The sequence below is a fragment of the Salmonella sp. SAL00672 genome, from assembly GCF_046552175.1.
Taxonomy (GTDB): Bacteria; Pseudomonadota; Gammaproteobacteria; order Enterobacterales; family Enterobacteriaceae; genus Salmonella; species Salmonella enterica.
The window spans coordinates 1-57297 of record NZ_JBGDUQ010000012.1 but is presented as its reverse complement, the minus strand read 5'-3'; the positions used below and the strand labels follow the sequence as shown (position 1 = coordinate 57297).

The following is a 57297-nucleotide window of genomic DNA, read 5'->3' as shown; positions in this document are numbered from 1 at the left end:
TTGTCCGACCTTTATTGCCGTCAACGCAGATAAACTTGAAAACTGTCTGACAACTTTGACGCTGAGTATTCAGAGTCTGAAAGCACATTCACCGCTTACACAGGTCTGAATAAGGGGGAGGCGACTCCTGAGGAATCCCCAGCAAACCAGGACAGGCATAGTGTTATGTGATCTAATTGATTGCGCTAACACTTTCAAGGAAATCATCACTATGCCTGCTCGTTCATTATGCCAAAAATCCTTTAAAAATATACTGGAGCCTTTGCACCTTTACCGCCGTCAATCTCTGATTGAGGCTACCAGTGTAGTGATTAACGGTGCATCTCTTACACTTATTCAGTATTGGGCGTGATTTGTCAGGAGTAGCATCGGTCAGGCACAAGATAAAACGTATCGATCGACTTCGGGGAAAGTCTCACTTGCAGAATGAAGTTTCAGATACTTTTTCAGCGTGTTACTAAAAAATCACGGAGGGAATGACCCGGGTTGTCATGCTCTCCTATATGCCAGCCTGTTTTCCGCCAAAGGTGACTAAATTCGGTTCACCAGACAATCGTTGATGTTCTTAGGGAACGGTATAGTCGAATTCACTCCTGAAACAGGTACGGAATGTCGGCCGTTTACTATTCTGAAACGTTATTTATATCAAATAATTAAATTTTATTTTTATCTTTGTTATTGTAACAATAAATTACATGTTTCTTTCTGTTATCAGCGAACCTGAACCAATTTTAATGGGGGGTTAGATAAAAGCTAATTCAGAAAATTATTTTTTTAAGATATATTGAATTATCAGATGCTCCATTCAAATGAGAGACGAGAATGCAAACGTTAGAACGGTTTTTTCTTTTCGTTACGGGGGACCAACCTGAACGATTTGAAAAAGCAAATAGCAGTTGTGCTGATAGCGTAATCCTTGATTTAGAAAATGCGGTGTCATCTGAGAAAAAAATAATTGCCAGAGAAAATGCTCTGAATTTCATGAGTAATGATGAAAAAGTACTGATTGCTGTACGTGCAAAAATTGTAATAACTTCACGCCTGGCTGGATCATATCCTTCTGTTGACGGTATCACAACTGAATTTATGAAAAACGAGTTGACAATACAAAATGCTATTCACTCCTGTAAAATGGGGTTCAGTGGCAAGGTATGTATTCACCCTCCACAAATTTCACATGTAAACAGAGCATTCAGCTATTTAAAACAAGAAATCGAGTGGGTTCCCCAGATTATGCGACTGGCTCAATATCCCCATGGAGCGTTCAGTCATGAAGGGCAAATGGTGGATAAACCGTTACTGGAAAAAGCAAAAAGGATTTTGGCTCATAGCATTTAGTAAATATATGAAGGAGTCACCAATGAAAGCTTTAGTTTGTGTAAAACAAGTTGTCGATCATAACGTTAGAATTAGAATAAAGCGAGATCATTCTGATGTTGATATTTCTGATTCAAAACTCAGTATCAATCCATTTGATGAAATTGCAGTTGAAGAAGCAGTACGTTTAAAAGAACGGGGATTAATCAGTGAGGTTGTTGTAGTGTCTATAGGAAACACAGGTGTAGGGGATGTATTGCGTACAGCACTGGCAGCAGGGGCAGACAGGGCAATACACATATTAACAAAAAACTCTCTTACACCACTAATTGTGGCCAAAACTATCACCGCTATTACCCGGAATGAAAAACCCGATATTATATTATTAGGCAAGCAAGCTATTGACGATGATTGTAATCAGGTAGGCCAAATGCTGGCAGCATTACTCGATCTTCCCCAAGCCACTAATGTTAGTGAAATTACTATTTCTGATAATTCATTAACTGCTGTTCGTGAGGTTGATGGAGGATTAGAAACGTTAAATTTATCCCTGCCTGCAGTACTCACTACAGATCTACGTCTGAATACACCGAGGAATATCAGCTTGCCGAATGTTATTAAAGCCAAAAAGAAACCTGTTAAGGAGATAGATTTCGATTCACTTGGTATTAACCCGTCATCCAGATTGACTATTATTAAAGTTGATGAGCCAGCAAGAAGGAAAGCAGGCATAATCGTTCCAGATATTAACACGCTGCTAGATAAATTAAAAAACGAAGAAAAAGTAATTTAAGGAGGAAAATATGGCTTCTTTAGTTATTGCTGAACATAACGGCAATACTCTTTTACCTTCAACACTCAGTACTATCACTGCGGCAAAAGCCATTAATAGTGATATAGATATACTTATGTTAGGATATGGTATAGAAAGTATTGCAGTTAAAGCCAGTCATATTCAGGGAATATCCACTGTATTTGTTGCTGACAGCCCACTATTCGAACACCTTCTGGCAGAGAATGTGGAAAAACAGATCAGCTATTTTTTGAATAGTGGGAAAAATCATTATCAGTCCATTCTTTTTCCTGCAAGCTCTTTTGGAAAAAACTGTGCGCCACGCTTAGCAGCAAAACTTGATGTATCTCAGATTAGTGATATTACGCGTGTCATTGATCAACATACCTTTGAACGTCCAATCTATGCGGGTAACGCTATTGCTACAGTACACAGTGATGATGAATATAAAGTGATAACTGTTCGTCCTACCTCATTTGCGGCTGCGGTTGCGGAAGATGAGGGAAAAGCCCCCATTGAATTTACAGAGGTTGTTCTTGGTTCAGATCAGGTAAAATTTATTAGCCAACATGTTAATAAAAGTAACCGTCCAGACTTACAATCCGCCAGAGTTGTAGTATCAGGTGGACGAGGAGTAGGAAGTGCACAGGCATTCAAAGAACTTGTTGATAACCTGGCAGATAAATTAGGCGCTGCCGTGGGGGCAAGCCGGGCTGCTGTAGATGCTGGTTATGCACCAAATGATTATCAGATTGGCCAGACCGGAAAAATCGTTGCGCCTCAACTTTATATTGCTCTGGGAATTTCTGGCGCCATACAACATCTTGCCGGGATGAAAGAGTCAGGCGTCATTGTCGCTATTAATAAGGATCCTGACGCTCCTATCTTTTCTATTGCGGATTATGGTTTGGTAGCTGATATTTTCAAAGCTGTACCTGAACTTATCGATAAATTATAAATCATATTTTTTCCTCCTTAAAGGTAACTTTTATGCAATATACTGATATTCAAATTTGGCAGCCTGGCATTCTGCGCAACACCGATTATCTTAACCCCGGTCCCGCTAAGCTGCTGGCCGCCACTCTGGATAAAGACATCAAAATCTTTAAAGAGGGGGGGGCGTTCTGCCAGAATTATGGCACTGGCTCTATTTTCTTCCTGTCGACCGCCAGTCAGATCTATCTGCTGATGGTCATCCGATAAAAGGTCATTTTCTACCCCCTGTTGGCGCTGGTTTATTGAGGAAAAAATTATGAAAAGTATTGAAAAGGATAAATATCAGGATATTCGTGATGCGGTTCGTTCATTATGTAGTGAATTTGATGATAAATATCACCGTAAGATAGATGAAGCAAAAGCCTATCCTGAAGAGTTTGTTAATAAACTAACCAAAGCTGGTTGGCTGGCTGCGCTCATCCCGGAGGAATTTGGAGGGTCAGGGCTTGGTTTAACTGAAGCATCTATTATCATGGAAGAGATCAATAGATCGGGTGGAAACTCTGGAGCCTGCCATGGTCAGATGTATAACATGAATACGTTGTTACGTCATGGATCCGATAAACAGAAAGAATTCTGGCTGCCAAGGATAGCTACTGGTGAATGGCGCCTGCAGTCGATGGGCGTCACAGAACCCACAGCAGGTACAGATACCACCAGAATTAAAACTACAGCTATAAAAAGAGAAGACCGGTATGTGATAAACGGACAAAAAGTCTGGATTTCACGTGTTCAACATTCAGACTGGATGATTCTTCTGGTTCGAACTACTCCGCTTGCAAATGTAAAACGTAAATCCGAAGGGATGTCTATTTTCATGGTTGATATTAAAGAAGCTATGAAAAATGGAATGACAGTACGACCTATTCCCAATATGGTCAATCATGAAACCAACGAGCTCTTTTTTGACAACCTGGAAATTCCCGAAGAAAATCTTATTGGTGAAGAGGGTATGGGTTTTCATTACATACTTGATGGTTTAAATGCAGAGCGTACCTTGATTGCGGCAGAATGTATAGGCGATGGATATTGGTTTATGGATCGTGTTACCCGCTATACCTGCGAGCGTGAGGTTTTTGGTCGTCCCATTGGTCAGAACCAGGGGGTGCAGTTTCCTATTGCAGAAGCATTTATTGCAGTGGAAGCGGCTAATCTGATGCGTTTTAAAGCGTGCGAGCTTTTTGATCAGCATCTTGATTGTGGAGCACAGGCTAATATGGCGAAATACCTTGCTGCGAAAGCCAGCTGGGAAGCAGCCAATGCCTGCCTGCAATTTCATGGTGGATATGGTTTTGCCTGTGAGTATGATATCGAACGAAAGTTTAGAGAAACACGTTTATATCAGGTTGCTCCCATATCTACCAACCTGATCCTGAGCTATATCGCTGAGCATGTGCTGGAGATGCCACGTTCATTCTGATGTCAAATCAATTGGAAAAATATTATGAAACAGTTACCTCTGTCCGGAGTCATTATAGTCTCGATTGAACATGTCATTGCCGCTCCCTTCTGTACCCGACAGTTGGCTGATTATTTCTCGCGGGTAACTATAATAGAATGCCAAGAAAATAGGGACTTTTCCTGCAATTATGATGAACGGCTTAAAAATGATTTGTGTATATTCTTTTTCATCTGAGGGAGAAAGCTAAATATAAATGTTATGGAATGCTTCATCATCACCAACATTTTTTTAATAGTTGATAACTGGCTATATAGTCTTATAGACACCTTTTTCTAAGGTTGAACATTCCTATACCATTTCATCTGTTTTATCACTATGATATTTATTTCATTGGTTACAATATGAATGCAATTTTATTTACATAATATAGCTGTTCCTACGGTGCTGAAAAATTAAGGAGTTAATAATGAACGATACACTTTCTAATACCCAGCAATCACGTGAGACAATAGAATGTGATGTTCTTATTGTGGGAGCAGGACCCGCCGGATTATCTGCAGCTCTTAAACTTAAATTACAGGCAAATGACGCAGGAAAAGAACTGTCCATTATCGTCCTTGATAAAGGAGCTGAGCCTGGTTCTCATATTCTCAGTGGGGCAGTCATGGATCCCCGAGCGCTGAATGAACTAATTCCTGATTGGCAGGAAAGAGGCGCACCCATTAAACAGCCTGTTACTCAGGATAAATTACTGTTACTGACGAATGAAAAATGTATTAATTTGCCGGATGCATTGATTCCTGATAATTTTCGCAACCATGGAAACTTTATCGTAAGCCTCGGTAATCTCATTAAATGGCTCGCCGGTCAGGCAGAAACGTCAGGCGTGGATATTTATGCAGGCTTTTCGGCAACTGAGATACTGTATGATCAGGATACTAACATTATCGGTGTAGTAACTGGTGATATGGGACGTCATCGGGATGGCAGCAAGAAAGAGGGGTTCCTGAGTGGAATAGAAATTCTGGCAAAATATACAATTTTTGCCGAAGGGGCCCGCGGTAGTCTGGCTAAAGAACTGATCAAAAAATTTCATCTTGATACAGGCAAAGCACCCCAGAGTTTTAGCATAGGCATAAAAGAGTTGTGGGAGGTTCCATCAGACCAGTCCCATCCGGGGCTTGTAATTCACACCACAGGTTGGCCTCTGGATAAAGAGTCGTTCGGGGGTGGGTTTCTCTATCATCTTAATGATAATAAAATTGCACTAGGTTTGGTTGTGGGACTTGATTATTCAAATCCCTGGTTAAGCCCTTTTCAGGAAATGCAGCGCCTGAAAACACACCCTTCTATACGCAAATACATTGACCGGGGTAAGCGTATTGGTTATGGCGCAAGAGCAATCAATAACGGCGGGATTGCGTCTATGCCTGATCCCTGTTTACCTGGTGGTCTGCTGATTGGTTGTAATGCCGGTACGCTCAATGCAAGTAGAATCAAGGGCATCCATACAGCTATCAAAAGTGGCATGATAGCGGCTGACGCTATATTTAATGCTTTGCTGGACAACAGGAAAAACGACATACTGACAGAATATCAAACATTACTGCGACAGAGCTGGCTTTGGCAGGAACTGGAAAATGGTAGTAATTTCAAACCCTGGTTTAAAAAAGGGCGTGTGATAGGTTTTATCATGACTGGCATTGAGCATTGGCTGCTTCCCCGAATGGGTATAAAAAAAATCCCCTGGCGTGTAAAAAATAACCGACCGGACAATATCACTCTGCAACCGGCCAACAAAAGCCAGAAAAAACTGTACGACAAACCTGACGGTAAACTGACGTTTGATATTTTGTCATCCGTCTATCTCAGTAACACCTGGCATGATGACGACCAGCCAGTACATTTGAAAATCAGTGATCAGAATATCCCTATATCCATTAATCTGGATATTTATGGTGGCCCCGAAGAACGATATTGCCCTGCCGGAGTATATGAATTTTTACAGGATAGTGAAACACAAAACATGCGTCTGCAAATAAATTCACAGAACTGTATTCACTGTAAAGTTTGTGACATTAAAGATCCTAAACAAAATATAACCTGGACTACGCCTGAAGGTGGCAACGGACCAAATTATACAGGGATGTAACGCTATCACTCAGTCTGAGCTGTGAGCATAGTAACCAGTTTTTGTGTGAAACCGGGTAATTTGTCAAAGCTTCTGGCGCAGATTTGTAATTTTCTTAATGACCAAAATTCATCAAGATCAATAATCGAAAATTCATGCAACTGACGCAAACGGGATGCAGCAGAGTGAGGCATTATACCAATGCCCACTTTTGCTTCAACCATACGGCAAAATGTTTCAAAGTTGCCGACCTGTATTCTAATTTTCAGTTTAGATGGTACTAGTTCTGCCTTTTTTCGGATAAATTCAAACATTCCTGTCCCTTCAGGCAGGCTGATTTGTTCATATTGAATTAATTCATGAAAGGTCACGCTTTTTCTGTCAGCAAAGGGATGGTCTGTCGCGGTGATAAGCACTAGCCTATCAGTACGGAACGGCAGTATTTCAAGATTATCTGTTGTAATATTACCAGCAACAATTCCGAGATCAGTTTTCCCCTCAATAACAGAACGTACAATTTCCGGACTTGGATACTCCCTGAGATCAATATTCACATCGTTATATAGTGTAAGGAAATGGCTCAACAATGGGGGGAGATACTCTGCAATAGCAGTTATACTGGAAAATATTCTGACATGTCCTTTGATGCCTTTAACATGCTCCTGCATATCGCTACGTAACATTTCCATCTGATTCACAATAAGGCTGGCGTGGTGTTTAAATGTTTCACCAGCAGAGGATAACGTTATCCCCTTGCTACTACGATACAGCAATCTCAGATTGATACTCTGTTCAAGATTACGTATACGCACGCTACCAGATGCGGCAGACATGTAAGTTTTTTCCGCTCCACGTGTTAAGCTCCCTTCTTCACTGATAGCAAGGAATAATTTTAAATCTTTTATATCAAAGTGCATCGTTGTGGCTCATAATTAACGTATAATACAGTGTGCTGCTTTTTTATAGACTCAGTCAGACTGAGTATTTCGGCCTATCCGAATTCCTGTCACGTCGAGATAACTACAAAATGTAGGCTGACGGTGTCACCGCCCTACCATGATCCGGGGCGGATCTGGTAGGACGCTGGTGACCGCTGACAGGGGGTCAGGTCAGACATATTGTCGGAACCGTTGTAACGTAGATGCTAATACCTGCTCCCCGTGGTCATCAGGTTAACCCGTTTACAGCGGTTTTTTCAGCCCCGGCAGATTTATCATAAACTGATCACCGTAAATATGTGGAATCAGCCAAGTAAAGAACAGATTGGCAAACGCCACCACAAACAATGATACGCCTCCATAGGTCAATAAAGCGCATACAAGAATAATCATCGGCATGGCTTTGTTCTGGCCCACCATACAGGTCACAGCACTGACAATTGAGTAGTAAAAACCAGCAAATTCAATCAGCTTGCCAAATACTGCACCCAGCAGAAAGACAGGAAAATAAAGTTTTACAAAACCGATCAACTTATCCATAAATATATCACTGAAAACCGGGGCGACCGTCACTGGACGGGTGAACAGAACTGCGCCAAGTGCTACCAGCGGAGCAAAAAGGATCACACTGTAACCACGATAAGCGACCAGCATCAGTAATGAATACATTCATTGTCTTATCTCGCTTGCATGACTACCCATTTTATCCATGTTATGCAACAGCTTGTGTCATATTTTTCTGATCTCCATTTTAGATCAGACAGGCTATTACTCAGGGATTCCGGCGCGAAGAATGGAACATACTCTAAAAAGTACTTGGCGGATTCAAGTCGGTATCACTCCGTTAATAATCTTTATTCTCGACCCGCTGCATGTTGATTTTACGGTTAAACGCCGTTCTCTTATTCATCGCAGGAGTAAACCATCATGACATGCAGTGAAATCCCCAGAAAACGATCATGTATTCAATCGGTGATTATCGTTTCGAATACCGACTTTTATCGCAGGATTTATGATGGCTAAAGTCGATGTGAAATGCCCGTTTTGCGCGCAAACGGCATCCGTTAAAAAGTATGGTCCGGGGAGTGCAGGGCACCAGCATTACCGCTGTCAGGCATGTTGCCGCAGCTTTCAGGTCGACTATGAATACCGCGCCTGTCAGCCCGGCATGAAAGAGCAGGTTGTTGATCTTGCCATGTACAATGCCGGTATTCGTAATCCGCAGGGACTGGCAGTCAATCCCTGGAGCGGCGCGCTATGGCTGCATGAACACGGTCTGCGCGGTGGCGATGAAATTAACATACCGAAAAAAGGCAAAAATTATGGCTGGCCGCTGGCCACATGGGGCGTCAACTATAGTGGTCTGAAAGTGCCGGAAACCAAAGGTGAAATTGTCGAAGGAACGGAGCAGTCGGTTTACTACTGGAAGGATTCTCCGGCAATTAGCGGGATGGCCTTTATATCAGCGACGTTTTTGTGCCGTGACGGCATAAACTGTTTATCGGCGCGCTAAAAGATAAAGAGGTTATTGTGATGCGCGTCAATGGCAATACGGTGACGGAAGAAGACTGTATTTTTAGTGACAGAAAGCAACGTATCTACGATGTGCGTGTCGGACCTGACGGCTACTTATATGTGTTAACCGATGAGTCCGACGGGCAGTTACTCAAGGTAAGTCCTTCACTTGAGGCCGCGGCTACGCGTTAGGTGACTGGGATCATCACCACTTTGCGAAAAGCTGGGCGCTCGGTAAGCTGCTGATACCAGCGCTCCAGATTCGGGCGCGGCGTCCATTTCAGACCCACGTTCAGCAGGTTATAGACGAAAGGCGCAATAGCGATATCGCCGGTGCCAAAGTTATCCCCTGAGAACCACGGCTGGTGGGCCAGAGCGTCATCAAGAAGCGCAAACAGGCTATCACACTTTTCGATACCGGCTTCAATTGCCGCCTGGTCGCGTTTTTCCGGCGGGGTTCTGACCAGTCCCATCAGGATCACACGGTGCGCCGGGCTTAACGTTTGATTCGCCCAGTCCATCCATTTTTCGCCCTCCGCACGCCGCGCCGGATTATCAACCCATAGCCGGTTCTGGCCGTATTGCGCCGCCAGATAGCGGACAATGGCATTGGATTCCCACAATAACAGGTCGGTTTCATCATCTTTAAGCAGCGGCACCAGCCCATTAGGATTCATCGCCAGATAGTCGGCATCCTGGTTAACGCCGAATTTTCCGCCTGCCAGAATTTGATCGTATGGCAGTTCCAGCTCTTCAAGCGTCCACAACACTTTTTTAACATTAGTCGAGTTGTTCCGGCCCCACAGCGTAATCATATTAACCCCTTCCGTTTTATCAGGATGATGACAGTAATCGGCCTACCGTGAGATAAACCTAACATTTACACAATGGTCTGTAAAAAAATCGTTATGAAGGAAGCGTAACGGGATGTTATTGCATAAACTTTAAAAACTTTACCAAGTTACGGTTTCTTTAACGTCGTGAGTGCGTTATTACTCACCGCACTTATTACACGGTGGTGTGACGTGTGTTTTTGGAATGGATACTCGGGTGGTACTATGACGCAATACGCTTCTTCCCTTCGTAGCCTCGCGGCAGGTTCGGTTCTCTTATTCCTTTTCGCTTCGCCTGTAAAGGCAGAGGAACAAACGATCGCGCCGCCGGGCGTTGATGCGCGAGCCTGGATCTTAATGGATTACGCCAGCGGTAAAGTACTGGCGGAAGGCAACGCCGATGAGAAACTCGACCCTGCCAGTTTGACAAAAATTATGACCAGCTACGTGGTGGGCCAGGCGCTGAAGGCAGGGAAAATCAAGCTGACCGATATGGTAACGGTGGGCAAAGATGCCTGGGCGACGGGGAACCCGGCGCTACGTGGGTCGTCGGTGATGTTTCTGAAGCCAGGCGATCAGGTGTCGGTTGCGGATCTTAATAAAGGCATCATCATTCAGTCAGGTAATGATGCCTGTATCGCGCTTGCCGACTACGTCGCCGGAAGCCAGGAGTCCTTTATCGGCCTGATGAACGCCTATGCGAAACGACTGGGGTTAACCAATACAACCTTCCAGACGGTACACGGTCTTGATGCGCCAGGGCAGTTCAGTACCGCTCGCGATATGGCGCTGCTCGGCAAGGCCCTGATTCACGATGTGCCTGACGAATACGCCATTCATAAAGAGAAAGAATTTACTTTTAATAATATTCGTCAGCCAAACCGCAACCGCCTGTTGTGGAGTACCAATCTGCATGTCGACGGCATGAAAACGGGGACAACGGCTGGCGCTGGGTATAACCTTGTCGCCTCCGCCACTCAGGGCGATATGCGCCTGATCTCTGTCGTGCTGGGGGCGAAAACGGACCGTATTCGTTTTAATGAGTCAGAAAAACTGCTGACCTGGGGTTTCCGCTTCTTTGAAACGGTCACGCCGATTAAACCTGACGCGACATTCGTGACGCAGCGGGTCTGGTTTGGCGATAAGCGTGAGGTCAATTTGGGGGCGGGCGATGCGGGGTCTGTGACGATTCCGCGTGGGCAGCTTAAAAACCTGAAGGCCAGCTTTACGTTGAACGAACCACAGCTCACGGCGCCGTTGAAGAAAGGGCAGGTTGTCGGCACCATCGATTTCCAGCTTAACGGAAAATCCATTGAGCAACGCCCGTTAATGGTGATGGAAAACGTCGAGGAGGGGGGATTTTTCAGCCGGATGTGGGATTTTGTGCTGATGAAACTCCATCAGTGGTTTGGCAGTTGGTTCTCGTAAAATAACTCCGTTGCCGGGTGCGCGTCGCATCCGGCAAACCTGCGGTTAATACATCAGAGTAATTTGTTGCGCTTTAGCGTAGGCCACAAAGGCCTCGTCGGGACGGCGGTCGCTGATAATCGTATCAAAGCGTGATAATTCCCCCATCCGCGCCGGACGTACCTTGCCGAATTTACTGTGATCCACCACCAGTACATGGCTCTGTGCCATTGTCATTGCCCAATGTTTTACCGGCAGCTCTTCCAGATTAAAGCAGGTAGCGCCTTTACTGGTATGAACGCCGGCGGCGGAATAAAACGCGATATCCGGACAAATATTGTTTAACGTTTCATGGAAATCAAGCGGTTTGAAAATGGCGTTGCTGGCGTGAAACTCCCCGCCGCTGAGGATAGCGCGGCAATGGGGTTTGTCCTGCAGCGCCAGAAAGGTATTAAGTGAATAGCACACCGCCGTAAAGGGAAGGTCATTATCAATGGCTTCAATGATCCACGGCGTGGTGGTGCCGCAGTCAATAAATACCGTCTGATGCGCTTGTACCAGGCCCGCAGCCAACTGAGCGGCTCGGCGTTTTTCTTCCACCAGACGAGATTTTTGATCGCTTAACAGATAATGACTGGCGCTGCGGGGCTCCAGTACGATATAGCCGCCCAGCAACACGACAGGCGCGCTTTTATGGTTCAGGTCGCGACGAATGGTCATTTCAGAGACGCCCAACAGGGTCGCGGCTTCTTTAAGGTGAAGTTTATCGCTGCGTTTTAAGGCCTGCAGCAATTGACCAATACGCTCGTCGCGTCGCGTTTCCATAGTTCCCCTGGAGAGTTAAATAAGCGCTCCGCACCATACAGAGCGCTTAATATTACTCTTTTTTTCGCTATTTAGTCACGTACCCAGCCTTTTCGAATGGGCAATGCGAAACAGAAACGGTAACAACGTTGCAGCGCCTGGTAGAGCGGCGCGCCGTACCATTGCCAGATCAGCTGTGCGCTCAGGCAGCCAAGCATCGCTACCAGCAGCGCGCCAATCATATCTAACGGCCAGTGTACGCCGAGATAGACGCGCGACCAGGCGATGGTCATGGCTATCGCCATCATCACGATGCCTGACCAGAGGCGGTGCCAGAACAAAAACGCCAGCGCAAAGGTAAAAATCACCGTACCGTGATCGCTGGGGAACGAGTCATCGGCGGCATGATGCAGGAAGTTATAGCCGATATGATCGACAAACGGACGGTCGTGCGGGAAAAGGTGTCCCATTGTCCAGGAGACCGCCAGACTGATAATCAGCGCGATGCCGATTTTAACGATCAGCTGACGCTGGGCGCAGACCCGATCGCGGGGACCCCACAGCCAGAGTACCACGGCTAAGAGCGGGACGATGTTGATGACATCTTTGGCGATAAAGATAGCGAGCGAAATCGTCCACTGCGCGGAATCAGGCGTGGCGTTAATAAAATAAAACAGCGAGTTGTTAAGGTTTTCCAGCATAACATCCAGGCTCGGAGCAATGAAATCAAAAGGGATAGCCAGCTCATCCCCGTGCAAACTGAGCATAAATGCAGCGTAACAGGGAGGAAAAGCAGTATTGTCTTATTTGGCGGCAACATGAAGAGATTTAAGACAATGGCATAAAATAACGCCGCAAACTTAAATTAACCTTAAAGTACGCAAGCGCTAAGCGGCTTTCTGTAAAAATGTGCGCTATTTCCCTTGCAGCCTCATAATTCGCTATCTCAGTTCCCCGACTTTCATTACACTCTGCGCGGTTTTTATTGGCGAAGAGATGGTATGCAGAATCGTTTACAATCAGGCGGCAGGCTGGGACGTCAGGCGCTGCTTTTTCCTCTCTGTCTGGTGCTGTACGAATTTTCTACTTATATTGGCAACGACATGATCCAGCCGGGTATGCTGGCGGTGGTTGAGCAGTATCAGGCGGGCCTGGACTGGGTTCCGACGTCCATGACCGCTTATCTGGCGGGCGGTATGTTCTTACAGTGGCTGCTTGGCCCGTTGTCTGACCGGATTGGCCGTCGTCCCGTGATGCTGGCGGGCGTCGTGTGGTTTATTGTCACCTGCCTGGCGACGTTACTGGCGAAAAACATCGAACAATTTACCTTCCTGCGTTTTTTGCAAGGGATTAGCCTGTGTTTTATCGGCGCTGTAGGGTATGCCGCGATTCAGGAATCCTTTGAGGAAGCGGTGTGTATAAAAATTACCGCGCTGATGGCGAACGTGGCGTTAATCGCGCCGCTACTGGGACCACTGGTTGGGGCGGCATGGGTGCATGTTCTGCCGTGGGAGGGGATGTTTATTTTATTTGCCGCACTGGCCGCTATCGCCTTTTTCGGACTACAGCGCGCAATGCCGGAGACCGCCACGCGGCGGGGCGAAACGCTGTCATTTAAGGCGCTGGGCCGGGATTATCGGCTGGTGATAAAAAACCGGCGGTTTGTCGCAGGGGCGTTAGCTCTGGGATTTGTCAGCCTGCCGCTGTTGGCCTGGATTGCGCAGTCGCCGATTATCATCATTAGCGGCGAACAGCTCAGCAGCTATGAATATGGTCTGCTGCAGGTGCCCGTTTTTGGCGCGCTCATTGCCGGTAATCTGGTGTTGGCGCGTTTAACCTCCCGACGTACGGTTCGCTCGCTGATCGTGATGGGCGGCTGGCCTATCGTCGCGGGGCTGATCATCGCCGCGGCGGCGACGGTGGTTTCATCCCATGCTTATTTATGGATGACGGCGGGATTAAGCGTATACGCTTTTGGCATTGGGCTGGCGAATGCCGGACTGGTGCGTCTGACGCTCTTTTCCAGCGATATGAGTAAAGGAACGGTCTCGGCGGCGATGGGAATGCTACAAATGCTGATTTTTACCGTTGGCATTGAAGTCAGTAAACACGCCTGGTTAAGTGGCGGCAATGGGCTATTTAGCCTGTTTAATCTGGCAAACGGTATTCTTTGGCTACTGCTGATGCTGGTCTTCTTAAAAGATAAGCGGACGGGGAATTTGCAAACAGTCTGAGAGAGCGGCTACGCCTGATAAGCTTTCTGTTATCAGGCGTAGAGAGGCATCCGCTAGACGTTGAACGGCGGCTCGTTGTTTAATACGCTGTCGATGATATCCAGCACGCCTTCCTGATTGTTCGATCCGGCGCGGTATTTCGCCGCCGCCACGACCGCTTCGCTGGCGTGCGACATGGCAAAACTAAACCCGGCCTGACGCAGCATCTCAATATCGTTGCCGCCGTCGCCGAATACCACCACTTCACTATCATGAATGCCCCAGCGCTGCTGTAACAGACGCAGGCCGTTGGCTTTATGCACGCCGGGAATTATTAAATCAATACTGCCATAGCCGGTATGAACGGGGACCATGATATCGCCAATGGCGTCGTGCAGCGCCGCCTGTACTTCCGGTATCCGTTCATCGGTAATATTAAGGCCGAATTTGAAAAAGACATCGTTGATATTATTAAAATTATCCACAAACTCCAGACGATGATAATACATTGCCGCAACGGCTTTTAACGCATCGTCGTAGCGTTTCAGCGTGTAGGCGCTGTTTTTTCCACAGGCGATGATCTCCACATCGGCGCGTGTGAGCAGGTGTTCGACAACCGTCTGGAAGTCGGCTTTTGTCAGCTCGCCGTTAAAAATATCCTCTCCTTCGCTGACCACCCAGCCGCCGTTTTCCGCGACAAAAGCGATTTCGTGCGCAATTTCCGGAAAGAACGAGATTAACTGGTAATACTGGTTGCCGCTGGCCACGACAAAGCGAATGCCTTGCCGCTTCATTTGTTGGTACTGCGCCATAAACCGGTCACGGTTATAGGTTTTTTGATCGCTCAGAAACGTGCCGTCCATGTCGACGGCGATTAATTTAATACTCATGCGTTATGCTCCATCACCGGTTGCGGAGTCGATACAGGTTTGGCGACGGCCTTCGCCACCAGCGCCGCCAGAATAACCAGCGCCAGCACAACCATCATGGCGCTGCGTAATCCATAGTGCTCTCCCAGATAGCCCAACAGCGGCGGCCCGACCAAAAACGCCAGATAGCCGGTCGTGGCGACAACGCTCACACGCGTCGGCGCGTCGGGACCGGTATCGCTGGCGGCGGAAATGGTCAGCGGGAAGCCGAGCGAAGCGCCCAAGCCCCAAAGAATGACCGAGACGCCGGCAACCCAGTCGCTATCGACAAAAATAATCAGGCCAATGCCCAACGCTCCCATCAACGCGCTGGCGCGAACAACCGTCACCCGGCTATAGCGGTCAATAAACCAGCCGCCGGTAAAGCGGCCAACGGTCATACCAAGCGTGAAACCGGCGTAGATCAGAGAGCCGGAGGTTGGGCTAAAACCGTGTCCGTCTACCATCAGTAGCGGTAGCCAGTCATTCGCAGATCCTTCGGCGAATGCCATTGCCAGCACCACCACGCCAATAAGCAAAAGCTGGATGTCCCGATAAAAAGGTAATCCTTTTTTCTGAAGGTGAGAATCTTCCGATGCGTTTTTACCCGTACCGTCAGGGATCGCCCGAATGGCGATGAAAATGGGCGCGATCGCCACGGCAGCCGCGAGGATGATATGGATGTTAGCCGGGACGCTTAATGCGGTTAACGCCATGCCGACACCAGCGCCCGCCAGCGTGCCGAAACTGTAAAAACCATGCATCATCGGCAGAACGGTTTTATTCAGCTCGCGTTCGACCGCCGCGCCTTCGACATTAATCGCCACTTCGGCGGCGCCAAAACTGGCGCCGAAAACGGCTAATCCAAGGGCAAAAATCAGCGGCGAGGCGCACCACAGCGCGACGCTAAGAATAACCATCCCGCCTACTGCGCAGGTCATCGTCGTGCGAATAACCTTCCGGGTGCCAAATCGTTTCACCAGCCAGGCGGAACAAAGAATACCGCTCATTGAACCGATAGAAAGCCCGAATAAGACCGCCCCCATTTCCGCGGTAGAGACGGAAAGAATATCCCGAATAGCAGGCGTTCGGGTTGCCCAGGAGGCCATCAGCAGTCCGGGTAAAAAGAAGAACATAAACAGCGCCCAGGTACGGCGTTTTAAGGCGTTACGTGAGGAGAGGACGGTCATAGCGTCAGGCCAGAAAATAGAAGCGAGAGGTAAACATTAGCAAGCTTGTGTACATTTGTACATATCGTCGTCATACTTCGTTGTGCAGACAGTTTTTGCTGTCTGTTTTTTCAGCGTAAGCGGCAGGCTACTATCGCCTGCATCCTGAATGAGATGTGGAACTCATCATGAAAGAAAATGCCGTAAGACGCGCCAATGATCCTAAGCGACGGGAAAAAATAATTCAGGCCACACTGGAAGCGGTAAAGACCTATGGCGTTCATGCCGTGACGCACCGGAAAATCGCCGCTATCGCTCAGGTGCCGCTTGGCTCGATGACCTACTATTTTGCCGGTATGGATGCGTTATTGAGTGAAGCTTTTACACTTTTCACCGAGAACATGTCGCGTCAATACCAGGACTTTTTTGCGCAGGTGACGGATGCGGAGGGGGCGTGCCAGGCGATAACGGAAATGATTTACGGCTCGCAGGTTACGACGCCGGATAATATGGCGTTAATGTATCAGTTATATGCCTATGCCAGCGATAAGCCAGCGTTAAAAATAGTCATGCAAAACTGGATGCAGCGTAGCCAGAATACGCTGGCGCAGTGGTTTGACGCGCAGACCGCCCGCGCGCTGGATGCGTTTATCGAGGGGATGACGCTGCATTTTGTAACGGATCGAACGCCGCTGGCGCGTGAAGCGATTTTACAGATGGTAAAGCGAATCGCCGGAGAGTCAATGTCGTGTCACTCTGCGTCAGGCAACAAAAAACCCACCAACCTTGAACCGAAATGGCGGGGTTGATGGGCTCCACAAAATGGGGACATCAAAGAAAAGCAGTGGCAATAGGTATGACTGATGCTTTAACGAAAAGTTCGACCTATTGGCAAAATTTTTTCACTTAAAGGCAAACTTCAGTTTTATCCTAACCCCGGCCAGATGATGACAATAAGCGTCCCCGCCAGCGTGAGCAGAACGTTGGCGATGGCGTAAGTCCCCGCATAACCCAGCGCTGGAATATTACTGCGCGCCGTATCGCTAATGATTTCCATCGCCGGGGCGCAGGTACGCGCGCCCATCATGGCACCGAACAGCAGCGCCCGGTTCATGCGCAGCACATAAGCGCCAAACAAGAAGCAGATCACCACCGGTACCAGGCTGACGACAAGCCCGGCGATCAGCATTTGTCCGCCGACCGCGCCCAGACCGTTGCTGATACCGCTGCCGGCGCTTAAACCAACGCCTGCCATAAACACCATCAAGCCGAATTCTTTCACCATATTAAGCGCGCCCTGCGGAATATAACCAAAGGTAGGATGGTTAGCGCGCAGGAAACCGAGCATGATCCCGGCGAACAGCAATCCGGCCGCGTTGCCGATACCGAAACTAAAATTGCTGAACTGGAAGGTAATCATCCCGATCATTAACCCGATGATAAAAAAAGCGCAGAAGGCAAGCAGGTCCGTCACCTGACTATGAATCGAAATAAAACCAATGCGATCGGCGATGGTTTTTACGCGTCTGGCGTCGCCGCTCACCTGTAACACGTCGCCTTTATTCAGCACGACGTTATCGTCGATAGGCATTTCGATTTGGCTGCGGATGACGCGGTTAAGGAAGCAGCCATGATCGGTCAGCTTGAGCTGAGCGAGGCGGCGACCGACCGCATTGTGGTTTTTCACCACAATTTCTTCCGTCACGATGCGCATATCAAGCAGATCGCGATCAAACACTTCCTTACCATTACGGAAGCTGGGATCGAGCCTGGCGTGCGCGTCCGGATAGCCGACCAGCGCAATCTCATCGCCCATTTGCAGCACCGCATCGCCATCCGGGTTCGCCAGAATACCGTTACGGCGAATACGTTCGATATAGCAGCCTGTCTGGCGGTAAATACCCAGCTCGCGCAGGTTTTTACCGTCAGTCCAGGCCACCAGTTCCGGGCCAACCCGATAGGCGCGGATAACCGGCAAATAAACCTTGCGATTAGCATCGGTATCCAGACCGCGCTCGCGAGCAATTTGCTGGGCGCTGGTTTGCAAATCCTGATGCTGTAGTTTAGGCAAGTAACGCGCGCCCACGATCAGACTGACCAACCCAATCAGATAGGTCAGGGCATAACCCAGGCTCAGATTATCAAGAGCGGAGGAGAGTTGGGTGCTGGCGATGCCGGAATGTCGCAGGGTATCGCCTGCGCCAACCAGCACGGGCGTGGATGTCATTGAGCCGGCCAGCATACCGGCCGTCAGGCCGATATCCCAGCCGAATAGCTTACCAAGGCCTAAGGCGATTAGCAGAGCGCTACCGACCATGACCAGGGCAAGCATCAGATAATTTTTACCGTCGCGAAAAAAAATCGAAAAAAAGTTGGGGCCAGCCTCGACGCCGACACAAAAAATAAACAGCATAAATCCCAGATTTAGCGCGTCGGTGTTAATACTAAAGTGTTGCTGCCCTAATAATAGAGAGACCACTAAAACGCCAATGGAATTACCAAGTTGGACTGAACCCAGACGTAACTTGCCAAGACACAGGCCAAGAGCCAGGACCACAAATAATAACAGGATGTAATTCCCATTTAACAAATCTGCGACGTTTATATTCACGGAGACTAACTTCTTGTTTACGAGTAAGCTGTTGAAAGAAATGGTAATTTACGCTACTGTTTTTATCATGAATTAAGGGTGCAATCGTATTGCATACAGCATCCAAATAAAAACAACACAACAATATATCCTGCTAGTTTAATCTTATTGCGTACTAACGGCTATAAGAATCGTGCAGGTGTGTTTTTGGCATGGAATGCCACATGACTTTATCTGACTGGATGCCTCACGGCGGAAAGCGTGTTCGATAGAGAGTGTCAGGAGGAACGATTGAAACATAAACACGGGTGGGCAAGCGTTGTCTGCTGCTTTGTACTCTTTATTGTGGTATGTCTTTCATTAACTATGCATGTACAAGGCGCTTTTCGCGCGGCAGGGCATCCTGAGATTGGACTGTTATTTTTTACGTTGCCTGGTGCGGTGGCCAGTTTTTGTTCTCACCGACGCGAGGTGATCCGACCGCTGATCGGGGCGATGCTGGCGGCGCCGTTTTGCCTGGTGTTAATGCGCGTGGTATTTATGCCTACCCGATCGTTTTGGCAAGAACTGGCGTGGTTATTTAGCGCCGTATTCTGGTGTGCGTTAGGCGCGCTCTGCTATTTGTTTATTAGCAGCCTGTTTAGCCACCGGCGAAAAAAACGCCGATAGCGCCCTCCGTCAGAGGGCGTTGCCAGAGCAATCAGGCGAAAAGATTCAGATTTTCTTTTGCCCATGCTTCAAAATCCGTACAGCCGCCGATATGTTTTTGATCGACAAAAATCTGCGGTACGGTTTCTACAGGTTTACCTACGGTTTTTTCCAAATCCGCTTTAGTAATGCCTTCAGCATGGATATCAATATAGCGGTAGTTGAAATCGTCGCGTTCTTTGCTCAGTTTTTCCGCCAACTCTTTTGCACGCACGCAATAAGGGCACCCTGGACGGCCAAAAATAACAGTAAACATATCTCTCCTCGAACATAAAGCCAGACGGCGAACAGGTGTTATCATGCCGCGATTTACGGCAGATGAAAAGCAGGTTACGCCTGTTCCTTTGATAACCCAGGGCTATATCTGTTAAGCACGCCGGACCAGAACGTTCTACACTGTGCGTCAGTTAACCGGGAGGCTTGATATGCGCACGATTGGCGTGTTACCCAAAAGCGTACTGATACTGGAATACCTCGGTATGATTTTGCTGGCGCTTGCTCTGCTATCGCTTAATCATTACCTTACGCTGCCCGCGCCGTTCAATACGCCGCTGGCTGGCGTATTGATGGTTTTCCTCGGCGTCGTGTTGATCCTCCCCGCCGCGGTGGCGATGATGTGGCGTATTGCGCAGTTACTGGCGCCGCAGTTGATGAAACGTCCACCCGACATTTCTTCCCGTTCAGATAGAGAAAAGCATAATGAGTCCGACCATTGAACTTCTTTGTGGCCATCGTTCTATTCGCCATTTCACCGATGAACCCGTGACTGACGCGCAGCGAGAGGCCATTATTGCCGCCGCGCGCAGCACGTCCAGTTCCAGTTTTTTACAGTGCAGCTCTATTATCCGTATTACCGATCGGGCGCTGCGCGAGGCGTTAGTGCCCCTGACGGGCGGGCAAAAGCATGTGGCGCAGGCCGCTGAGTTCTGGGTATTTTGCGCCGATTTTAATCGTCATTTGCAGATCTGTCCTGACGCGCAGCTGGGGCTTGCCGAACAACTGTTGCTCGGTGTCGTCGATACGGCGATGATGGGGCAAAACGCGCTGACGGCGGCGGAATCACTGGGGTTAGGCGGCGTGTATATCGGCGGCATCCGTAACAATATTGAGTCTGTTACCGAACTATTAAAATTGCCGAAGCATGTATTGCCGCTCTTTGGCCTGTGTTTGGGATGGCCTGCGGATAATCCGGATCTGAAACCGCGCCTGCCTGCCGAGCTTGTGGTTCATGAGAACCAGTATCAACCGCTTGATGAAAAGCTGCTGGCGCGCTATGACGAGCAGTTGGCTGAGTATTATCTGACCCGCGGCAGTAATACGCGACGCGATACCTGGAGCGATCATATCCGTCGCACCCTGATTAAAGAAAATCGCCCATTTATCCTTGAATATTTGCATAAACAGGGCTGGGCGACGCGCTAAAACCTGCGGGCCAGTGTATGATACGCGGGCTTTTCAGGGTTTTCAGCGAGGTGCAGGGTGAAAATTGCCATATTGTCCAGGGATGGAACGCTCTATTCTTGCAAACGTCTGCGCGAAGCGGCGATGCGGCGCGGCCATCTGGTCGAGATACTCGATCCTCTTTCCTGCTATATGAATATTAATCCGGCTGCGTCGTCGATCCATTACAAGGGGCGTCGTCTGCCCCATTTTGACGCCGTTATTCCCCGTATTGGTTCGGCCATTACCTTTTATGGTACCGCTGCGCTACGTCAGTTTGAGCTACTGGGTAGCTATCCGCTGAATGAATCCGTCGCTATTACCCGCGCGCGCGATAAGCTGCGATCGCTACAACTTCTGGCGCGCCAGGGGATCGATCTCCCCATTACCGGGATCGCCCATTCGCCGGATGATACCAGCGATCTTATTAAGATGGTTGGCGGGGCGCCGCTGGTCGTGAAGCTGGTAGAAGGCACGCAAGGGATCGGCGTGGTATTGGCGGAGACGCGTCAGGCTGCTGAAAGCGTTATTGATGCGTTTCGGGGGCTGAATGCCCATATCCTGGTTCAGGAATACATTGCCGAAGCTAAAGGATGCGATATTCGTTGTCTGGTCGTCGGCAATGAGGTTGTGGCGGCGATTGAGCGGTGCGCGAAAGCCGGTGATTTTCGCTCCAATCTTCATCGTGGCGGGGTGGCCAGCATCGCGACGATCACGCCTCGTGAACGGGATATCGCCATCAAAGCCGCACAAACGCTGGGGCTGGATGTGGCGGGAGTCGATATTTTACGCGCCGCGCGCGGGCCGCTGGTGATGGAGGTGAATGCCTCGCCGGGACTGGAAGGTATCGAAAAGACTACGGGCGTAGATATCGCGGGGCGAATGATTCAGTGGATAGAACGTCACGCTACACCTGAATTTTGCCTTAAAATCGGCGGCTAATCGCAATCGTGGATTCCGCCGTAGTACGAAGCACGCTTTTTGCGTAAGCTGTGCCGGTAATTTTTCATCGTCATCGTAAGAGGTAGCACATTATTATGATATCACTGGTCGTTCCCACTCTGGATACGTTGCGTCAATGGCTCGACGACCTGGGCATGAATTTCTTCGAATGTGATACCTGCCAGGCGCTGCATTTGCCGCATATGCAGAATTTTGACGGCGTCTACGATGCTAAAATCGATTTGGTGGACAACACCATTCTTTTTTCCGCGATGGCGGAGGTCAGGCCTTCCGCGTTGCTGCCGCTGGCGGCCGATCTCTCTGCTATCAACGCCAGTTCGTTGACGGTAAAAGCCTTTCTCGATATGCAGGATGATAATCTACCAAAACTGGTTGTGTGCCAGTCTTTATCCGTTATGCAAGGAGTCACCTACGAACAGTTCGAATGGTTTGTTCGCCAAAGTGAAGAGCAGATTTCTATGGTGATCCTTGAGGCCGGGGCGCATCAGCTTCTGTTTAACGCGGAAGAAGACGCGCAAAAAACCAGCGCAGTTGACCATTTTCTTCACTAATCCCTTCCGATAATCAGGCAGTCGCTGCCAGCGCGGCTGCTGTTTACGTTTTTTTATGCTGCTATTAACCTTTATTTAAAGAATTATTCACCTCCTTTCTGACCATTTCGCTTTATCACATAGACAAAATCTGCATAAAAAATTGATAAAAGGCGTTTTTTAATCTGGGCTATAGCCTCAAACCTTAGCTAAAGTTATTCTTGCGAAGCTTCTATAGCGAGCTTGATGGCAGGGAGGGCGACCTCTCTTCTTCATTTGTATCAAATGAAAAGGTATGCACATTTCAGGCATGTTTTAAACCACGCCTAATGGGTTCATTTGTTAACGGATTTCAGAAGGAAAGCGATGATGACCGCCTTAAAGAAAAAATGGCTATCGGGTCTGGTTGCGGGTGCTCTGATGGTCGTCTCTGTCGGCACGCTCGCTGCCGAACAAAAAACGCTGCACATTTATAACTGGTCAGATTATATCGCGCCGGACACGGTGGCGAACTTTGAAAAAGAGACCGGGATTAACGTTATCTATGATGTCTTTGACTCTAACGAAGTGCTGGAAGGCAAGTTAATGGCAGGCAGCACCGGGTTCGATCTGGTGGTGCCATCGGCCAGTTTTCTTGAGCGCCAGCTCACCGCGGGCGTTTTTCAGCCGCTGGATAAAAGCAAACTTCCCGGCTGGAAAAACCTCGATCCTGAACTGCTGAAACTGGTAGCGAAGCACGATCCTGACAACAAATACGCCATGCCCTATATGTGGGCCACGACGGGCATTGGCTATAACGTTGATAAAGTGAAAGCGGTGCTGGGGGATGATGCGCCAGTGAATAGCTGGGATTTAGTCCTCAAGCCGGAAAATCTGGAGAAGCTAAAAAGCTGCGGTGTCTCTTTCCTTGATGCGCCTGAAGAAATTTTTGCCACTGTGCTGAACTATCTGGATAAAGATCCGAATAGCAGCAAAGCGGATGACTACACCGGCCCGGCAACCGATCTGTTGTTGAAGCTACGGCCAAACATTCGCTATTTCCACTCCTCGCAATACATTAACGATCTGGCTAATGGCGATACTTGTGTAGCCATTGGCTGGGCGGGCGATGTCTGGCAGGCCGCTAACCGGGCGAAAGAGGCGAAAAATGGCGTCAATATCTCTTTCTCGATCCCCAAAGAGGGGGCAATGGCGTTTTTTGATGTGTTTGCCATGCCGGCTGACGCCAAAAATAAAGACGAGGCCTACCAGTTCCTTAATTATCTGCTGCGCCCTGATGTGATTGCCCATATTTCCGATCACGTTTTCTACGCCAATGCGAATAAAGAGGCGACGGCGCTGGTCAGCCAGCAGGTGCGCGATAACCCGGGAATTTATCCGCCGGCGGATGTGCGGGCCAAGTTGTTTACCCTGAAAGTGCAGGAGCCGAAGATCGATCGCGTCCGCACCCGCGCATGGACGAAGGTGAAAAGCGGTAAGTAATTTATTAACGGTATGGCCTGATAAGCGTGCGCTATCGGGCATTCCACCGTTTGTATCGTTTGATTGTGTTATGCCGGAGAGCGCCTTGTGAATGATGTCCCCCACCGCCCGCAGGTGAAAACCCGTAAAGCGCTGACGCCGCTTCTGGAAATTCGCAACCTGACGAAGTCATTCGACGGGCAACATGCTGTCGATGATGTCAGTCTGACTATCTATAAAGGCGAGATTTTTGCCCTGCTGGGCGCGTCAGGTTGTGGAAAATCGACTCTGCTACGGATGCTGGCAGGTTTTGAACCGCCGAGCAGCGGGCAAATTATGCTCGACGGCGTCGATCTGGCGCATGTTCCGCCGTATCAGCGTCCGATTAATATGATGTTTCAGTCCTATGCGTTGTTTCCGCATATGACGGTAGAGCAGAACATCGCTTTTGGTCTGAAGCAGGACAAACTGCCGAAGGCGGAGATTACCAGCCGCGTCAATGAGATGCTGGGTCTGGTGCACATGCAGGAGTTTGCAAAACGTAAGCCGCATCAGCTTTCCGGCGGTCAGCGCCAGCGCGTGGCCCTGGCGCGCAGCCTGGCGAAACGTCCTAAACTGCTCTTGTTGGATGAACCGATGGGCGCGCTGGATAAAAAATTACGCGACCGGATGCAGCTTGAAGTGGTGGATATCCTTGAGCGCGTCGGCGTGACCTGCGTCATGGTGACGCACGATCAGGAAGAAGCGATGACGATGGCGGGGCGCATTGCCATCATGAACCGTGGAAAATTTGTGCAAATTGGCGAACCGGAGGAGATTTACGAGCATCCGACGACCCGCTATAGCGCCGAATTTATCGGATCGGTAAATGTTTTTGAGGGCTTACTGAAAGCGCGTGAAGAGGACGGTCTGGTCATTGACGCGCCCGGTTTGGTTCATCCGTTAAAAGTCGATGCGGATGCCTCTGTCGTTGATAATGTGCCGGTATATGTGGCGCTACGTCCGGAAAAAATCATGCTGTGTGAGTCGCCGCCTGCCGATGGCTATAATTTCGCCGTCGGCGAAGTGGCGCATATTGCGTATCTCGGCGATCTGTCTATTTATCATGTGCGGCTAAAAAGCGGGCAGATGATCAGCGCTCAACTGCAGAATGCGCACCGTTACCGGAAAGGGTTACCGACCTGGGGCGATGAAGTGCGTTTGTGCTGGGAAGCGGATAGCTGCGTGGTCCTGACGGTATAAGGGGGAAACATGAGCACACTTGAACCTCCGGCACGCATCAGTAAACCTGGCGGCGCGGCGCTATGGTTGGCGCGAATGCAAATGAAACATGGGCGTAAGCTGGTTATTGCTTTGCCCTATATTTGGCTCATTCTGCTGTTTTTACTGCCGTTTCTTATCGTCTTTAAGATAAGCCTGGCGGAAATGGCGCGGGCGATCCCGCCGTATACCGATCTGCTGGAATGGGCTGACGGTCAGTTGTCGATTACGCTCAACCTCGGCAATTTTTTGCAACTGACCGACGATCCGCTCTATTTCGAAGCCTATCTGCAATCGTTACAAATTGCCGGTATTTCCACAATCTGCTGCCTGCTGTTGGGCTACCCGCTGGCGTGGGCGGTGGCGCACAGCAAGCCCTCCACGCGCAATATCCTGCTGCTGTTGGTGATCCTGCCCTCGTGGACGTCTTTTTTAATACGCGTCTATGCCTGGATGGGCATTTTGAAAAACAACGGCGTGCTGAACAATGTGTTGCTGTGGCTAGGGGTTATCGATCAGCCGCTGACGATCCTGCACACTAACCTGGCCGTCTATATCGGCATTGTTTATGCGTATCTGCCGTTTATGGTTCTGCCCATTTATACCGCATTAACGCGTATTGATTATTCGCTGGTGGAAGCGTCGCTGGATCTCGGCGCCCGACCGCTGAAAACATTTTTTAGCATCATTGTCCCGCTCACCAAAGGCGGAATCATCGCCGGCTCGATGCTGGTTTTTATCCCGGCGGTGGGCGAGTTTGTGATCCCGGAACTGCTTGGCGGGCCGGACAGTATCATGATTGGTCGCGTCCTGTGGCAGGAGTTTTTCAATAACCGCGACTGGCCGGTGGCTTCTGCGGTCGCCATTATTATGTTGCTGCTGCTGATAGTACCGATCATGTGGTTCCATAAACATCAGCAAAAAAGTGTGGGGGAGCATGGATGAATAACTTACCGGTCGTTCGCTCGCCCTGGCGCATTCTGATTCTGGTGCTGGGGTTTACTTTTCTCTATGCGCCGATGTTAATGTTGGTGATTTACTCGTTTAACAGTTCGAAGCTGGTGACGGTGTGGGCGGGATGGTCGACGCGCTGGTATGGCGAGCTCTTTCGGGATACCGCCATGATGAGCGCAGTGGGACTAAGCCTGACAATTGCCGCCTGTGCGGCGACGATGGCGGTGGTGCTCGGTACTATTGCTGCGGTGGTGATGGTGCGATTTGGACGATTTCGCGGCGCAAACGGCTTTGCGTTTATGATCACCGCGCCGCTGGTGATGCCGGATGTGATTACCGGGCTGTCGCTGCTGCTGCTGTTTGTCGCGCTCGGTCATGCTATCGGCTGGCCCTCCGATCGCGGGATGCTGACCATCTGGTTGGCGCACGTCACTTTCTGTACCGCCTATGTGGCAGTGGTGATCGCTTCGCGATTACGCGAACTGGATCGTTCGATTGAAGAGGCGGCGATGGATCTTGGCGCGGCGCCGTTGAAGGTCTTTTTCGTCATTACGTTACCGATGATCATGCCAGCGGTGATCTCGGGCTGGCTGTTGGCCTTTACGCTTTCCCTTGACGATCTGGTGATTGCCAGCTTCGTTTCCGGTCCCGGTGCCACCACGCTACCGATGCTGGTTTTCTCCAGCGTGCGCATGGGTGTGAACCCGGAAATCAACGCGCTGGCGACGTTAATCCTCGGCGTGGTAGGAATCATCGGATTTATTGCCTGGTACCTGATGGCGCGAGCGGAAAAACAGCGGATTCGCGATATCCAGCGTGCAAGACGCGGCTGAAGCCACTAAAATCTTCCACTATGGCAATGCGTTGCCGCGCGAGTCGCGGCATCATTTTCAGGGAAGACATTCATTGGGATTTATAAAGCAATCAACCTCATCACATGCCCGTTTAAATGTGCCTACGCTGGTGCAGGTTGCGGCTATGGCGATTATTTTGATTCGCGGTCTCGATGTGCTGATGATTATGAATACCCTCGGCATACGCGGGATGGGCGAGTTTATTCATCGCAGCGTGCAGACGTGGAGCTTAACCCTGGTCTTTCTGGCCAGCTTAGTGCTGGTCTTTATTGAAATTTATTGTGCGTTTTCGCTGGTGAAAGGCCGTAGCTGGGCGCGCTGGGTGTACCTGGCGACACAAATTATTGTGAGCGGATATCTGTGGGCGGCGTCGTTAGGCTACGGGTATCCGGAGTTGTTTAGCATCGCGGGAGAATCGAAGCGTGATATCCTGCATTCCCTGGTCATGCAAAAACTCCCCGATCTTTTAATTCTGTTTCTGCTGTTTATTCCCGCTCCCAGCCGTCGGTTCTTCCGGCTGCAATAATGTGTATAATCGTCGCCCCGGATAATATGAAGGTTTTTTGGTATGCAGTGCGCACTCTATGACGCGGGTCGCTGCCGTTCCTGTCAATGGATTACGCAGTCGGTTAACGAACAACTTTCCGCAAAAACAGCCGATTTACATCGTTTGCTCGCCGGGCTGCCTGTTGAACAGTGGTGCGCGCCGACTGGAGGCCCGGAACAGCATTTCCGCAACAAAGCGAAAATGGTCGTGAGCGGTAGTGTAGAAAAACCGCTCTTCGGGATGCTGCATCGCGACGGTACGCCGGTCGATCTTTGCGGTTGCCCGCTGTATCCCGCCTCCTTTGCCCCCGTATTCAGCGCGCTAAAACCTTTTATTGCCCGTGCCGGACTCACGCCTTATAACGTGGCGCGAAAACGCGGCGAACTGAAATACCTGTTGCTGACGGAAAGTCAGTTCGATGGCGGTATGATGCTACGCTTCGTGTTGCGTTCAGAAACCAAACTTACGCAACTGCGCGCGGCGTTACCGTGGCTGCGCGCGCAACTGCCGCAGCTCAGAGTGATCACCGCGAATATCCAGCCGGTACATATGGCGATTATGGAAGGGGAGACGGAAATCTACCTGACGGATCAGCAGGCGCTGGCGGAACGTTTTAACGATGTGCCGCTGTGGATTCGTCCGCAAAGTTTCTTTCAGACCAACCCTACGGTCGCCAGCCGATTATATGCAACGGCGCGCGACTGGGTAGGGCAACTGCCGGTACGCCATATGTGGGATCTTTTTTGCGGAGTGGGCGGATTCGGCCTGCACTGCGCGACGCCGCAGATGCAATTAACCGGTATTGAGATCGCGCCGGAGGCGATTGCCTGCGCGAAGCAATCCGCTGCCGAGCTGGGATTGACCCGCCTTCATTTCCAGGCGCTGGATTCCACCCAATTCGCCACCGCACAAGGCGAAACGCCCGACCTGGTGTTGGTGAATCCTCCCCGCCGCGGCATTGGCAAGCCGTTGTGCGATTACCTTGCACAAATGGCGCCGCGTTTTATCATTTATTCGAGCTGTAACGCGCAGACGATGGCGCAGGATATTCGTCATCTGCCGAACTACCGTATTCAACGTGTTCAGCTTTTCGATATGTTCCCGCATACCGCGCATTATGAGGTTTTAACGTTACTGCGCAGGTCAATATAATCTATTCACAATATTTATTTTTATCCCTTAACTATTTCATAAAAATAATAAATACAATCAATTGATTATTTAATTCAATTGGTTGTATTTATATATTACCCTATTTTTGCAAATCAAATCACAAATAATCACTTTAAATCTTTTAATGACTACTTTTGATTATTACAGTGCGTGTAAGGCAAAATCAGACAAGGTGGTTTATCGGGTAACTTTCAATAGCATCAGCGAAGCAATACGTAACGTCAGTAAAGGGGTCAATCATGACAACGAATAGGCACGCTTATGGAGGGCGTTCAGACGATGTTTGCCAAATTTATAGATGTTATTCAAACGTTTTTAACTGAACCGGCAATATTAATTGGGATATTAGTCGGTGTTGGCTATGCGCTGGATAAAAAGACGCCTATAAAAATTATCACCGGTATGATCAGCGCGATGGTCGGTTTGATGATGGTGTTATTTGGCGGCTTTCAATTTTCAGCCACTTTTAAACCGGTTGCAGAGGCAGTCAGCAAGGCTTATGGCGTGCATGGATACTTAATGGATTCATACGCCATGAAAGCCGCGACGCAAATAGCGCTGGGCGATAATTTCGGCTATGTAGGATACGTTTTTGTACTGGCGTTTTTTACTAACCTGTTATTAGTTTTATTTGGCCGTTATACCGGCGCAAAAGGTATATTTCTTACCGGTAATACCGGGGTCTCTCATTCACAGGCAGTACTATGGTTAATCGTCTTCTGGCTGGGGTTCGGTTGGGTACAATCCATTGTAATTGCCGGGGTATTGACCGGGGTCTTTTGGGCGTTTTCAACTACGCTTATTGTTAAACCCATCGCCAAAGTGACCAATAACGCCGGTTTTACCATTGCGCATAACCAGATGCTGGGACTGTGGTTTTTCTCGAAATTCGCGCATAAATTCGGCGATCCGGAAAAGCATGACGCCGAAAACCTGAAACTTCCCGGTTGGTTAGCCATTTTTAACCACAACGTGACGGCAATCGCCATTGTGATGACGCTCTTCGTTGGCGGTTTTCTATTGGCGACAGGGATCGATAACGTACAGTTAATGGCGAAAGGCAAACCCTGGTATATCTATATTATCAATCTGGGCCTGCAATTCTCTATGTATATGGTCATCTTGCTGCAGGGCGTGCGGATGATGGTAGGCGAAATTAACGGTTCGTTTAAAGGATGGCAGGATCGTTTTATTCCTAACGCCATACCGGCTGTGGATGTTGCTGCTTTATTACCTTTTTCGCCGAACGCGGCCACGCTGGGATTCGTCTTTTGTACCTTCGGCACGATTTTTTCCATGGGCATTCTGCTGCTCATCCATAGCCCTATTATGGTATTGCCTGGTTTTGTTCCGCTCTTCTTTTCCGGCGGTCCCATCGGCGTATTAGCCAACCGAATGGGGGGATATCGTTCCGTTATTATTTGTACTTTCCTGTTAGGGATTATTCAGACTTTCGGTACGGTATGGGCCATTCCTTTAACCGGGCTGGCAAAAGAAGGTGTGGGCTGGACGGGAATATTTGACTGGGCGACTCTGTGGCCTGCAATTTGTGAATTACTGAAATTTATTGCTTCAACGTTCCATCTTGGTCCTTATTCCATTTAATTGATTCGGTTTATATAAAGGATTTTATTATGAAAGATTCTGTAAATATTTTATTCGTATGCGGTTATGGTGTAGGCAGTAGCGTAATGTTACAGACTGTTGTTAAAAAAGCGTTAGCAAAATATGACTTCTCTTTTGATATGGAGCATACGGCAGCGGGAGAGGTCGGTGGATTTACCGACTGGGCAGATATTTATGCGATTTCGAAAAAATTGCTTGATGTTGTTAGCCTCGATCCTAAACACGGACAATATCTCATTCCCATTGAAAATATCATGGATGGCGAATCAATAGGCAAACAGATTTACGATGTGGTAGAGAAAAATTTTCCGCACCTGCTCAACAAATGAGGGTGAGTCATGAAAGCGATTATTCTGCTGTTTGACAGTCTGAATAAAAACTATTTGCCGCCCTATGGTGATTTGCTAACGAAAGCGCCTAACTTTCAACGCCTGGCGGCACATGCCGCCACCTTTGACAATAGTTATGTCGGCAGTATGCCCTGTATGCCAGCCCGTCGGGAACTGCACACCGGGCGCTATAATTTCCTGCATCGTGAGTGGGGGCCGCTGGAACCCTTTGATGATTCCATGCCGGAATTATTGAAAAAAGCGGGGATCTACACCCATCTTATCAGCGATCATCTGCATTACTGGGAAGACGGCGGCGGTAACTACCATAACCGCTATAGCTCCTGGGACGTAGTACGCGGTCAGGAGGGCGATCACTGGAAGGCGAGCGTTGGCGAGCCGCCCATTCCGGAAGTACTGCGCGTTCCACAAAAACAAACCGGAGGCGGCGTTTCCGGGCTATGGCGTCATGACTGGGCGAACCGCGAATACATCCAGCAGGAAGCCGATTTTCCCCAGACGAAAGTTTTTGACGCCGGGTACGATTTTATCCATAAAAATCATGCCGAAGATAACTGGTTATTGCAGGTTGAGACGTTCGATCCGCATGAGCCGTTTTATACCACCGAGGAATATTTATCGCTCTATGACGATGAGTGGCAAGGCCCGCATTATGACTGGCCGCGCGGCAAAGTCAGTGAAAGCGAGGAGGCGATAGCGCATATTCGCTGTCGTTATCGGGCCCTGGTTTCCATGTGCGACCGCAATCTGGGACGTATCCTTGATCTGATGGATGAACACGATCTCTGGCGCGATACGATGCTGATTGTCGGTACCGATCACGGCTTCTTGCTGGGGGAGCACGGTTGGTGGGCTAAAAATCAAATGCCCTATTATAACGAGGTGGCGAATAACCCGCTGTTTATCTGGGACCCGCGCAGCGCGGTATGCGGAGCGCGACGGCAGTCGCTGGTGCAGATGATTGACTGGGCGCCAACGCTACTGGATTATTTTCAGCAACCTATTCCCGCAGATATGCAGGGCCAACCGCTGGCGAAAGTCATTGCCAGTGATGAACCCGTCAGGGAAGGCGCGCTGTTTGGCGTGTTTAGCGGACATGTTAATGTTACCGACGGACGCTATGTTTATATGCGGGCCGCGCAGCCGGGGCGTGAGCATGACATTGCGAACTACACGTTAATGCCGATCAAGATGAATGCGCGTTATGACGTGGATGAACTGGGAAAATTATCTCTGGCACCTCCGTTTAACTTTACTAAAGGGCTTCAGGTATTACGTATTCCGGCCAGGGAAAAATATAAAGGTGTGAATAGCTTTGGTCATCTCTTGTTTGATCTCAGAGACGATCCGCAGCAGCAACATCCTATTCATGATGAGGCCATCGAAGCAAGGATGATCAACTTACTTATCCGTTTGATGAAAGAAAATGATGCTCCGGCGGAGCAGTATCGCCGTCTGGGTCTGGATGTTGTCTAAAAACGTAACAATGTTGTAAGCCGGGTGCGCGTTAGCGTCACCCGGCAAGTATTAGTCCGAATCGCCTGTTGATGCAGGCGTTTGAGACTGATGACAAACTGTAGAATGCTCAATGGCGCTGCGCTTATCAGGCCTGGATAGTTTCCGATGGCGGCCCGTGGGCTGAATAAGGTATTTATACTGCCATTTCGCAACACGGTGGGCTAATCACATACGTCTTACTGCGGGAACCACTGATCGCTGATTTTCTGATAAGTGCCGTCCGCTTTAATGGCGGCCAGCGCATTATTCAGTTTTTCCAGCAACGCCTTATTGTCCGGGCGCACCGCGATGCCAAGTCCGGTACCGAAGTATTGCGGATCGGTCACTTTCTCTGTTGCCGGACCCAGTTGCGGATTCGTTTTCAGCCACTCATTGACCACTGCGGTATCGCCAAAGACGCCGTCAATACGGCCATTTTTCAGGTCGATAATCGCATTCTGGTAGCTGTCGTAGGCCACGGTTTTGACCTCCGGATGTTTATCCTGGAGATATTTTTGATGCGTGGTGCCATTTTCCATACCGATACGCTTACCTTTTAGATCGGTAAAGGTTTTATAGGTGTCTTTTTTGGCAATCACCAGCGCGGAGTTCGCATAATAGGGATTGCTAAAGGCGACCTGCTTACTGCGCTCCGGGGTAATGTCCATTCCGGAAATGACGGCATCATATTTTCTGAATTTCAGCGCCGGGATAAGACTATCGAAAGCATGATTGGTAAAAGTACATTCTGCCTGCATTTGCTTACATAATGCGGTTGCCAGATCGATATCGAAGCCCACAATTTTATTACTCGCATCCAGGGATTCAAACGGGGGATAGGTGGCGGAAACCCCGAAATTGATTTTTTCAGCGGCGATGCTGCCAGTGGCGAAAGAGGCGAGTAATGCAGCCAGAACTAACTTTTTCATGATGTCACTCCCGTAATCTTATGATTATGCGCCGTGTCTGCGGCATAGATTTACAATGCCATTAATTGAATTTGTATGCAATAAAAATGATTAAATATTTTGAAATGGATAAAAAAAGACGGACAAGTTAACCACTTGTCCGTCAGATTTATTCAAAATTATGCATCGTAGGTTTGATAAGCGCAGCGCCATCTGATCATTGTCGAACGGCGGCGAGAATGCCTTATCCTGCCGGGTTAATTGCGCCGCTCAAACGCCAGGGCTTTACGCTCAATCAAACGCATCATCAGCGTCAATAGACCGTTGACGACTAGGTAAATTACGCCTGCCGCGCCAAATACCACCACATCGTAGGTACGACCATAGAGCAACTGACTGTACCCCATGACTTCCATCAAGGTGATGGTATAGGCCAGCGAGGTACTTTTGAAGACCAGTACCACCTCATTAGAATAGGAGGAGAGGGCGCGTTTAAACGCATAGGGCAACAAAATCGCCAGCGTATCTTTCTTACTCATCCCCAGCGCGCCGCAGGACTGCCACTGACCTTCCGGAATCGCGCGAATCGCGCCATAAAATAGCTGCGTGGTATAAGCGGCGCTGTTTAGCGACAACGCGATCAGTGCGCACAGCCACGGTTCAGACAGTAGATGCCAGAGTAGCGGATACTCTTGCAGTGTCGGGAATTGACCGGGTCCGTAGTAGATCAGGAAAATTTGCACCAACAACGGCGTACCGGTAAACAACGTGATATAGCCGCGCACCAGCCACACCACGAACGGCGTTTTTAGCGTCAGGATGATGGTAAAAACTAACGCCAGCACCAAAGCGACGGCAATAGAAGCCACGGTCAGCGTCAGGCTGGTGTGTAGCCCTTTTAGCAGTTCAGGTAAATACTCAAGCATTAGTCCGGCCTCCGCTCAAAACGTGTCGCGCGCAGGTCTATGCGTTTGAGAATGTACTGACTGATCAGCGTAATGACCAGGTAAATAGCCGCCGCAATAATGTACCAGTTAAACGGTTCCTGGGTGCGTGTGGCAATACTTTTGGTCTGCAACATCAGATCGTTAACGCTGATAAGGCTGACCAGAGCCGTATCTTTTAGCAACACCAGCCACTGATTACCCAGCCCTGGCAGGGCGTGACGCCACATCTGCGGCATCACCAGACGGAAAAAAATCGCCGTCTTTGATAATCCCAGTGCCTGACCCGACTCCCACTGACCAGACGGAACGGCTTTCAGCGCGCCGCGTAGCGTCTGCGACGCATAGGCCGCATACAGCAGGGACAACGCAATCACGCCGCACAGGAACGGACTGACGTCAAAGTTCTCAATCTCCATTTGCACCGGGATCTGCGTAAAGCCGAGATGGAGGGTAAACCCGTCAGACAGCGTAAGCAGGAGTTGCGAGGAGCCGAAATAGATAAACAGCACCACCAGAATTTCCGGCAGGCCGCGCAAAATAGTGACCAGCGCGGAGCCTATCCAGGCAATCGGGCGCCATTTTACGGACTCCCAGACGGCAAAGAACATGGCTAACGCGAGGCCAATGATCAACGCGCAGACGGCAAGGCCGACGGTCATCCCGGCGGCGCTTGCTAAAGGAAAAAATTCGTTCATCAAAGATTACTTCTGGAACCATTTGTTATAGATGGTCTCGTAAGTCCCATCTTTCTTCACTTTTTCCAGCGCAGTATTGAATTTCTGCTGCAGCTCGGTGTTGCCCTGACGTACCGCGATACCCAGGCCGGTGCCGAAATAATCTTTATCGGTGACTTTATCGCCGACCGGCGCCAGCTTAGGATTGGCTTTCAGCCATTCGGTCACGACCGCCGTGTCGCCGAAAACAGCGTCGATACGGCCATTTTGTAGATCCAGCTTCGCGTTCTGATAGCTGTCATACGGTACGGTGGTGATTTCCGGATGCTTATCCATGATGAATTTCTGGTGCGTCGTACCGTTCTGTACGCCGACTTTCTTGCCTTTCAGTTGATCAACGCTGGTGTATTTGCCCTGCTGACCCACGAACAGCGCGGAGTTGTCGTAATATGGCGTGGTAAACAGCACCTGCTTTTCACGTTCCGGCGTGATATCCATTCCCGCCATTACAGCGTCGAAGCGGCGGAATTTCAGGCTGGGGATCAGGCTGTCGAACGCCTGATTGGTAAAGGTACAGGAGGCGTTGATCTCTTTACATAGCGCGTTGGCCAGGTCGACGTCAAAGCCGACAATCTTGTTATTAGCATCCATCGATTCGAACGGCGGATAGGACGCTTCGGTCGCAAAACGAATGGTCTGGGCTGCTGTAGCGGAAAGGCTAAAGCCTGCAATTAGCGCGGCAATCAGAACTTTTTTCATTGTCATTGTCCCGAATCTTAGTGAGAGAGATAGTTTTTGAACGCTTCGGTCTGAGGGTGGGCAAAGCAACCCGCATCACCGTGCTCGACGATGTGACCATTTTCCATATAAATCACACGACTGGCGGTCTTACGCGCCACTTCGACTTCATGCGTAACGATCACCTGAGTAATGTTCGTTTCCGCCAGCTCATGAATAATGCTGACGATTTGAGCGGTAATTTCCGGGTCCAGCGCGGCGGTCGGTTCATCAAACAGCAGCACCTGCGGCTCCATCATCAGCGCGCGGGCAATCGCGACGCGCTGCTGCTGACCGCCGGAAAGGTGCAACGGATAACGATCGCTATAGGGCTTCAGACGTAGACGCTCCAGCAGCTTTTCTGCGCGCGCCAGCGCCTGATCTTTTGTCAGACCCAGTACGCGGCAGGGCGCTTCAATCAGATTCTGCACAACGGTGAGATGCGGCCAAAGATTATATTGCTGAAAGACCATTCCGACATTTTGACGTAGCTCACGAATCGCCTTATCGGACGGCGTTTTCGTAAAGTCAAAATGGTTCCCGGCGATAGTCAGAGTGCCGGAGCGCGGCATCTCAAGCAGATTGAGTACACGCAGCAGCGAACTTTTACCCGCCCCGCTTGGGCCAAGCAACACCAGCGTTTCGCCTTCGGGGCAATCCAGCGTGATATCGAACAGCGCCTGATGCGCGCCGTAAAAGCAATTAATGCCGTTTAATTGAATACTCATTGACACTCGTATACAGGCAGTCTGATAGCTATTGAAGCCGCAGATAGTACCTTTCGCAGAATAGTTATGCAATATTTATGCGTTAAAAGTTAAATATATCCCACATTCTTCCCTAAACATAGCACAAAATAGCAGGAGGAATAGTAGGTAAGAAGAATTGTCGGCATCCCGGGCAGAATGCCAGACAATTTACGGGGTTATGGGTGCAAAAGCGGGGGAATACTGGCTGTTAACGGTTTTCTATTGACTGGCGCAGCGTACCGGCAGGGGCATGGACATCTCCGCCCAGATAGCGAACGTCGTCAATCACCCAGCATGAGCCTTCGTGAATCATAAGCACTTCATCCTGCCAGCTTTGATCGCCCTGTTTTAACGCTACCCGCAGAGGAATGTTGCGCGCATCTCGGTTCGGAATGGTTGATGCGCTGGCGACGTTGGCGCTATCCGGCAGCGTAGCGCGGCTGGAGAACAGATCGCCGCTCATCAACTGGCGGTGCTCCGTATCGCGGCTGGCGTCGGTCAACAATTTCGCCAGGTTATCACTCAAGTAGGGGCGAAGCGCGGCGATATCATTGCTGTGGTGTTGAATACGGTAGTCGTAAAATTGTTGAGCCACGCTGTCCGGGCCGCCTTCCACACACGCGCCGATACGCGGGCCATTATCTTTGTAGGCGGGAGTGACGGTCGTACAGGCGCTAAGCAGAAGCGCGCACGGGATGAGCAAAGAGAGTTTAGAATAGCGCATGATGATTTCCTTATAGGCGATCGAGCAAAAACCGATCTACGATAATCAATTATATCCTTTCAATGATAGCGTATCAGCTTGATAATGCGTTTGAGATCGTGTGCTTAGCTAACCCGGGAGATTCACTATGCAGTTTTCAACAACCCCAACGCTGGAAGGACAAAGCATCGTGGAGTATTGCGGTGTGGTGACGGGCGAAGCCATTTTAGGCGCCAATATTTTCCGCGATTTTTTCGCCGGCATTCGGGATATCGTCGGCGGACGTTCCGGCGCGTATGAGAAAGAGCTGCGTAAAGCGCGTGAAATCGCTTTTCAGGAACTTGGCGAGCAGGCTAAAGCGTTGGGCGCCGATGCGGTGGTAGGCATCGATATTGATTACGAAACTGTCGGCAAGGATGGCAGTATGCTGATGGTCAGCGTCAGCGGAACGGCGGTGAAAACGCGCCGATGAAAGCGCTACTGTGGCTGGTGGGTCTCGCGTTGCTGTTAACAGGCTGCGCGAGCGAAAAAGGAATTATCGATAAAGAGGGATATCAGCTTGATACCCGACATCGGGCGCAGGCGGCCTATCCGCGCATTAAAGTCCTGGTGATTCACTATACGGCGGAAAACTTTGACGTTTCGCTGGCGACGTTAACGGGCCGCAACGTCAGTTCGCATTACCTGATTCCCGCAACCCCGCCATTATATGGCGGTAAACCGCGCATCTGGCAACTGGTGCCGGAACAGGATCAGGCCTGGCATGCGGGCGTCAGTTTCTGGCGAGGCGCCACGCGTCTCAATGATACGTCTATTGGCATTGAGCTGGAAAATCGCGGCTGGCGAATGTCCGGCGGGGTGAAATCTTTCGCGCCGTTTGAATCCGCGCAAATTCAGGCATTGATTCCGTTAGCGAAGGACATTATCGCGCGCTATGACATCAAACCGCAGAATGTGGTGGCCCATGCGGATATCGCGCCGCAGCGTAAAGACGATCCCGGCCCGCGCTTCTCGTGGCGCGAGCTGGCGGCGCAGGGGATTGGCGCCTGGCCTGACGCCCAGCGTGTGGCGTTTTATCTGGCTGGACGCGCGCCGTATACGCCAGTCGATACCGCAACGGTGCTTGCGTTACTCTCGCGCTATGGCTATGAAGTCAAAGCCGATATGACGGCGCGCGAGCAGCAGCGGGTGATTATGGCGTTCCAGATGCACTTCCGTCCGGCGCAATGGAACGGTATCGCAGATGCCGAAACGCAGGCGATTGCCGAAGCATTACTGGAGAAGTACGGCCAGGATTAACGCGGTAAATTTCCGTGATCGCGCAGCCAGGCGGCGGTGCGCTCAATGCCTTCGTCCAGCGTGACGATGGGCTGGTAGCCCAGCTCGTCCTGCGCGCGAGTCGTATCGAGCGTAAAATCAAAATTCAGTTTTGACACGCCGTAATGCGTTAGCGGGGGCTCTTTGGCGGATTTTTTGCCGAAGCGCTCCATACTGCGGGCGATCATATCCAGCATCGGGTAAGGCACAGAGCGAATGCGGCAGTCGATAGTCAGTTCATCAATTAACTTTTGTACGATGCTGCGTAAGGTACGGTTTTCGCCGTTAGTGATGTTATAAGCGCGGCCAGAAGGCAGATGATCGCAGCCCGGCTGGCTGGCCAGCCACATGGCGTGGATCGCATTTTCATAGTAGGTCATATCGACCAGCGCGCTGCCCCCGTGCGGTAATAAGACGCTACCGTAATGGTGCATCATATGCGCCAGACGTGGGATAAATACTTTATCGTGCGGGCCAAACAGGCTTTGCGGACGCAATACCGTAAAACGTGTTTGCGGATTGGCCTGCGCCAACAGATTAATCACCTCTTCGCCAGCGGCTTTGCTGCGGGCGAACTCATTGGCAAACCGATGCGGACGGAAATCTTCTTTGATATCACGGTGATGGTGGTAATCAAAATAGAGCGAGGGAGAGGAGATATGAATAAAATTGCGCACGCCCCAGGCGACCGCCCATTCTCCCAGACGGCGGGTGGCGCGAACATTCGCCAGATCGAAAGCCTGTTGGGTTCCCCAGGGCGAGGTAAAGCTGGAGCAGTGCCACAACGTGTCGATCCCGGCAAGCATCACTTTAGCCTGCGAGGAGACCAGTTCGGTTAAATCCGCATGGACGAATTCCGCGCCCATTTTTTCAAGCAGCTTGCCCATCGCTTCATTGCGACCCGTCGCTCTGACGCTGATGCCTTTATTGCGCAAAAATTCAACCGCGTTTCGACCTAAGCCGCTGGTGGCGCCGGTAACCAGTACCTTCATATCAATCCACTGTGTTTAATAAACCGTCGTGCGCATTCTTCCGTGAATTACGTCGGTATGCAATGGGAAACACGAAAGAATACAGCAACTTTTTCTCATTTTTCTGTGATTTGTTCTGCAAGTCGGGCAATACGCCTTGCCATTCCCCGGAAAATAAACAGGTGCGCCGGGATCATCAGTAGCCAGTAAATCAGGCCCGGCATTCCGTGTGGATGCCACCAGGCGCGCACGTCAATTTCGCGGTAGCGGCCTTTATCGTGCAGCGTGAAGCTAAGCTGCCCCAGGCCCGGCGCTTTCATGCCAAACAAGAGCGTGAGCTGTTTTTCTGGTTCGACAATGATCACTTTCCAGCTATCTACCGTATCGCCAGGCTTGAGCAAGGTATGCGACGGGCGGCCTTTCGCCAGTTTATGCCCCACCAGACGGTCCATCGCGGCGCGCGTCTGCCACAAAATATTGCCGAAAAAATAGCCCTCTTTGCCACCCAGCCGATTTACGACCTGCCATAGCGCCGATAGGCTGGCCGGGGTCTGCGCGGTAAAGCCCGCCTGCTTTGGAAAATAGCCGTATTCGGGACGCCAGCGGGCGAAGGCCAGCGCGTCGTAGCCCCAGTCGCTGGAGTTCACCAGTTTTTCTTCTTCTTTCAGCGTGCGGCGAACGGCGTCATCAAAGGTGATAAGCGTTTGGGGGATCAACTTTTTTAACGCGGCGTCATCGGCCAGCAAATCGTGCCTTAATCCCTGGATTAACGCTTTTGCGGTAGTTGGCGGCACGGAGGTAATGACGTTTAAAAACCAGACCGAAATCCAGCGGGTCGGAAAAGGCACCGGGATCAGCGGACGCCGTTTACCGCTGACGGCCATAAAACGTTCAAACTGCTGCTGATAACTTAATACCTGCGGCCCGGCGGCTTCCAGAATACGATGCTCGTGCGCAGGGTGCTCCAGTAAGCCGACCAGGTAGTAGAGTAAATTTTCCAGGGCGATGGGCGTGGTGCGCGAACGCACCCAGCGCGGCGGCGTGAGTATTGGCAGGTTGTAAACCATGTCGCGCATGACTTCGAAGGCGGCGGAGCCTGCGCCGACGATGATCCCGGCGCGTAATTCCGTCACCGGTACGCCTGCGTCGCGCAGCGTGTCAGCCGTAAGCTGGCGGGCGCGCAGGTGATCGGATTGCTCATGCGTCGGCGCCTGCAATGAACTGAGGAAAATAAGTTGTTTAACCGGCGTCTGGCGCAGCGCGTCGCGCACGTTGAGCGCCGCCTGACGCTCATGGGCGATAAAATCGCCGCCTTCGCCCATGCCGTGTACCAGATAGTAAACGGTATCAATGTCGCGAAGCAGCGCGGGTAAATTTTCCGGCCAGTGCAGATCGACCTTATGACAACTGACGTTGGCGAGGCGCTGTTTTTCCAGACGTTCGATGCGTCGCGCCGCCGCTCGCACATGATGCCCTTGCTGACTTAGCGCAAAGACCAGGTGCTGGCCGATATAGCCGCTGGCGCCGAGAACCAGAATGCGTTGCGCCACGTTGCTCTCCTTAGCGGGCTAAAAAGGCGCGCCAGTGGGCGACGACGTCGGTAAGCTGTTCGCGAGAGACATCCAGATGCGTCACCAGACGCACAATCGGCGCGGCGTTAATCAGGATATTCCGTTCCCGCAAATAGTCGCCAAGCGCGGCGGCCTGTGCTTCGCCAACGCGAACAAACAGCATATTCGTTTCGTGGCGCATGACCTCCGCGCCCGCTTCCCGAAGCTGCTGCGCCAGCCAGGCGGCGTTATCATGATCCTCTTGCAGACGCGCCACGTTATGCTTCAGCGCATACAGTCCGGCCGCTGCCAGAATCCCGGCCTGACGCATTCCGCCGCCGACCATTTTACGCCAGCGCGTCGCGCGTTTAATGTAGTCGCGGTTACCGACCAGCAGCGAACCGACCGGCGTTCCGAGACCTTTTGACAGGCAGATGGTAAAAGAGTCGCAATACTGCGTAATCTCTTTTAACTCACAGCCGTAGGCAACCACCGCGTTAAAAATTCGGGCGCCGTCAACGTGCAGCGCCAGCCCACGTTCGCGGGTAAACGTCCAGGCGTCTTTCAGATACGCGCGCGGCAGCACTTTCCCGTTATGCGTATTTTCCAGACTGAGCAAGCGCGTACGCGCGAAGTGGATGTCATCCGCTTTAATCTTCGCCGCCACGTTCTCCAGCGGCAGCGTACCGTCCGCGGCGGCGTCGATGGGCTGCGGCTGAATGCTGCCGAGCACCGCCGCGCCGCCAGCTTCATAGAGATAATTATGCGCGCCCTGACCGACGATATACTCTTCGCCGCGTTCACAATGGCTAAGCAGCGCGACCAGATTGGCCTGGGTGCCGGTGGGTAAAAAAAGCGCCGCTTCTTTACCGGAAAGGTCGGCGGCGTAGCGCTGAAGGGCGTTAACAGTAGGGTCATCGCCGTATACGTCGTCCCCGACCGGGGCGGTCATCATCGCCTCGAGCATGGCGCGGCCCGGTCGGGTAACGGTATCACTGCGTAAATCAATCATGGCACATCCCTGGATTTTAAAAGGTGATGTGCACTGTTTTACCTTAGCCAGTTCGTTTTCGCCAGTTCGATCACTTCATCGCCGCGGCCGCTAATAATGGCGCGTAGCATGTACAGGCTAAAGCCTTTCGCTTGTTCCAGTTTGATCTGCGGCGGGATCGCCAGCTCTTCTTTTGCCACGACCACGTCAACCAGTACCGGGCCGTCAATGGAAAACGCGCGCTGTAGCGCACCGTCCACGTCTGCGGCTTTTTCCACGCGAATACCGGTAATGCCGCAGGCTTCGGCGATACGCGCGAAATTGGTGTCGTGCAGTTCGGTACCGTCGGTAAGGTAGCCGCCGGCTTTCATTTCCATCGCCACAAAGCCCAGCACGCTGTTATTAAAGACGACGATTTTTATCGGCAGCTTCATTTGTACCACCGAGAGAAAATCGCCCATCAGCATACTGAAGCCGCCATCACCGCACATCGCGATAACCTGCCGACCCGGCGCGGTGGCCTGAGCGCCGAGCGCCTGTGGCATGGCGTTGGCCATTGACCCGTGGTTAAACGAGCCCAGCAGGCGGCGCTTGCCGTTCATTTTTAGATAGCGGGCCGCCCAGACGGTCGGCGTGCCGACATCGCAGGTAAAAATAGCGTCGTCAGCGGCGAAATGGCTAATTTGTTGCGCCAGATATTGTGGATGGATGGCTTTATCGCTGAGTTTGGCTAAGTCATCAAGTCCCTTACGGGCGTCCCGATAGTGCTCCAGAGCTTTATCGAGGAATTTACGATTGCTTTTTTCTTCCACCAGCGGCAGCAGGGCGCGAAGCGTGGCTTTAATATCGCCCACCAGCGCCATGTCGACTTTGCTGTGCGCGCCAATACTGCCCGGGTTGATGTCAATCTGAATGATTTTGGCATCGCTCGGATAAAAGGCGCGGTAGGGGAACTGGGTGCCGAGCAGGATCAGCGTATCGGCGTTCATCATGGTGTGGAAGCCAGAAGAAAAGCCAATCAGGCCGGTCATTCCCACATCATAAGGGTTATCGTACTCAACGTGCTCTTTGCCGCGCAGGGCATGAACGATTGGCGCTTTTAGTTTTGCCGCCAACGCGACCAACTCCTCATGCGCGCCCGCGCAGCCGCTACCGCACATCAATGCGATATTGCTGGAGTAGCGCAGCAGTTGCGCCAGTTTTTTCAGCTCTTCCTCCGCCGGCGTGACGACGGGGTGCGGGGCATGGTACCAATGAGTGACGGCGTTTTCAGGCGCAGGTTTCAGCGCCACGTCACCCGGAAGTACGACCACGGAGACGCCGCGGTTTAGCACCGCTTTGCGCATGGCGATGGCGAGTACCTGCGGGATCTGCTCCGGGCTGGAAACCAACTCGCAATAGTGGCTGCATTCACGGAACAACTCCTGCGGGTGGGTCTCCTGGAAATAACCGCTGCCGATTTCACTGGACGGAATATGGGCGGCGATCGCCAGAACAGGGACGTGGTTACGGTGGCAATCAAACAGGCCATTGATCAGGTGCAGGTTGCCCGGTCCACATGAACCGGCGCACACTGCCAGCTCGCCGGTAAGCTGCGCTTGTGCGCCGGCGGCGAAAGCGGCGACCTCTTCGTGGCGGGTTGGCATCCATTCAATGGTTCCCATACGATTAAGACTATCGCTCAGGCCGTTCAGGGAGTCGCCAGTGACGCCCCAGATTTGTTTTACGCCAGCCTGTTCCAGCGTTTTGGCGATAAAAGCAGCAACGGTTTGTTTCATGGTTCTCCATCTCCTTAAATGTGATAACGGTTACAAGTTTAGTTGAAGATGACGATGACGTTTTTCTTTGGCGGAGAGAGGGGCGAAAGGATGAAGCGAGTGGTAAATCGCCCGGTGGCGCTAGCGCTTACCGGGCCTATAATGGAGCGTTTACCGATTATGCGAGAACAAGATCGCCCTGCGGATGGCAGGAGCAGGCCAGTACGTAACCTTCGGCAATCTCCGCCTCGCTCAGCGTCATGGTGCTGCTCACCGTATAGTCGCCGGAAACGACTTTGGTTTTACAGCAGCCGCAAACACCTGCCCGACAGGCAGCGGCAACCGGTACTTTATTACTCTCCAGCGCCTCCAGCAGCGTCGTACCGATCGGGGCATAAAATTCCTGCGCTGGCTGTAGCTTGGTGAATTTCAGGCCGCTGGTTGCCGTTTCCGCCACCGGCGTGAAGAACTTCTCTTTAAAGAAGCGCGTTACGCCAAGCGCTTTCACTCCCTGTTCGACGAAATCCATATAGGGCGCCGGGCCGCAGGTCATGATGGTGCGCGATGCCAAATCCGGTACGCTCTGTAACAATTCCGTGGTCAGACGGCCCGCGACAAAACCTTCCGTGGCATGATTTTCCGCCACTAGCGTGACCGGATACTGTCGCCACTCGTCGGCAAAAATCACATCATCCGGCGAACGGACGTTAAAGATGACCTGCACGTCGGCCTGCGGGCGGTATTTCGCCAGCCAGCGACGCATCGACATGATTGGCGTTACGCCACAACCGGCGGCGAGCAGCAGAAACTTATCTTCTGTTTTATCGTCACAGGTAAAATCGCCCATTGCATCAGACAGCCAGATGTAATCGCCGCGCTTGATGTCATGGGTCAACCACTGCGAACCCGTGCCATCGTCAATCCGACGAACGGTCAGCGTAATATATTCACTGACGCCCGGCGTAGACGAAAGGGTGTAGGCGCGCAGCGTTTCCGCTGAATTGCGCACGCTCACCAGCGCATACTGCCCGGCGCGGTAAGGGTAGTAGTCATGGCATAATAGCGCAATTGTCCATACATCCGGCGTCTCCTGACGGATGTGATGCACCTGCATTCGCCAGGGGCACTGTGAGGTTGGCATCGTCATCATTGACCTCCTTACGCGCTCAGCAATTGCTTCATGTCTTCTTCAACGGTGGTCACGGAACGCAGACCGAACTTCTCGTTGAGGATAGCCAGCAGATCCGGCGTGAAGAAGCCCGGCGCGGTCGGCCCGGTGACAATATTTTTCACGCCTAATGACAGCAGCGTCAGCAGAATCACGATCGCTTTCTGCTCAAACCAGGAGAGCACCAGCGATAGCGGCAGATCGTTGACGCCGCAGCCCAGTTTTTCCGCCAGCGTCACCGCCAGGATAATCGCGGAGTAAGCATCATTACACTGACCGGCATCGACCAGACGCGGCAGCCCTTCGATGTCGCCGAACTCCAGTTTGTTGAAACGGTATTTACCGCACGCCAGAGTCAGGATCAGGCAGTCATCCGGCACGCTGGTGGCGAAATCGGTAAAGTAGTTACGCTCGCCGCGCGCGCCGTCACAGCCGCCGACCAGGAAGATGTGGCGCAGTTTTTCACGACTGACCAGATCGATGAGCGTATCGGCAGCGCCGAGCAGGGTCTGACGGCCAAAACCGACGGTGATAAGATGCGGAATTTCGCTGTACGGGAAGCCCGCCATCTGCTGCGCCTGGGCAATGACCGGCCCGAAGTCATCGCCTTCAAGATGGCTAACGCCCGGCCAGCCGACGATGCTACGGGTCCAGATACGGTCGTCATAGCTGCCCACGGTCGGGTCGATAATGCAGTTAGAGGTCATCACGATTGGGCCAGGGAAGCGGGCGAATTCGACCTGCTGATTCTGCCAGCCGCTGCCGTAGTTACCGACCAGATGCTTGAATTTACGCAGTTCCGGATAGCCATGTGCGGGCAGCATTTCACCGTGAGTGTAGACGTTAACGCCGGTGCCTTCGGTCTGCGCCAGCAGGTTGTAGAGATCTTTCAGATCGTGACCGGAGATCAGAATGCACTTGCCTTCAGTCGCTTTGACGTTGACCTGAGTCGGCGTTGGGTGACCGTATTTGGTGGTTTCACCGGCATCCAGAATGCTCATCACTTTGAAGTTCATCTGGCCGATTTCCATTGCGCACTCCAGCAGCGCGTTCATATCAGCAGGCCAGGTGCCGAGCCAGGCCATGATTTTGTGGTACTGGGCGTAAATGTCGTTGTCGTATTGACCGAGAACGTGCGCGTGCTCCATATACGCTGCCGCGCCTTTCAGACCGTACAGGCACAGCAGACGCAGGCCGAGGATGTTCTCGCCAATGGCGGCTTTGTCTTTATTCGGGGTAAATTCCGCCGCCTGACGTTGCAGTTCGCCCAGATCGTCGCTAACCAGTTGCAGATCGGCCATCGGATTGTCGCAATGCGCATTGGCATCCACGCTCAGGCACTGCGCTTTCAACGCTTCACGCAAGGCAATCGCTTCACGGGCGTAGCCGACGATACGCGGAGAGTCGAAGTTAACGTTGGTCAGCGTGGAGAAAAACGCGCGCGGCGCAAAGTTATCAACGTCGTGATTAATGATGCCATATTCACGGGCCTTCACCGCCCAGGCAGACAAACCTTGCAAAGCCGCAATTAGCAGATCCTGCAGATCGGACGTTTCAGCCGTTTTACCGCACATTCCCTGCGCGTAGGAGCAGCCGTTTCCGGCTGGTGTACGGATGGTTTGTTCACATTGCACACAAAACATGGTCACACCTTTTAAAGTTATATTTAATATACATGTTTAAGATTATGCCTGTGAACAAAGGGATAAAAGGGATTTCTGCCATAATGTGCAAGGAGATTGATTTAGCGCAATTTTGGCGGCAGATGCCTACCGCCAAAGAGGTATCAGGCCGAGAAGAACGCCATTAAGAGGGGTACCAGCAGGCTGAGGATAAAGCCATGTACGATAGCCGCCGGAACAATCTCTACGCCGCCGGAGCGCTGTAATACCGGCAACGTAAAGTCCATTGAGGTCGCTCCGCACAGGCCCAACGCCGTTGAGCGGCTGCGGCGAACCAGGCCGGGAATAAGCATAATGGCTAAGAGCTCGCGGGCCAGATCGTTAAAAAATGCCGCGCTGCCGATAACCGGTCCAAACGACTCCGTCAGCAAAATACCGGAAAGAGAGTACCAGCCGAAACCTGACGCCATCGCCATGGCGGTTTTTAGCGGTAAGTCCAGGATAAACGCATTAATCACGCCGCCCAGTAATGAGCTTGCCACGACAACGACCGCGACCATCATTCCCCGGCGGTTAAGCACAATTTGCTTTAAGGTCATGCCGCTATTTCGTAGCTGAATCCCCACCAGGAACAATAAAAAGATCAGCGTATATTCACTGGCTTCGGTGGCGTGCTGTAAAACAGAGAGTCCGCTCAGGCCGATGACAAACCCCAATACCACTACGCCGCACAGTTGCAGCGACTCCAGCGCCATGGCAATACGCGAAGGCAGTTTTTCCTGCTGATGATGGTGACGCCACGGGAGGATACGTTCCAGCCACAATAAGGCGGCGATATTACACAATAAAATAATCGTAATACTGACGGCGGAATAATGAAAAATCGCCACCAGATTACTGGCGAGGTTATCCAAAAACGCCAGACTTATTCCCATAAAAAAGAGAATAAGGTACACGATCCAGCTCAGTAGCCGGTTAATGAGTTGTAATGCGGCTTTATGTCGCAGTGGAATGAGATAGCCCACAATCAGTGGAACCAGAATGATTAAAAGTCCTGAAAACATGAACAGCCGGGCCCTTTTTTATTGTTTGAATAGCGCACATGACACTACCGAATTCCAGACTATCAGTAAAGTGACACCGTCAGCCGTACATTTATCAGACAGTTGCCCCAGGCAAAGGGGGGAATATCACGCCAGCCGGAAGCATTTGCCGTTATACTGCGGTGAGTTTAATGGAGTGGTGACGTTTTTCTGGAGGAAGCATGATTCTCGAACGCGTTGAAATAGTAGGATTTCGCGGTATCAACCGACTATCGTTGATGCTGGAGCAAAACAACGTGCTGATTGGGGAAAACGCCTGGGGCAAATCCAGCCTGCTGGATGCGCTGACTCTGTTATTGTCGCCGGAACTCGATCTCTACCATTTTGTCCGTGAGGATTTCTGGTTTCCGCCTGGCGACATAAAAGGACGCGAGCATCACCTGCATATTATTCTGACTTTTCGCGAAACGCAGCCAGGGCGGCATCGGGTACGTCGTTATCGGGCGCTGGAAGCATGCTGGTCGCCTTGCGAGGATGATTTTCACCGTATTTTTTATCGGCTAGAGGGCGAATGCGGCGCCGATGGCAGCGTGATGACGCTGCGCAGTTTTCTCAATAGCGATGGGCAGCCATTGCCGGTGGAAAATATTAACGATCAGGTGCGCCACCTGGTTCGTCTGATGCCAGTGCTACGTTTGCGCGATGCGCGCTTTATGCGACGTATTCGCAACGGTACGGTGCCCAATGTGCCGGATGTTGAAGTCACGGCCCGACAGCTGGATTTTCTGGCGCGTGAGCTGGCGACCCGGCCGCAAAATTTAACCGACGGGCAGATTCGCCAGGGACTGTCCGCGATGGTGCAACTGCTTGAACACTATTTCTCAGAGCAGGGCGCAGGACAGGCGCGTCACCGACTCATGCGCCGACGTTCGCAAAATGAGCAGCGTAGCTGGCGCTATCTGGATATTATTAATCGGATGATCGACAAACCGGGCAGCCGGTCGCATCGGGTGATCCTGCTGGGGCTTTTCTCCACGCTGTTACAGGCGAAAGGGACGCTGCGATTACATAAAGACGCGCGACCATTACTGCTGGTGGAAGATCCGGAAACCCGTTTACATCCCATTATGCTTTCAGTCGCCTGGCAATTGCTCAATCTGTTACCGCTACAGCGGATAGCGACAACCAACTCAGGCGAACTGCTTTCGCTAACGCCGGTGGAACATGTCGTACGGCTGGTGCGCGAATCTTCCCGCGTCGCCGCCTGGCGTCTGGGCCCGGGCGGGTTAAGCGCGGAAGATGGACGGCGCATCGCCTTTCATATCCGCTTTAATCGCGCGTCGTCGCTGTTTGCGCGTTGCTGGCTACTGGTGGAAGGCGAGACGGAAACCTGGGTTATTAATGAGCTGGCGCGTCAGTGTGGACATCATTTTGATGCGGAGGGCATTAAAGTCATTGAGTTTGCTCAGTCTGGCCTGAAACCGCTGGTGAAGTTCGCCCGCCGTATGGGAATCGAGTGGCATGTCCTGGTGGATGGCGACGAAGCGGGGAAAAAATATGCCGCGACGGTCCGCAGTCTGCTTAATAACGATCGGGAAGAAGAACGCGAACATCTCACGGCGCTGCCTGCGCTGGATATGGAACATTTTATGTATCGTCAGGGCTTTGCCGATGTTTTTCACCGGGTTGCGCAGCTTCCGCCTAATGTGCCGATGAATACCCGGAAAATTATCACTAAAGCTATCCACCGCTCGTCAAAGCCGGATTTGGCGATTGAAGTCGCGATGGAAGCCGGGCGGCGGGGAATTGACGCCGTGCCGCCGCTGTTCAGAAAGATGTTCTCGCGCGTGGTTTGGCTGGCGCGGGGCCGGGCGGATTAACGTTTGAATGTGGCCGGAACCTGTTCGACGACGCTATCGAGTAACGCATAGCGGCGGCGATACTCGGCCCGTTTTTTACTGGCGATCTCCGCTTCGCTTTTTCGGGCGATCGCCAGCGGCAGCGTATAGTAATTCCCTTTAATTCTTTCACCGCCTAACGATTCCCAAAACGCGTCATAGTCGGCATGCATTTGCGTCTTTTTATCCATGTATCGCCAGCTACGATAAACGTGCGCATCGTTACTCACGGCTATAATCTTTTCTGCCTGAAAGACTTGCGCAAACTGACAGAGAGCCTCCATCACGATGCGTTTGGGAAAAAGACCATGGCAGGCTTTGGTCGCCTGCTGGATAATTTCGTGAGGGACGTCGTTTGCCGCGCCCTGTAATCCGCCGATAAATAGTGTGCGTTGTTGGTTAAAGCGACACAGGGTAAATGTGATCTCTGCCAGAATACGTAACTGTGCGTCGCGAACAACAATAGTGCTTTCACCTTCTTTATCCAGTGAGACCAGACTGACTAAATCAAGTTGAAACAACTCGCCGGTTTTAGTTTCAAATTTAGCAAGATTCAGGCCATACTGACTTAAATAGCTAACTTGTTGTTCCCGCGATAAAAGTTGGCGCATCTGTTGATAATGAAAACACAGCGCATCTAAGGCGAAATCGCGTTTAATATTTACAGCCATATAAGGACGATGTAGCCGAATAGGCAAACGCGGCTGACGAGCAAGTAACGTATTTAACTCCGGCCATTGGGTGAGATTGGTCAGTAATTGGCTGGTCGCACGCGGCATGACTAATGAGCGGATTAAAAACTTGCGACGAAAGCTGGCTTTACGCCAGAATTTTCCTGGCTGTAATTGCCCGCGCGTCAGACGAATAAATAATTGTAAAGGAGAGATGTAATCTGAAGTGTACCAGGTATTATCTGTAAGCTGTGTCATGATCGTAATCCGCGACATAAGATTGTCGAGATTGAACCACAGGAAACATTAACCAATCGTCAATACAGCCGGCGCTATCTTTATTGCGTCAGGTTTGTTTAGATACGGTTTACTTTCTGGTTAAAATTTTGCCGTCAGGGTTTCTATGCGTGCTAAGGGAAAGAAATTTAAAAAGCGTTATCTGGTCATTATTTTAATTCTTTTAGTGGGGGGGATGGCTGGCTGGCGAATGATAAATGCCCCGCTGCCAACTTATCAGACATTAATCGTGCGGCCAGGCGATCTTGAACAGAGTGTACTGGCGACTGGAAAACTGGACGCGTTGCGTAAAGTGGATGTCGGCGCGCAGGTGAGCGGCCAGTTGAAAACGCTGCTGGTCTCCATTGGCGATAACGTTAAAAAAGATCAGCTACTCGGCGTGATTGACCCAGATCAGGCGGAGAACCAGATAAAAGAGGTCGAGGCCACCCTGATGGAGCTGAACGCGGAGCGTCAGCAGGCAGCCGCTGAGTTAAAGCTGGCGCGGGTTACGCTGGCGCGCCAGCAGCAGTTAGCTAAGACTCAGGCGGTATCGCAACAGGATCTGGATACCGCGGCGACGGAGATGGCGGTTAAACAGGCGCGTATTGGCACCATAGATGCCCAGATCAAACGTAATCGGGCCTCGTTGGACACCGCGAAAACCAACCTGGAATATACCCGTATTGTCGCCCCCATGGCGGGGGAAGTGACGCAAATCACTACCCTGCAAGGACAAACGGTGATTGCAGCTCAGCAGGCGCCCAATATTCTGACGCTGGCGGATATGAGCACCATGCTGGTAAAAGCGCAGGTCTCGGAAGCGGACGTGATCCATCTTCGGGCGGGGCAGAAAGCATGGTTCACCATTGCAGGCGATCCGCAAACGCGCTATGAAGGCGTTTTAAAAGATATTCTGCCGACGCCGGAAAAGATCAACGACGCTATTTTTTATTACGCCCGGTTTGAAGTGCCGAATCCCAAAAGAATCTTGCGTCTTGATATGACCGCACAGGTTTATATTCAACTCATGGATGTCAAAAATGTACTGATTATTCCTCTCGCCGCGCTTGGCGAACCGGTGGGCGGCAATCGTTATAAAGTGGCGCTGTTGCGTAACGGCGAAAAACGTGAGCGCGAAGTGGTCATTGGCGAGCGTAACGATACAGACGTGGAAGTGGTTAAAGGTCTGGAAGCGGGCGATGAGGTGATCATCGGTGAGAGCAGGCCAGGAGCGACGCCATGACGGCATTGCTTGAACTGCGCAATGTGAGTCGCAGCTACCCCTCCGGAGAAGAGCAGGTGGCGGTGTTGAAAGATATCTCCCTGCAAATCCACGCCGGGGAGATGGTGGCGATCGTCGGCGTTTCCGGTTCTGGAAAATCAACGCTGATGAATATCCTCGGGTGCCTGGATAAACCGACCAGCGGCACTTATCGGGTGGCGGGGCGGGACGTCTCGACGCTGGACCCGGACGCGCTGGCGCAGCTGCGGCGTGAGCATTTTGGCTTTATCTTTCAGCGCTACCATCTGTTGTCGCATTTAACGGCAGCGCAAAATGTTGAAATCCCCGCCGTCTACGCCGGCATTGAACGCAAAAAACGCCAGGCGCGCGCCAGAGAGTTGCTTTTGCGGCTGGGATTAAGCGATCGCGTCGATTACCCACCTTCACAGCTTTCTGGCGGACAGCAGCAGCGTGTCAGTATTGCCCGCGCGCTGATGAACGGCGGACAAGTGATTCTGGCGGATGAGCCGACCGGCGCGCTGGATAGCCATTCCGGCGAAGAGGTGATGGCAATTTTGCGCCAACTGCGCGATCGCGGACATACGGTGATCATTGTGACGCACGATCCGCTGATTGCCGCCCAGGCGGAGCGGATTATTGAAATTCACGATGGCAAGATTGTCCATAATCCGCCCGCGGAGGAAAAGAAACGCGAACAGGGCGTTGACGCTGCCGTAGTTAATACGGCTCCCGGCTGGCGGCAATTTGCCAGCAGCTTTCGCGAAGCGCTGTCAATGGCGTGGTTAGCGATGGCCGCTAACAAAATGCGTACTTTACTGACCATGCTGGGAATTATTATCGGTATTGCGTCGGTGGTGTCGATTGTGGTGGTCGGCGACGCCGCAAAACAGATGGTACTGGCGGATATCCGCGCTATGGGCACTAACACGATTGATATTCATCCAGGCAAAGATTTCGGCGACGACAACCCGCAGTATCGACAGGCGCTGAAATATGACGATCTGGTCGCTATTCAGAAACAGCCGTGGGTTAACTCTGCGACGCCCAGCGTTTCAAAGAGCTTACGTCTTCGCTATGGCAATATTGATATTGCCGTAAATGCTAATGGCGTCAGTGGCGATTATTTTAACGTTTACGGCATGTCCTTTAGGGAGGGGAACACCTTCAATGCTGTACAGCAACAGGATCGCGCGCAGGTGGTGGTGCTGGATGCCAACACGCGACGCCAGCTATTTCCAAATAAAGCGAATGTCGTAGGGGAAGTGGTGCTGGCGGGTAATATGCCGGTTATTGTTATTGGCGTGGCGGAAGAGAAACCGTCCATGTACGGCAATAGCAATCTGTTGCAAATTTGGTTGCCCTATAGCACGATGTCAGATCGCATAATGGGTCAGTCATGGCTTAACTCGATCACCGTTCGTGTGAAAGATGGCGTTGATAGCGATCAGGCTGAACAGCAGCTTACCCGCCTGCTCACCTTACGCCACGGTAAAAAAGACTTCTTCACCTGGAATATGGACAGCGTCCTGAAAACGGCTGAAAAAACCACCTATACTCTTCAGTTATTTCTGACGCTGGTGGCCGTCATTTCGCTGGTTGTCGGCGGCATCGGCGTTATGAATATTATGCTGGTTTCCGTCACCGAGCGAACGCGTGAAATCGGCATCCGTATGGCGGTAGGCGCGCGCGCCAGCGATGTGCTACAGCAGTTTCTTATTGAAGCGGTGCTGGTTTGCCTGGTTGGTGGAGCGCTGGGGATTAGCTTGTCGATGTTCATCGCATTTATGCTACAGCTTTTCCTGCCCGGCTGGGAGATCGGTTTTTCACTGACTGCGCTGGCGAGCGCGTTTTTATGTTCGACATTTACCGGGATACTGTTTGGCTGGCTACCGGCGAGAAACGCGGCGCGACTGGACCCGGTGGATGCGCTGGCAAGGGAGTAATCTCGCTGACGTCATTTGTCGGCCTGATAAGATGCAACAGTGTCGCTATCAGGCACTGGCGTTAAATAAAAATGCCAGCCGATCGGGCTGGCATTTTGCCTCCTGGATGTACACAATGAGACAGAGGAGCTATGCAACGGCCTCTGCTTCGATGGGCACGATGACGCTGGCGTGATTGCCTTTTGGCCCCTGGTGGACATCAAACCGGACAGACTGTCCGGCTTTAAGCGTTCTGTAACCATCCATTTGAATGGTGGAATAATGGGCGAAAATATCCTCGCCGCCGCCTTCAGGGCAGATGAAACCAAACCCTTTGGCATTGTTGAACCACTTTACAGTACCCGTTTCCATGCTTCGACATCCTTCGTAAATCTTATATAAGTAAGATGGAATGAACCGGTGACGGAGTGGGGGCTGTTCAAAACCTCACCAACTCTCGACATTACAATTTAGAGAAATCAGGCGAGGCGTCAAGCATCAGGCAGGGGGGATCGGGTAAAAATGAATCAAAAATTTGAAGCAGTTAACGCTATTGCCGGGAATGTGACAGATGTCGCGGATGGTACTGATAGATGTTAGTTATCTATCAATTGAGGTAGATTGATTGTGTGCATAGACTCTGGTCAGCGGCAGATTTTCCTGCCGACAACCGTAACCGATAATGACGACTGACAATGAGTAAGACGAACGATTGGCTGGATTTTGACCAGTTGGTGGAAGATAGCGTGCGCGACGCGCTAAAACCGCCATCTATGTATAAAGTGATATTAGTCAATGATGATTACACTCCGATGGAGTTTGTTATTGACGTGTTACAAAAATTCTTTTCTTATGATGTAGAACGTGCAACGCAATTGATGCTTGCAGTTCACTATCAAGGCAAAGCCATCTGCGGCGTGTTCACCGCCGAGGTGGCGGAAACCAAAGTGGCGATGGTGAACAAGTATGCAAGGGAGAACGAGCATCCGTTGCTGTGTACGCTGGAAAAAGCCTGAATGCAGGTATAAAAATTGGGGGAGGTGCCTATGCTCAATCAAGAACTGGAACTCAGTTTAAACATGGCTTTCGCCAGAGCGCGCGAGCACCGTCATGAGTTTATGACCGTCGAGCATCTGTTGCTGGCGCTGCTCAGCAACCCATCGGCTCGCGAAGCGCTGGAAGCATGCTCCGTGGATCTGGTGGCGCTCCGTCAGGAACTCGAAGCCTTCATTGAACAAACCACACCCGTACTGCCTGCCAGTGAAGAAGAGCGTGATACGCAGCCGACGTTAAGTTTCCAGCGTGTCCTGCAACGTGCCGTCTTCCATGTTCAGTCTTCCGGGCGTAGTGAAGTGACTGGCGCGAATGTGCTGGTGGCTATCTTTAGCGAACAGGAATCACAGGCGGCTTATCTACTGCGTAAGCATGAAGTGAGCCGTCTGGATATCGTGAACTTTATTTCTCACGGGACGCGAAAAGACGAACCGAGCCAATCTTCCGATCTCGGCAATCAGCCAACTGGCGACGAACAAGCTGGCGGGGAGGAACGTATGGAAAACTTCACGACGAATCTTAACCAACTTGCTCGCGTGGGCGGCATCGATCCGCTGATTGGTCGTGAAAAAGAACTGGAACGCGCGATCCAGGTCTTGTGTCGTCGCCGTAAAAATAACCCGCTGCTGGTGGGGGAATCCGGCGTTGGCAAAACGGCGATTGCCGAAGGGCTGGCCTGGCGTATCGTGCAGGGCGATGTGCCGGAAGTGATGGCCGATTGCACCATTTACTCTCTGGATATCGGTTCGCTGCTGGCGGGCACCAAATACCGTGGTGATTTTGAAAAACGGTTTAAGGCGTTGCTGAAACAGCTTGAGCAGGATACCAACAGCATCCTGTTTATCGATGAAATCCATACCATTATCGGCGCTGGCGCGGCGTCGGGCGGACAGGTGGATGCGGCAAATCTGATTAAACCGCTGCTTTCCAGCGGCAAGATCCGGGTGATCGGCTCAACGACCTATCAGGAATTCAGCAATATTTTTGAGAAAGACCGCGCATTAGCGCGCCGTTTCCAGAAAATTGATATTACCGAGCCTTCGGTGGAAGAGACGGTGCAAATTATCAACGGCTTGAAACCTAAGTACGAAGCGCACCACGACGTGCGTTATACCGCGAAAGCGGTGCGTGCGGCGGTCGAGCTGGCGGTAAAATATATCAATGACCGCCATCTGCCGGATAAAGCCATTGACGTGATTGACGAAGCGGGCGCTCGGGCGCGTCTGATGCCGGTGAGCAAACGTAAGAAAACGGTCAACGTGGCGGATATTGAGTCCGTAGTGGCGCGAATTGCGCGAATTCCTGAAAAGAGCGTCTCGCAGAGCGATCGCGATACGCTGAAGAACCTGGGCGATCGTCTGAAAATGCTGGTCTTCGGCCAGGATAACGCGATTGAGGCGCTGACCGAAGCTATTAAGATGAGTCGTGCGGGTCTGGGCCATGAGCATAAACCTGTCGGCTCATTCTTGTTCGCCGGGCCAACTGGCGTAGGGAAAACTGAAGTTACGGTACAGCTTTCAAAAGCGCTGGGTATTGAGCTGTTGCGCTTCGATATGTCTGAATATATGGAGCGTCATACGGTGAGCCGTTTGATCGGCGCGCCTCCGGGATACGTCGGTTTCGACCAGGGCGGGCTGCTGACGGATGCGGTGATTAAGCATCCTCATGCGGTGCTGCTGCTGGATGAGATCGAAAAAGCGCACCCGGATGTCTTTAACCTGCTGCTGCAGGTGATGGATAACGGTACGCTGACCGATAACAATGGCCGTAAGGCGGATTTCCGCAACGTGGTGCTGGTGATGACCACCAACGCCGGCGTGCGAGAAACCGAACGTAAATCTATTGGTCTTATTCATCAGGACAACAGTACCGATGCGATGGGCGAGATCAAGAAAGTGTTTACGCCGGAGTTCCGTAACCGTCTCGACAACATTATTTGGTTCGATCATCTGTCTGGCGAGGTGATTCATCAGGTTGTCGATAAGTTTATCGTCGAGTTGCAGGCTCAGTTGGATCAGAAAGGCGTCTCCCTGGAAGTCAGTCAGGAAGCGCGCGACTGGCTGGCGGAAAAGGGCTATGACCGGGCGATGGGCGCACGACCAATGGCACGTGTGATTCAGGATAACCTGAAAAAACCGCTGGCCAATGAGTTGCTGTTTGGATCGCTGGTTGACGGCGGACAGGTCACCGTCGCGCTGGATAAAGAGAAAAATGCGTTGACGTATGGCTTCCAGAGTGCGCAAAAGCACAAGCCGGAAGCCGCGCATTAATCTTCGTTTCACTGCCGTACAAACCGGGCCTTAGCGCCCGGTTTTTTTATGCCGGCTAATAGTTAGCCTGATGGCGTTGTGCTCGCGGTAGGCGGACAAGGCGCTTGTAAATTGCGTCATCATCCGGTAATCGACGGGTCACATATAAGCAAAAAGCCCGTACTTCTGTACAGGCTCTCAACTTGAATATGGCGGTGAGGGGGGGATTGACTCGCTGCGCTCGCCCTTCGGGCAGCCCGTTCGCTGCGCGCCCGGTCTGTCCAACTGGCTGCGCCAGTTGTCGAACCCCGGTCGGTGGTTCTCATCCCCCCTTGGTTTGGGGGGATACATTGACTAGTCCTGATATAGGTTGACAGTTTTTTGTCTGTAAAACGCCTGATGAACATCATCGGGCGTTTTGTATTT

58 protein-coding genes and 2 pseudogenes (1 of these 60 only partly in view) are annotated in these 57297 nt (G+C 51.1%); 36 read left to right on the top strand and 24 right to left on the bottom strand.

The features are described from left to right. The 8 genes and pseudogenes from bssR to ACLJTG_RS20905 form a co-directional block, all read left to right on the top strand. Positions 1–109, top strand: the end of a protein-coding gene (bssR, locus tag ACLJTG_RS20940; protein ID WP_000259648.1) for a biofilm formation regulator BssR. The gene continues 275 nt to the left of window position 1, outside the view; only the last 109 of its 384 coding nucleotides appear in the window; the start codon falls outside the window, past its left edge; its stop codon occupies positions 107–109. Positions 110–211: 102 nt separating this feature from the next. Then, positions 212–497, top strand: a pseudogene (locus tag ACLJTG_RS20935) (IS4 family transposase); the annotation flags it as partial. A gap of 325 nt (positions 498–822) precedes the next feature. Continuing rightward, on the top strand, positions 823–1338 hold the full coding sequence (locus ACLJTG_RS20930) for a CoA ester lyase (RefSeq protein WP_001521476.1): 516 nt from the start codon (positions 823–825) through the stop codon (positions 1336–1338). 22 nt (positions 1339–1360) lie between these two features. After that, on the top strand, positions 1361–2110 hold the full coding sequence (locus ACLJTG_RS20925; protein ID WP_001521753.1) for an electron transfer flavoprotein subunit beta/FixA family protein: 750 nt from the start codon (positions 1361–1363) through the stop codon (positions 2108–2110). Positions 2111–2120: 10 nt separating this feature from the next. Further along, positions 2121–3068 (top strand): electron transfer flavoprotein subunit alpha/FixB family protein, encoded by a 948-nt coding sequence (locus tag ACLJTG_RS20920; RefSeq protein ID WP_000157776.1) that lies wholly within the window; start codon positions 2121–2123, stop codon positions 3066–3068. Positions 3069–3100: 32 nt separating this feature from the next. Further along, complete coding sequence (locus tag ACLJTG_RS20915; RefSeq protein WP_001200422.1) at positions 3101–3313, top strand: hypothetical protein; 213 nt, start codon at positions 3101–3103, stop codon at positions 3311–3313. A gap of 49 nt (positions 3314–3362) precedes the next feature. Beyond that, positions 3363–4526: an acyl-CoA dehydrogenase family protein gene (locus tag ACLJTG_RS20910; RefSeq protein ID WP_000835385.1), complete on the top strand. Its 1164-nt coding sequence runs from the start codon at positions 3363–3365 to the stop codon at positions 4524–4526. A 448-nt stretch (positions 4527–4974) separates the two neighbouring features. Then, the gene (locus tag ACLJTG_RS20905) at positions 4975–6660 is read left to right on the top strand and encodes an electron transfer flavoprotein-ubiquinone oxidoreductase (protein WP_001000303.1); all 1686 of its coding nucleotides are present in this window, start codon (positions 4975–4977) and stop codon (positions 6658–6660) included. A gap of 5 nt (positions 6661–6665) precedes the next feature. Here the strand turns inward: ACLJTG_RS20905 and ACLJTG_RS20900 are convergent, their stop codons facing one another. Both ACLJTG_RS20900 and ACLJTG_RS20895 read right to left on the bottom strand, forming a co-directional pair. Then, positions 6666–7556, bottom strand: coding sequence for a LysR family transcriptional regulator (locus ACLJTG_RS20900; RefSeq protein ID WP_000545335.1), 891 nt, complete (start codon positions 7554–7556; stop codon positions 6666–6668). Positions 7557–7820: 264 nt separating this feature from the next. Continuing rightward, positions 7821–8246 (bottom strand): GntP family permease, encoded by a 426-nt coding sequence (locus tag ACLJTG_RS20895; protein ID WP_000287110.1) that lies wholly within the window; start codon positions 8244–8246, stop codon positions 7821–7823. 346 nt (positions 8247–8592) lie between these two features. Between ACLJTG_RS20895 and ACLJTG_RS20890 the strand changes: the two are divergent. The 3 genes and pseudogenes from ACLJTG_RS20890 to ACLJTG_RS20880 all read left to right on the top strand — a co-directional run. Next, a pseudogene (locus ACLJTG_RS20890) lies at positions 8593–8796 on the top strand (IS1 family transposase); the annotation flags it as partial. Then, positions 8773–9090, top strand: coding sequence for a PQQ-dependent sugar dehydrogenase (locus ACLJTG_RS20885; protein WP_371063905.1), 318 nt, complete (start codon positions 8773–8775; stop codon positions 9088–9090). The pseudogene ACLJTG_RS20890 and the gene ACLJTG_RS20885, both read left to right, overlap by 24 nt. A gap of 20 nt (positions 9091–9110) precedes the next feature. After that, positions 9111–9284, top strand: coding sequence for a PQQ-dependent sugar dehydrogenase (locus ACLJTG_RS20880; protein ID WP_020437980.1), 174 nt, complete (start codon positions 9111–9113; stop codon positions 9282–9284). Here the strand turns inward: ACLJTG_RS20880 and ACLJTG_RS20875 are convergent. Further along, a complete protein-coding gene (locus ACLJTG_RS20875) occupies positions 9281–9907 on the bottom strand; it encodes a glutathione S-transferase family protein (protein WP_000631907.1) in 627 nt (208 codons plus the stop codon). The genes ACLJTG_RS20880 and ACLJTG_RS20875 overlap by 4 nt on opposite strands. A 243-nt stretch (positions 9908–10150) precedes the next feature. On the opposite strand from ACLJTG_RS20875, the gene dacC reads away from it, so the two are divergent. Then, positions 10151–11353 carry a serine-type D-Ala-D-Ala carboxypeptidase gene (gene dacC, locus ACLJTG_RS20870; RefSeq protein ID WP_000195712.1) on the top strand — a complete coding sequence of 401 codons (1203 nt, stop codon included), beginning with the start codon at positions 10151–10153 and terminating at the stop codon, positions 11351–11353. Positions 11354–11398: 45 nt separating this feature from the next. Here the strand turns inward: dacC and deoR are convergent, their stop codons facing one another. Continuing rightward, on the bottom strand, positions 11399–12157 hold the full coding sequence (gene deoR / locus ACLJTG_RS20865; RefSeq protein WP_000450106.1) for a DNA-binding transcriptional repressor DeoR: 759 nt from the start codon (positions 12155–12157) through the stop codon (positions 11399–11401). A gap of 71 nt (positions 12158–12228) precedes the next feature. After that, a complete protein-coding gene (ybjG, locus tag ACLJTG_RS20860) occupies positions 12229–12837 on the bottom strand; it encodes an undecaprenyl-diphosphate phosphatase (RefSeq protein WP_023181381.1) in 609 nt (202 codons plus the stop codon). A 300-nt stretch (positions 12838–13137) separates the two neighbouring features. On the opposite strand from ybjG, the gene ACLJTG_RS20855 reads away from it, so the two are divergent. Beyond that, positions 13138–14370 (top strand): MFS transporter, encoded by a 1233-nt coding sequence (locus tag ACLJTG_RS20855; RefSeq protein ID WP_001181284.1) that lies wholly within the window; start codon positions 13138–13140, stop codon positions 14368–14370. Between the two features lie 53 nt (positions 14371–14423). On the opposite strand, the gene ACLJTG_RS20850 is transcribed toward ACLJTG_RS20855, so the two are convergent. Next, entirely contained in the window at positions 14424–15239 is an 816-nt protein-coding gene (locus tag ACLJTG_RS20850; RefSeq protein WP_079951272.1) for a Cof-type HAD-IIB family hydrolase, read from the bottom strand. Next, positions 15236–16447, bottom strand: a complete 1212-nt coding sequence (locus tag ACLJTG_RS20845) for an MFS transporter (protein WP_000217422.1) — start codon at positions 16445–16447, stop codon at positions 15236–15238. The genes ACLJTG_RS20850 and ACLJTG_RS20845 overlap by 4 nt, the downstream gene beginning before the upstream one ends. A 167-nt stretch (positions 16448–16614) precedes the next feature. Between ACLJTG_RS20845 and ACLJTG_RS20840 the strand changes: the two genes are divergently transcribed. After that, entirely contained in the window at positions 16615–17235 is a 621-nt protein-coding gene (locus ACLJTG_RS20840) for a TetR/AcrR family transcriptional regulator (protein ID WP_000661873.1), read from the top strand. Between the two features lie 116 nt (positions 17236–17351). On the opposite strand, the gene ACLJTG_RS20835 is transcribed toward ACLJTG_RS20840, so the two are convergent. Beyond that, positions 17352–19037 carry an aspartate:alanine antiporter gene (locus tag ACLJTG_RS20835; RefSeq protein WP_001024853.1) on the bottom strand — a complete coding sequence of 562 codons (1686 nt, stop codon included), beginning with the start codon at positions 19035–19037 and terminating at the stop codon, positions 17352–17354. A 270-nt stretch (positions 19038–19307) separates the two neighbouring features. On the opposite strand from ACLJTG_RS20835, the gene ACLJTG_RS20830 reads away from it, so the two are divergent. Further along, the gene (locus tag ACLJTG_RS20830) at positions 19308–19685 is read left to right on the top strand and encodes an inner membrane protein YbjM (protein WP_000680850.1); all 378 of its coding nucleotides are present in this window, start codon (positions 19308–19310) and stop codon (positions 19683–19685) included. Between the two features lie 31 nt (positions 19686–19716). On the opposite strand, the gene ACLJTG_RS20825 is transcribed toward ACLJTG_RS20830, so the two are convergent. Further along, the gene (locus ACLJTG_RS20825; RefSeq protein WP_000495513.1) at positions 19717–19980 is read right to left on the bottom strand and encodes a GrxA family glutaredoxin; all 264 of its coding nucleotides are present in this window, start codon (positions 19978–19980) and stop codon (positions 19717–19719) included. 169 nt (positions 19981–20149) lie between these two features. Here ACLJTG_RS20825 and ACLJTG_RS20820 point away from each other — a divergent pair, with 169 nt between their 5' ends. From ACLJTG_RS20820 to ACLJTG_RS20760, 13 genes are all read left to right on the top strand, one after another. Next, the gene (locus tag ACLJTG_RS20820; protein WP_001259137.1) at positions 20150–20440 is read left to right on the top strand and encodes a YbjC family protein; all 291 of its coding nucleotides are present in this window, start codon (positions 20150–20152) and stop codon (positions 20438–20440) included. Continuing rightward, positions 20424–21146, top strand: a complete 723-nt coding sequence (gene nfsA, locus ACLJTG_RS20815) for a nitroreductase NfsA (RefSeq protein ID WP_000075300.1) — start codon at positions 20424–20426, stop codon at positions 21144–21146. Before ACLJTG_RS20820 ends, nfsA begins: the two co-directional genes overlap by 17 nt. A 57-nt stretch (positions 21147–21203) precedes the next feature. After that, entirely contained in the window at positions 21204–22106 is a 903-nt protein-coding gene (gene rimK, locus ACLJTG_RS20810; RefSeq protein ID WP_000684361.1) for a 30S ribosomal protein S6--L-glutamate ligase, read from the top strand. A 95-nt stretch (positions 22107–22201) separates the two neighbouring features. Then, complete coding sequence (locus tag ACLJTG_RS20805; RefSeq protein WP_000624810.1) at positions 22202–22678, top strand: YbjN domain-containing protein; 477 nt, start codon at positions 22202–22204, stop codon at positions 22676–22678. 348 nt (positions 22679–23026) lie between these two features. Then, positions 23027–24139, top strand: a complete 1113-nt coding sequence (potF, locus tag ACLJTG_RS20800) for a spermidine/putrescine ABC transporter substrate-binding protein PotF (protein WP_000125764.1) — start codon at positions 23027–23029, stop codon at positions 24137–24139. Positions 24140–24226: 87 nt separating this feature from the next. Further along, positions 24227–25360 carry a putrescine ABC transporter ATP-binding subunit PotG gene (gene potG, locus ACLJTG_RS20795; protein ID WP_001000698.1) on the top strand — a complete coding sequence of 378 codons (1134 nt, stop codon included), beginning with the start codon at positions 24227–24229 and terminating at the stop codon, positions 25358–25360. A 9-nt stretch (positions 25361–25369) separates the two neighbouring features. Beyond that, positions 25370–26323 carry a putrescine ABC transporter permease PotH gene (gene potH, locus ACLJTG_RS20790; RefSeq protein WP_000105453.1) on the top strand — a complete coding sequence of 318 codons (954 nt, stop codon included), beginning with the start codon at positions 25370–25372 and terminating at the stop codon, positions 26321–26323. Beyond that, positions 26320–27165, top strand: a complete 846-nt coding sequence (gene potI, locus ACLJTG_RS20785) for a putrescine ABC transporter permease PotI (protein WP_001061627.1) — start codon at positions 26320–26322, stop codon at positions 27163–27165. Before potH ends, potI begins: the two co-directional genes overlap by 4 nt. 73 nt (positions 27166–27238) lie before the next feature. Continuing rightward, positions 27239–27712 (top strand): YbjO family protein, encoded by a 474-nt coding sequence (locus ACLJTG_RS20780; protein WP_001668047.1) that lies wholly within the window; start codon positions 27239–27241, stop codon positions 27710–27712. 42 nt (positions 27713–27754) lie between these two features. Next, positions 27755–28885 (top strand): 23S rRNA (uracil(747)-C(5))-methyltransferase RlmC, encoded by a 1131-nt coding sequence (gene rlmC, locus ACLJTG_RS20775; RefSeq protein ID WP_023254896.1) that lies wholly within the window; start codon positions 27755–27757, stop codon positions 28883–28885. A 282-nt stretch (positions 28886–29167) separates the two neighbouring features. Beyond that, on the top strand, positions 29168–30511 hold the full coding sequence (locus tag ACLJTG_RS20770) for a PTS sugar transporter subunit IIC (protein WP_000399323.1): 1344 nt from the start codon (positions 29168–29170) through the stop codon (positions 30509–30511). A gap of 29 nt (positions 30512–30540) precedes the next feature. Continuing rightward, positions 30541–30861, top strand: a complete 321-nt coding sequence (locus tag ACLJTG_RS20765) for a PTS sugar transporter subunit IIB (RefSeq protein WP_000655399.1) — start codon at positions 30541–30543, stop codon at positions 30859–30861. A 9-nt stretch (positions 30862–30870) separates the two neighbouring features. Beyond that, positions 30871–32358: a sulfatase-like hydrolase/transferase gene (locus ACLJTG_RS20760; protein ID WP_198898381.1), complete on the top strand. Its 1488-nt coding sequence runs from the start codon at positions 30871–30873 to the stop codon at positions 32356–32358. Positions 32359–32576: 218 nt separating this feature from the next. On the opposite strand, the gene artJ is transcribed toward ACLJTG_RS20760, so the two are convergent. The 6 genes from artJ to ACLJTG_RS20730 form a co-directional block, all read right to left on the bottom strand. Then, complete coding sequence (artJ, locus tag ACLJTG_RS20755) at positions 32577–33308, bottom strand: arginine ABC transporter substrate-binding protein ArtJ (protein ID WP_000737538.1); 732 nt, start codon at positions 33306–33308, stop codon at positions 32577–32579. Between the two features lie 236 nt (positions 33309–33544). Further along, positions 33545–34213, bottom strand: a complete 669-nt coding sequence (gene artM, locus ACLJTG_RS20750) for an arginine ABC transporter permease ArtM (protein WP_000895396.1) — start codon at positions 34211–34213, stop codon at positions 33545–33547. After that, entirely contained in the window at positions 34213–34929 is a 717-nt protein-coding gene (artQ, locus tag ACLJTG_RS20745) for an arginine ABC transporter permease ArtQ (RefSeq protein WP_001001677.1), read from the bottom strand. The genes artM and artQ overlap by 1 nt, the downstream gene beginning before the upstream one ends. Positions 34930–34935: 6 nt before the next feature. Next, the gene (artI, locus tag ACLJTG_RS20740; RefSeq protein WP_079951269.1) at positions 34936–35667 is read right to left on the bottom strand and encodes an arginine ABC transporter substrate-binding protein ArtI; all 732 of its coding nucleotides are present in this window, start codon (positions 35665–35667) and stop codon (positions 34936–34938) included. Between the two features lie 17 nt (positions 35668–35684). After that, the gene (gene artP, locus ACLJTG_RS20735; protein WP_000027186.1) at positions 35685–36413 is read right to left on the bottom strand and encodes an arginine ABC transporter ATP-binding protein ArtP; all 729 of its coding nucleotides are present in this window, start codon (positions 36411–36413) and stop codon (positions 35685–35687) included. A 229-nt stretch (positions 36414–36642) separates the two neighbouring features. Continuing rightward, positions 36643–37158, bottom strand: coding sequence for a lipoprotein (locus ACLJTG_RS20730; RefSeq protein ID WP_001270724.1), 516 nt, complete (start codon positions 37156–37158; stop codon positions 36643–36645). 127 nt (positions 37159–37285) lie between these two features. On the opposite strand from ACLJTG_RS20730, the gene ACLJTG_RS20725 reads away from it, so the two are divergent. Next, on the top strand, positions 37286–37609 hold the full coding sequence (locus ACLJTG_RS20725; RefSeq protein ID WP_001160725.1) for a heavy metal-binding domain-containing protein: 324 nt from the start codon (positions 37286–37288) through the stop codon (positions 37607–37609). Next, on the top strand, positions 37606–38436 hold the full coding sequence (locus ACLJTG_RS20720; RefSeq protein ID WP_410959059.1) for an N-acetylmuramoyl-L-alanine amidase: 831 nt from the start codon (positions 37606–37608) through the stop codon (positions 38434–38436). Before ACLJTG_RS20725 ends, ACLJTG_RS20720 begins: the two co-directional genes overlap by 4 nt. Here ACLJTG_RS20720 and ACLJTG_RS20715 read toward each other — a convergent pair. From ACLJTG_RS20715 to ACLJTG_RS20685, 7 genes are all read right to left on the bottom strand, one after another. Continuing rightward, positions 38433–39446 (bottom strand): NAD-dependent epimerase/dehydratase family protein, encoded by a 1014-nt coding sequence (locus tag ACLJTG_RS20715; protein ID WP_000866904.1) that lies wholly within the window; start codon positions 39444–39446, stop codon positions 38433–38435. The genes ACLJTG_RS20720 and ACLJTG_RS20715 overlap by 4 nt on opposite strands. A gap of 95 nt (positions 39447–39541) precedes the next feature. Beyond that, positions 39542–40975: a DUF2867 domain-containing protein gene (locus tag ACLJTG_RS20710; protein WP_410959058.1), complete on the bottom strand. Its 1434-nt coding sequence runs from the start codon at positions 40973–40975 to the stop codon at positions 39542–39544. Positions 40976–40985: 10 nt separating this feature from the next. After that, positions 40986–41987 (bottom strand): low-specificity L-threonine aldolase, encoded by a 1002-nt coding sequence (ltaE, locus tag ACLJTG_RS20705; RefSeq protein ID WP_000566347.1) that lies wholly within the window; start codon positions 41985–41987, stop codon positions 40986–40988. 38 nt (positions 41988–42025) lie between these two features. Next, positions 42026–43744 carry a ubiquinone-dependent pyruvate dehydrogenase gene (gene poxB, locus ACLJTG_RS20700; protein ID WP_000815309.1) on the bottom strand — a complete coding sequence of 573 codons (1719 nt, stop codon included), beginning with the start codon at positions 43742–43744 and terminating at the stop codon, positions 42026–42028. Between the two features lie 157 nt (positions 43745–43901). After that, positions 43902–44870: an NADH oxidoreductase gene (gene hcr / locus ACLJTG_RS20695; protein ID WP_001670445.1), complete on the bottom strand. Its 969-nt coding sequence runs from the start codon at positions 44868–44870 to the stop codon at positions 43902–43904. Positions 44871–44881: 11 nt separating this feature from the next. Beyond that, the gene (gene hcp, locus ACLJTG_RS20690; RefSeq protein ID WP_000458779.1) at positions 44882–46534 is read right to left on the bottom strand and encodes a hydroxylamine reductase; all 1653 of its coding nucleotides are present in this window, start codon (positions 46532–46534) and stop codon (positions 44882–44884) included. Between the two features lie 143 nt (positions 46535–46677). Then, positions 46678–47577 (bottom strand): lysine exporter LysO family protein, encoded by a 900-nt coding sequence (locus tag ACLJTG_RS20685; RefSeq protein ID WP_000491119.1) that lies wholly within the window; start codon positions 47575–47577, stop codon positions 46678–46680. Between the two features lie 200 nt (positions 47578–47777). On the opposite strand from ACLJTG_RS20685, the gene ACLJTG_RS20680 reads away from it, so the two are divergent. Beyond that, complete coding sequence (locus ACLJTG_RS20680) at positions 47778–49436, top strand: ATP-dependent endonuclease (protein ID WP_000599770.1); 1659 nt, start codon at positions 47778–47780, stop codon at positions 49434–49436. Here ACLJTG_RS20680 and ACLJTG_RS20675 read toward each other — a convergent pair. Next, the gene (locus ACLJTG_RS20675) at positions 49433–50383 is read right to left on the bottom strand and encodes a VirK/YbjX family protein (RefSeq protein WP_001519667.1); all 951 of its coding nucleotides are present in this window, start codon (positions 50381–50383) and stop codon (positions 49433–49435) included. The two genes, ACLJTG_RS20680 and ACLJTG_RS20675, sit on opposite strands and share 4 nt — an antisense overlap. Before the next feature lie 145 nt (positions 50384–50528). On the opposite strand from ACLJTG_RS20675, the gene macA reads away from it, so the two are divergent. Together macA and macB are read left to right on the top strand one after the other, a co-directional pair. Beyond that, positions 50529–51647: a macrolide transporter subunit MacA gene (gene macA, locus ACLJTG_RS20670; RefSeq protein ID WP_001201751.1), complete on the top strand. Its 1119-nt coding sequence runs from the start codon at positions 50529–50531 to the stop codon at positions 51645–51647. Then, on the top strand, positions 51644–53590 hold the full coding sequence (gene macB, locus ACLJTG_RS20665) for a macrolide ABC transporter ATP-binding protein/permease MacB (protein WP_198898380.1): 1947 nt from the start codon (positions 51644–51646) through the stop codon (positions 53588–53590). The genes macA and macB overlap by 4 nt, the downstream gene beginning before the upstream one ends. 129 nt (positions 53591–53719) lie before the next feature. Here macB and cspD read toward each other — a convergent pair whose 3' ends face one another. Then, entirely contained in the window at positions 53720–53941 is a 222-nt protein-coding gene (gene cspD / locus ACLJTG_RS20660) for a cold shock-like protein CspD (protein WP_000447499.1), read from the bottom strand. Positions 53942–54091: 150 nt separating this feature from the next. On the opposite strand from cspD, the gene ACLJTG_RS20655 reads away from it, so the two are divergent. From ACLJTG_RS20655 to clpA, 3 genes are all read left to right on the top strand, one after another. Beyond that, the gene (locus ACLJTG_RS20655) at positions 54092–54169 is read left to right on the top strand and encodes a hypothetical protein (RefSeq protein ID WP_212742690.1); all 78 of its coding nucleotides are present in this window, start codon (positions 54092–54094) and stop codon (positions 54167–54169) included. A 95-nt stretch (positions 54170–54264) separates the two neighbouring features. Further along, positions 54265–54585: an ATP-dependent Clp protease adapter ClpS gene (gene clpS / locus ACLJTG_RS20650; protein WP_198898379.1), complete on the top strand. Its 321-nt coding sequence runs from the start codon at positions 54265–54267 to the stop codon at positions 54583–54585. Between the two features lie 30 nt (positions 54586–54615). Further along, complete coding sequence (clpA, locus tag ACLJTG_RS20645) at positions 54616–56892, top strand: ATP-dependent Clp protease ATP-binding subunit ClpA (RefSeq protein WP_000934064.1); 2277 nt, start codon at positions 54616–54618, stop codon at positions 56890–56892. The last annotated feature ends 405 nt before the right edge of the window (positions 56893–57297 follow it).

Bases quoted from the DNA above. Each gene is read 5' to 3' on its own strand.
- macA (WP_001201751.1), top strand. From the start codon at position 50,529: ATGCGTGCTAAGGGAAAGAAATTTAAAAAGCGTTATCTGGTCATTATT.
- artQ (WP_001001677.1), bottom strand. From the start codon at position 34,929: ATGAACGAATTTTTTCCTTTAGCAAGCGCCGCCGGGATGACCGTCGGC.
- cspD (WP_000447499.1), bottom strand. From the start codon at position 53,941: ATGGAAACGGGTACTGTAAAGTGGTTCAACAATGCCAAAGGGTTTGGT.
- ACLJTG_RS20880 (WP_020437980.1), top strand. From the start codon at position 9,111: ATGCGCGTCAATGGCAATACGGTGACGGAAGAAGACTGTATTTTTAGT.
- ACLJTG_RS20725 (WP_001160725.1), top strand. From the start codon at position 37,286: ATGCAGTTTTCAACAACCCCAACGCTGGAAGGACAAAGCATCGTGGAG.
- ACLJTG_RS20915 (WP_001200422.1), top strand. From the start codon at position 3,101: ATGCAATATACTGATATTCAAATTTGGCAGCCTGGCATTCTGCGCAAC.
- ybjG (WP_023181381.1), bottom strand. From the start codon at position 12,837: ATGCTGGAAAACCTTAACAACTCGCTGTTTTATTTTATTAACGCCACG.
- ACLJTG_RS20910 (WP_000835385.1), top strand. From the start codon at position 3,363: ATGAAAAGTATTGAAAAGGATAAATATCAGGATATTCGTGATGCGGTT.
- ACLJTG_RS20770 (WP_000399323.1), top strand. From the start codon at position 29,168: ATGGAGGGCGTTCAGACGATGTTTGCCAAATTTATAGATGTTATTCAA.
- artJ (WP_000737538.1), bottom strand. From the start codon at position 33,308: ATGAAAAAGTTAGTTCTGGCTGCATTACTCGCCTCTTTCGCCACTGGC.
- ACLJTG_RS20715 (WP_000866904.1), bottom strand. From the start codon at position 39,446: ATGAAGGTACTGGTTACCGGCGCCACCAGCGGCTTAGGTCGAAACGCG.
- ACLJTG_RS20885 (WP_371063905.1), top strand. From the start codon at position 8,773: ATGTACAATGCCGGTATTCGTAATCCGCAGGGACTGGCAGTCAATCCC.
- artI (WP_079951269.1), bottom strand. From the start codon at position 35,667: ATGAAAAAAGTTCTGATTGCCGCGCTAATTGCAGGCTTTAGCCTTTCC.
- ACLJTG_RS20895 (WP_000287110.1), bottom strand. From the start codon at position 8,246: ATGTATTCATTACTGATGCTGGTCGCTTATCGTGGTTACAGTGTGATC.
- artM (WP_000895396.1), bottom strand. From the start codon at position 34,213: ATGCTTGAGTATTTACCTGAACTGCTAAAAGGGCTACACACCAGCCTG.
- ACLJTG_RS20855 (WP_001181284.1), top strand. From the start codon at position 13,138: ATGCAGAATCGTTTACAATCAGGCGGCAGGCTGGGACGTCAGGCGCTG.
- hcr (WP_001670445.1), bottom strand. From the start codon at position 44,870: ATGACGATGCCAACCTCACAGTGCCCCTGGCGAATGCAGGTGCATCAC.
- macB (WP_198898380.1), top strand. From the start codon at position 51,644: ATGACGGCATTGCTTGAACTGCGCAATGTGAGTCGCAGCTACCCCTCC.
- ACLJTG_RS20675 (WP_001519667.1), bottom strand. From the start codon at position 50,383: ATGACACAGCTTACAGATAATACCTGGTACACTTCAGATTACATCTCT.
- ACLJTG_RS20730 (WP_001270724.1), bottom strand. From the start codon at position 37,158: ATGCGCTATTCTAAACTCTCTTTGCTCATCCCGTGCGCGCTTCTGCTT.
- ACLJTG_RS20820 (WP_001259137.1), top strand. From the start codon at position 20,150: ATGCGCACGATTGGCGTGTTACCCAAAAGCGTACTGATACTGGAATAC.
- nfsA (WP_000075300.1), top strand. From the start codon at position 20,424: ATGAGTCCGACCATTGAACTTCTTTGTGGCCATCGTTCTATTCGCCAT.
- ltaE (WP_000566347.1), bottom strand. From the start codon at position 41,987: ATGATTGATTTACGCAGTGATACCGTTACCCGACCGGGCCGCGCCATG.
- ACLJTG_RS20685 (WP_000491119.1), bottom strand. From the start codon at position 47,577: ATGTTTTCAGGACTTTTAATCATTCTGGTTCCACTGATTGTGGGCTAT.
- ACLJTG_RS20765 (WP_000655399.1), top strand. From the start codon at position 30,541: ATGAAAGATTCTGTAAATATTTTATTCGTATGCGGTTATGGTGTAGGC.
- deoR (WP_000450106.1), bottom strand. From the start codon at position 12,157: ATGGAAACGCGACGCGACGAGCGTATTGGTCAATTGCTGCAGGCCTTA.
- ACLJTG_RS20760 (WP_198898381.1), top strand. From the start codon at position 30,871: ATGAAAGCGATTATTCTGCTGTTTGACAGTCTGAATAAAAACTATTTG.
- ACLJTG_RS20930 (WP_001521476.1), top strand. From the start codon at position 823: ATGCAAACGTTAGAACGGTTTTTTCTTTTCGTTACGGGGGACCAACCT.
- ACLJTG_RS20900 (WP_000545335.1), bottom strand. From the start codon at position 7,556: ATGCACTTTGATATAAAAGATTTAAAATTATTCCTTGCTATCAGTGAA.
- potH (WP_000105453.1), top strand. From the start codon at position 25,370: ATGAGCACACTTGAACCTCCGGCACGCATCAGTAAACCTGGCGGCGCG.
- potI (WP_001061627.1), top strand. From the start codon at position 26,320: ATGAATAACTTACCGGTCGTTCGCTCGCCCTGGCGCATTCTGATTCTG.
- ACLJTG_RS20805 (WP_000624810.1), top strand. From the start codon at position 22,202: ATGATATCACTGGTCGTTCCCACTCTGGATACGTTGCGTCAATGGCTC.
- ACLJTG_RS20875 (WP_000631907.1), bottom strand. From the start codon at position 9,907: ATGATTACGCTGTGGGGCCGGAACAACTCGACTAATGTTAAAAAAGTG.
- clpS (WP_198898379.1), top strand. From the start codon at position 54,265: ATGAGTAAGACGAACGATTGGCTGGATTTTGACCAGTTGGTGGAAGAT.
- ACLJTG_RS20905 (WP_001000303.1), top strand. From the start codon at position 4,975: ATGAACGATACACTTTCTAATACCCAGCAATCACGTGAGACAATAGAA.
- dacC (WP_000195712.1), top strand. From the start codon at position 10,151: ATGACGCAATACGCTTCTTCCCTTCGTAGCCTCGCGGCAGGTTCGGTT.
- ACLJTG_RS20720 (WP_410959059.1), top strand. From the start codon at position 37,606: ATGAAAGCGCTACTGTGGCTGGTGGGTCTCGCGTTGCTGTTAACAGGC.
- rlmC (WP_023254896.1), top strand. From the start codon at position 27,755: ATGCAGTGCGCACTCTATGACGCGGGTCGCTGCCGTTCCTGTCAATGG.
- poxB (WP_000815309.1), bottom strand. From the start codon at position 43,744: ATGAAACAAACCGTTGCTGCTTTTATCGCCAAAACGCTGGAACAGGCT.
- ACLJTG_RS20840 (WP_000661873.1), top strand. From the start codon at position 16,615: ATGAAAGAAAATGCCGTAAGACGCGCCAATGATCCTAAGCGACGGGAA.
- ACLJTG_RS20845 (WP_000217422.1), bottom strand. From the start codon at position 16,447: ATGACCGTCCTCTCCTCACGTAACGCCTTAAAACGCCGTACCTGGGCG.
- ACLJTG_RS20925 (WP_001521753.1), top strand. From the start codon at position 1,361: ATGAAAGCTTTAGTTTGTGTAAAACAAGTTGTCGATCATAACGTTAGA.
- artP (WP_000027186.1), bottom strand. From the start codon at position 36,413: ATGAGTATTCAATTAAACGGCATTAATTGCTTTTACGGCGCGCATCAG.
- ACLJTG_RS20850 (WP_079951272.1), bottom strand. From the start codon at position 15,239: ATGAGTATTAAATTAATCGCCGTCGACATGGACGGCACGTTTCTGAGC.
- ACLJTG_RS20825 (WP_000495513.1), bottom strand. From the start codon at position 19,980: ATGTTTACTGTTATTTTTGGCCGTCCAGGGTGCCCTTATTGCGTGCGT.
- potF (WP_000125764.1), top strand. From the start codon at position 23,027: ATGACCGCCTTAAAGAAAAAATGGCTATCGGGTCTGGTTGCGGGTGCT.
- ACLJTG_RS20920 (WP_000157776.1), top strand. From the start codon at position 2,121: ATGGCTTCTTTAGTTATTGCTGAACATAACGGCAATACTCTTTTACCT.
- ACLJTG_RS20680 (WP_000599770.1), top strand. From the start codon at position 47,778: ATGATTCTCGAACGCGTTGAAATAGTAGGATTTCGCGGTATCAACCGA.
- ACLJTG_RS20655 (WP_212742690.1), top strand. From the start codon at position 54,092: ATGAATCAAAAATTTGAAGCAGTTAACGCTATTGCCGGGAATGTGACA.
- clpA (WP_000934064.1), top strand. From the start codon at position 54,616: ATGCTCAATCAAGAACTGGAACTCAGTTTAAACATGGCTTTCGCCAGA.
- hcp (WP_000458779.1), bottom strand. From the start codon at position 46,534: ATGTTTTGTGTGCAATGTGAACAAACCATCCGTACACCAGCCGGAAAC.